53 protein-coding genes, 1 other RNA gene and 3 pseudogenes (1 of these 57 only partly in view) are annotated in these 57330 nt (G+C 65.0%); 30 read left to right on the top strand and 27 right to left on the bottom strand.

The window, feature by feature from the left end:
* Window positions 1-264 (top strand): annotated as a pseudogene (locus GGR61_RS18525) (DUF2235 domain-containing protein); the annotation flags it as partial.
* Window positions 265-294: 30 nt separating this feature from the next.
* Window positions 295-864: a relaxation protein gene (locus tag GGR61_RS18530; protein WP_184623220.1), complete on the top strand. Its 570-nt coding sequence runs from the start codon at window positions 295-297 to the stop codon at window positions 862-864.
* A gap of 228 nt (window positions 865-1092) precedes the next feature.
* On the opposite strand, the gene GGR61_RS18535 is transcribed toward GGR61_RS18530, so the two are convergent.
* Window positions 1093-2064 (bottom strand): LysR family transcriptional regulator, encoded by a 972-nt coding sequence (locus tag GGR61_RS18535; protein WP_184409070.1) that lies wholly within the window; start codon window positions 2062-2064, stop codon window positions 1093-1095.
* 385 nt (window positions 2065-2449) lie between these two features.
* Between GGR61_RS18535 and GGR61_RS18540 the strand changes: the two genes are divergently transcribed.
* The 5 genes from GGR61_RS18540 to GGR61_RS18560 all read left to right on the top strand — a co-directional run bounded on the left by GGR61_RS18540 (window position 2450) and on the right by GGR61_RS18560 (window position 7869).
* The gene (locus GGR61_RS18540; protein ID WP_184623222.1) at window positions 2450-3082 is read left to right on the top strand and encodes a 2-dehydro-3-deoxy-6-phosphogalactonate aldolase; all 633 of its coding nucleotides are present in this window, start codon (window positions 2450-2452) and stop codon (window positions 3080-3082) included.
* A complete protein-coding gene (dgoD, locus tag GGR61_RS18545; protein WP_024939784.1) occupies window positions 3079-4227 on the top strand; it encodes a galactonate dehydratase in 1149 nt (382 codons plus the stop codon). The genes GGR61_RS18540 and dgoD overlap by 4 nt, the downstream gene beginning before the upstream one ends.
* Entirely contained in the window at window positions 4221-5132 is a 912-nt protein-coding gene (locus tag GGR61_RS18550; RefSeq protein WP_184409068.1) for an SMP-30/gluconolactonase/LRE family protein, read from the top strand. Before dgoD ends, GGR61_RS18550 begins: the two co-directional genes overlap by 7 nt.
* Window positions 5129-6007 (top strand): 2-dehydro-3-deoxygalactonokinase, encoded by an 879-nt coding sequence (locus tag GGR61_RS18555; RefSeq protein ID WP_184623223.1) that lies wholly within the window; start codon window positions 5129-5131, stop codon window positions 6005-6007. The genes GGR61_RS18550 and GGR61_RS18555 overlap by 4 nt, the downstream gene beginning before the upstream one ends.
* A gap of 356 nt (window positions 6008-6363) precedes the next feature.
* Window positions 6364-7869: a S10 family peptidase gene (locus GGR61_RS18560; protein ID WP_184409066.1), complete on the top strand. Its 1506-nt coding sequence runs from the start codon at window positions 6364-6366 to the stop codon at window positions 7867-7869.
* Window positions 7870-8046: 177 nt separating this feature from the next.
* On the opposite strand, the gene GGR61_RS18565 is transcribed toward GGR61_RS18560, so the two are convergent.
* From GGR61_RS18565 to GGR61_RS18575, 3 genes are all read right to left on the bottom strand, one after another.
* Window positions 8047-8808, bottom strand: coding sequence for a YdcF family protein (locus GGR61_RS18565; RefSeq protein ID WP_184409065.1), 762 nt, complete (start codon window positions 8806-8808; stop codon window positions 8047-8049).
* A gap of 110 nt (window positions 8809-8918) precedes the next feature.
* Window positions 8919-10046 carry an inorganic phosphate transporter gene (locus tag GGR61_RS18570; protein ID WP_184409064.1) on the bottom strand — a complete coding sequence of 376 codons (1128 nt, stop codon included), beginning with the start codon at window positions 10044-10046 and terminating at the stop codon, window positions 8919-8921.
* Window positions 10047-10055: 9 nt separating this feature from the next.
* The gene (locus GGR61_RS18575; RefSeq protein WP_184409063.1) at window positions 10056-10682 is read right to left on the bottom strand and encodes a DUF47 family protein; all 627 of its coding nucleotides are present in this window, start codon (window positions 10680-10682) and stop codon (window positions 10056-10058) included.
* Between the two features lie 274 nt (window positions 10683-10956).
* Between GGR61_RS18575 and GGR61_RS18580 the strand changes: the two genes are divergently transcribed.
* Window positions 10957-12297, top strand: a complete 1341-nt coding sequence (locus GGR61_RS18580) for a hemolysin family protein (protein WP_184409062.1) — start codon at window positions 10957-10959, stop codon at window positions 12295-12297.
* Window positions 12281-12952, top strand: a complete 672-nt coding sequence (locus tag GGR61_RS18585; protein WP_184409061.1) for an exopolysaccharide biosynthesis protein — start codon at window positions 12281-12283, stop codon at window positions 12950-12952. The genes GGR61_RS18580 and GGR61_RS18585 overlap by 17 nt, the downstream gene beginning before the upstream one ends.
* A 34-nt stretch (window positions 12953-12986) precedes the next feature.
* On the opposite strand, the gene GGR61_RS18590 is transcribed toward GGR61_RS18585, so the two are convergent.
* Complete coding sequence (locus GGR61_RS18590) at window positions 12987-13487, bottom strand: pyridoxamine 5'-phosphate oxidase family protein (RefSeq protein ID WP_184409060.1); 501 nt, start codon at window positions 13485-13487, stop codon at window positions 12987-12989.
* A 60-nt stretch (window positions 13488-13547) separates the two neighbouring features.
* Complete coding sequence (locus tag GGR61_RS18595; RefSeq protein ID WP_184623225.1) at window positions 13548-14549, bottom strand: LLM class flavin-dependent oxidoreductase; 1002 nt, start codon at window positions 14547-14549, stop codon at window positions 13548-13550.
* A 572-nt stretch (window positions 14550-15121) separates the two neighbouring features.
* On the opposite strand from GGR61_RS18595, the gene GGR61_RS18600 reads away from it, so the two are divergent.
* Window positions 15122-16522: an MFS transporter gene (locus GGR61_RS18600; RefSeq protein ID WP_184623227.1), complete on the top strand. Its 1401-nt coding sequence runs from the start codon at window positions 15122-15124 to the stop codon at window positions 16520-16522.
* Between the two features lie 32 nt (window positions 16523-16554).
* Here GGR61_RS18600 and GGR61_RS18605 read toward each other — a convergent pair whose 3' ends face one another.
* The 3 genes from GGR61_RS18605 to GGR61_RS18615 form a co-directional block, all read right to left on the bottom strand.
* A complete protein-coding gene (locus tag GGR61_RS18605) occupies window positions 16555-18258 on the bottom strand; it encodes an ABC transporter ATP-binding protein (RefSeq protein ID WP_184623284.1) in 1704 nt (567 codons plus the stop codon).
* A gap of 100 nt (window positions 18259-18358) precedes the next feature.
* Window positions 18359-18427: non-coding RNA, sX9 sRNA (locus GGR61_RS18610), on the bottom strand.
* Between the two features lie 89 nt (window positions 18428-18516).
* Window positions 18517-19578: a serine kinase gene (locus GGR61_RS18615; RefSeq protein ID WP_184623229.1), complete on the bottom strand. Its 1062-nt coding sequence runs from the start codon at window positions 19576-19578 to the stop codon at window positions 18517-18519.
* A gap of 154 nt (window positions 19579-19732) precedes the next feature.
* On the opposite strand from GGR61_RS18615, the gene GGR61_RS18620 reads away from it, so the two are divergent.
* The gene (locus GGR61_RS18620; protein WP_184623231.1) at window positions 19733-21286 is read left to right on the top strand and encodes a radical SAM protein; all 1554 of its coding nucleotides are present in this window, start codon (window positions 19733-19735) and stop codon (window positions 21284-21286) included.
* A gap of 58 nt (window positions 21287-21344) precedes the next feature.
* Window positions 21345-22559, top strand: coding sequence for a nucleotidyltransferase family protein (locus GGR61_RS18625; protein ID WP_184623233.1), 1215 nt, complete (start codon window positions 21345-21347; stop codon window positions 22557-22559).
* A 151-nt stretch (window positions 22560-22710) separates the two neighbouring features.
* On the opposite strand, the gene GGR61_RS18630 is transcribed toward GGR61_RS18625, so the two are convergent.
* From GGR61_RS18630 to GGR61_RS18695, 14 genes are all read right to left on the bottom strand, one after another.
* Complete coding sequence (locus GGR61_RS18630; RefSeq protein WP_184623235.1) at window positions 22711-23823, bottom strand: glycosyltransferase family 4 protein; 1113 nt, start codon at window positions 23821-23823, stop codon at window positions 22711-22713.
* Window positions 23820-24950 carry a glycosyltransferase family 4 protein gene (locus GGR61_RS18635; protein WP_184623237.1) on the bottom strand — a complete coding sequence of 377 codons (1131 nt, stop codon included), beginning with the start codon at window positions 24948-24950 and terminating at the stop codon, window positions 23820-23822. Before GGR61_RS18635 ends, GGR61_RS18630 begins: the two co-directional genes overlap by 4 nt.
* 136 nt (window positions 24951-25086) lie before the next feature.
* Entirely contained in the window at window positions 25087-25785 is a 699-nt protein-coding gene (locus tag GGR61_RS18640; RefSeq protein WP_184623239.1) for a class I SAM-dependent methyltransferase, read from the bottom strand.
* The gene (locus tag GGR61_RS18645) at window positions 25782-27002 is read right to left on the bottom strand and encodes an amidohydrolase family protein (protein ID WP_184623241.1); all 1221 of its coding nucleotides are present in this window, start codon (window positions 27000-27002) and stop codon (window positions 25782-25784) included. Before GGR61_RS18645 ends, GGR61_RS18640 begins: the two co-directional genes overlap by 4 nt.
* Window positions 27003-27014: 12 nt before the next feature.
* A complete protein-coding gene (locus tag GGR61_RS18650) occupies window positions 27015-27857 on the bottom strand; it encodes a class I SAM-dependent methyltransferase (protein ID WP_184409050.1) in 843 nt (280 codons plus the stop codon).
* Window positions 27858-28014: 157 nt separating this feature from the next.
* Window positions 28015-28866: a Wzz/FepE/Etk N-terminal domain-containing protein gene (locus GGR61_RS18655; RefSeq protein ID WP_184623242.1), complete on the bottom strand. Its 852-nt coding sequence runs from the start codon at window positions 28864-28866 to the stop codon at window positions 28015-28017.
* A gap of 45 nt (window positions 28867-28911) precedes the next feature.
* Window positions 28912-30045, bottom strand: coding sequence for a hypothetical protein (locus tag GGR61_RS18660; RefSeq protein WP_184623244.1), 1134 nt, complete (start codon window positions 30043-30045; stop codon window positions 28912-28914).
* A complete protein-coding gene (locus GGR61_RS18665; RefSeq protein ID WP_184623246.1) occupies window positions 30042-30992 on the bottom strand; it encodes a glycosyltransferase in 951 nt (316 codons plus the stop codon). Before GGR61_RS18665 ends, GGR61_RS18660 begins: the two co-directional genes overlap by 4 nt.
* Entirely contained in the window at window positions 30989-32242 is a 1254-nt protein-coding gene (locus GGR61_RS18670; protein ID WP_184623248.1) for an O-antigen translocase, read from the bottom strand. The genes GGR61_RS18665 and GGR61_RS18670 overlap by 4 nt, the downstream gene beginning before the upstream one ends.
* A complete protein-coding gene (locus tag GGR61_RS18675) occupies window positions 32239-33351 on the bottom strand; it encodes a DegT/DnrJ/EryC1/StrS family aminotransferase (RefSeq protein WP_184623250.1) in 1113 nt (370 codons plus the stop codon). Before GGR61_RS18675 ends, GGR61_RS18670 begins: the two co-directional genes overlap by 4 nt.
* Complete coding sequence (locus GGR61_RS18680) at window positions 33351-34283, bottom strand: GNAT family N-acetyltransferase (protein ID WP_184409044.1); 933 nt, start codon at window positions 34281-34283, stop codon at window positions 33351-33353. Before GGR61_RS18680 ends, GGR61_RS18675 begins: the two co-directional genes overlap by 1 nt.
* A complete protein-coding gene (locus GGR61_RS18685) occupies window positions 34270-35223 on the bottom strand; it encodes a hypothetical protein (RefSeq protein WP_184409043.1) in 954 nt (317 codons plus the stop codon). Before GGR61_RS18685 ends, GGR61_RS18680 begins: the two co-directional genes overlap by 14 nt.
* A gap of 3 nt (window positions 35224-35226) precedes the next feature.
* The gene (locus tag GGR61_RS18690) at window positions 35227-35898 is read right to left on the bottom strand and encodes an acetyltransferase (RefSeq protein WP_184623252.1); all 672 of its coding nucleotides are present in this window, start codon (window positions 35896-35898) and stop codon (window positions 35227-35229) included.
* On the bottom strand, window positions 35895-36332 hold the full coding sequence (locus GGR61_RS18695; RefSeq protein WP_184409041.1) for an FdtA/QdtA family cupin domain-containing protein: 438 nt from the start codon (window positions 36330-36332) through the stop codon (window positions 35895-35897). The genes GGR61_RS18690 and GGR61_RS18695 overlap by 4 nt, the downstream gene beginning before the upstream one ends.
* A gap of 386 nt (window positions 36333-36718) precedes the next feature.
* On the opposite strand from GGR61_RS18695, the gene GGR61_RS18700 reads away from it, so the two are divergent.
* From GGR61_RS18700 to GGR61_RS18765, 14 genes are all read left to right on the top strand, one after another.
* Window positions 36719-37228, top strand: a complete 510-nt coding sequence (locus GGR61_RS18700) for a cytochrome b/b6 domain-containing protein (RefSeq protein ID WP_260288721.1) — start codon at window positions 36719-36721, stop codon at window positions 37226-37228.
* A 71-nt stretch (window positions 37229-37299) separates the two neighbouring features.
* Window positions 37300-38652 carry a cytochrome C gene (locus GGR61_RS18705; RefSeq protein WP_184409039.1) on the top strand — a complete coding sequence of 451 codons (1353 nt, stop codon included), beginning with the start codon at window positions 37300-37302 and terminating at the stop codon, window positions 38650-38652.
* 25 nt (window positions 38653-38677) lie between these two features.
* Window positions 38678-39067, top strand: coding sequence for a c-type cytochrome (locus GGR61_RS18710; RefSeq protein WP_184409038.1), 390 nt, complete (start codon window positions 38678-38680; stop codon window positions 39065-39067).
* A gap of 309 nt (window positions 39068-39376) precedes the next feature.
* Complete coding sequence (locus GGR61_RS18715; protein ID WP_184409037.1) at window positions 39377-40099, top strand: hypothetical protein; 723 nt, start codon at window positions 39377-39379, stop codon at window positions 40097-40099.
* Window positions 40100-40162: 63 nt separating this feature from the next.
* A complete protein-coding gene (locus GGR61_RS18720) occupies window positions 40163-40744 on the top strand; it encodes a sigma-70 family RNA polymerase sigma factor (protein WP_184409036.1) in 582 nt (193 codons plus the stop codon).
* Window positions 40741-41397, top strand: coding sequence for a zf-HC2 domain-containing protein (locus GGR61_RS18725; protein ID WP_184409035.1), 657 nt, complete (start codon window positions 40741-40743; stop codon window positions 41395-41397). Before GGR61_RS18720 ends, GGR61_RS18725 begins: the two co-directional genes overlap by 4 nt.
* Complete coding sequence (locus tag GGR61_RS18730; RefSeq protein ID WP_184623254.1) at window positions 41394-42722, top strand: S8 family serine peptidase; 1329 nt, start codon at window positions 41394-41396, stop codon at window positions 42720-42722. Before GGR61_RS18725 ends, GGR61_RS18730 begins: the two co-directional genes overlap by 4 nt.
* Before the next feature lie 10 nt (window positions 42723-42732).
* A complete protein-coding gene (gene ccmC / locus GGR61_RS18735; protein WP_184409033.1) occupies window positions 42733-43491 on the top strand; it encodes a heme ABC transporter permease CcmC in 759 nt (252 codons plus the stop codon).
* On the top strand, window positions 43488-43694 hold the full coding sequence (ccmD, locus tag GGR61_RS18740; RefSeq protein WP_184623256.1) for a heme exporter protein CcmD: 207 nt from the start codon (window positions 43488-43490) through the stop codon (window positions 43692-43694). The genes ccmC and ccmD overlap by 4 nt, the downstream gene beginning before the upstream one ends.
* Window positions 43691-44161: a cytochrome c maturation protein CcmE gene (gene ccmE, locus GGR61_RS18745; protein ID WP_184623258.1), complete on the top strand. Its 471-nt coding sequence runs from the start codon at window positions 43691-43693 to the stop codon at window positions 44159-44161. The genes ccmD and ccmE overlap by 4 nt, the downstream gene beginning before the upstream one ends.
* 62 nt (window positions 44162-44223) lie before the next feature.
* Window positions 44224-46212: a heme lyase CcmF/NrfE family subunit gene (locus GGR61_RS18750; protein WP_184623261.1), complete on the top strand. Its 1989-nt coding sequence runs from the start codon at window positions 44224-44226 to the stop codon at window positions 46210-46212.
* Window positions 46209-46751 carry a DsbE family thiol:disulfide interchange protein gene (locus tag GGR61_RS18755; RefSeq protein ID WP_184409029.1) on the top strand — a complete coding sequence of 181 codons (543 nt, stop codon included), beginning with the start codon at window positions 46209-46211 and terminating at the stop codon, window positions 46749-46751. The genes GGR61_RS18750 and GGR61_RS18755 overlap by 4 nt, the downstream gene beginning before the upstream one ends.
* Window positions 46751-47233 (top strand): cytochrome c-type biogenesis protein, encoded by a 483-nt coding sequence (locus GGR61_RS18760; protein ID WP_184623263.1) that lies wholly within the window; start codon window positions 46751-46753, stop codon window positions 47231-47233. Before GGR61_RS18755 ends, GGR61_RS18760 begins: the two co-directional genes overlap by 1 nt.
* Entirely contained in the window at window positions 47227-47943 is a 717-nt protein-coding gene (locus GGR61_RS18765; protein ID WP_184623265.1) for a C-type cytochrome biogenesis protein, read from the top strand. The genes GGR61_RS18760 and GGR61_RS18765 overlap by 7 nt, the downstream gene beginning before the upstream one ends.
* A gap of 95 nt (window positions 47944-48038) precedes the next feature.
* Here GGR61_RS18765 and GGR61_RS18770 read toward each other — a convergent pair whose 3' ends face one another.
* Complete coding sequence (locus GGR61_RS18770) at window positions 48039-50111, bottom strand: PAS domain-containing protein (RefSeq protein ID WP_184623267.1); 2073 nt, start codon at window positions 50109-50111, stop codon at window positions 48039-48041.
* Window positions 50098-51612: an ATPase domain-containing protein gene (locus GGR61_RS18775; RefSeq protein ID WP_184409025.1), complete on the bottom strand. Its 1515-nt coding sequence runs from the start codon at window positions 51610-51612 to the stop codon at window positions 50098-50100. Before GGR61_RS18775 ends, GGR61_RS18770 begins: the two co-directional genes overlap by 14 nt.
* A gap of 329 nt (window positions 51613-51941) precedes the next feature.
* Here GGR61_RS18775 and GGR61_RS18780 point away from each other — a divergent pair, with 329 nt between their 5' ends.
* Window positions 51942-52253 (top strand): response regulator, encoded by a 312-nt coding sequence (locus tag GGR61_RS18780; protein ID WP_260288733.1) that lies wholly within the window; start codon window positions 51942-51944, stop codon window positions 52251-52253.
* A 72-nt stretch (window positions 52254-52325) separates the two neighbouring features.
* Here the strand turns inward: GGR61_RS18780 and GGR61_RS18785 are convergent, their stop codons facing one another.
* A complete protein-coding gene (locus GGR61_RS18785; protein ID WP_184623269.1) occupies window positions 52326-55184 on the bottom strand; it encodes a PAS domain-containing protein in 2859 nt (952 codons plus the stop codon).
* A gap of 267 nt (window positions 55185-55451) precedes the next feature.
* Window positions 55452-55643, bottom strand: coding sequence for a hypothetical protein (locus GGR61_RS18790; protein ID WP_184623286.1), 192 nt, complete (start codon window positions 55641-55643; stop codon window positions 55452-55454).
* Between GGR61_RS18790 and GGR61_RS21280 the strand changes: the two are divergent.
* From GGR61_RS21280 to GGR61_RS18800, 3 genes and pseudogenes are all read left to right on the top strand, one after another.
* A pseudogene (locus tag GGR61_RS21280) lies at window positions 55629-55805 on the top strand (MarR family transcriptional regulator); the annotation flags it as partial. The gene GGR61_RS18790 and the pseudogene GGR61_RS21280 sit on opposite strands and share 15 nt — an antisense overlap.
* Before the next feature lie 6 nt (window positions 55806-55811).
* A pseudogene (locus GGR61_RS18795) lies at window positions 55812-56490 on the top strand (FAD-dependent monooxygenase); the annotation flags it as partial.
* Between the two features lie 510 nt (window positions 56491-57000).
* Window positions 57001-57330: the 5' portion of a methyl-accepting chemotaxis protein gene (locus GGR61_RS18800; RefSeq protein WP_184623270.1), read on the top strand. 1782 nt of this gene lie beyond the right edge of the window; the window shows 330 of its 2112 coding nt (coding positions 1-330); it begins with the start codon at window positions 57001-57003; its stop codon lies beyond the right edge, outside the window.

Here is a 57330-nt window from a genome sequence, read left to right on the forward strand (position 1 = left end):
GCGGCCGACAAGCCGCCATCCTTGCGTGACGACCCGGACGCATTCCTGGACCGCATGTTGGCCGCCGCGCAGAATGGCGACCGCGATCAATTCCGTCAGATGACGCAGATCCTGGCCAATGAACCACCCGGCCGCGCGTTGCGCGCCGAGGCCATCGACACGGTAAACCAGCAGGAACAGCAGGCAGCGCAGCAGGCGATGCAGGCGCAGCAACAGCAACAACAGCAGCACGAGACGATGCGCATCGGTGGGCGCAGCATGTAACACCTGGCAGCAGCAAAGGCAGGATGCACAATGGATGCAAAAGATCCACTGACGTTGGTCAGCAAGACCGCCGCGCTTATGGAGCAGTTCGAGCGCCGCTGCAATGATATGGAACAACAGCAACGCCGCCTTGCGCAGCAGCTGGAGCAGGTGGCGCAGTCGCTGCCCGGGGTGATGACCCGTTCGGCCGAACAGACCATGCAGCGTGTCCCCGACACGGTGGTCAGACATATCCAGCAGGGGATGGACCCGTCGGTTGCCGGTTTCGAGAAGCGGCTGCAGCAGGCTGGTAGCTTGATCGGGGGAGGTGCGCAGTCCCTGTCCGATCAACTCAAGCGCATCGAACGGGCGCAGCGCCTGCTGCTATGGAAAGGCGCGGCGGTGGTGGTCGGAAGTCTGCTGGTGTTGCTGGGCGGCGGCGCATGGTTGCTGGCCCACTATCGCCAGGAAATTGAAGACAACCAGGTGCGTGCGGACTTGTTGCGCGCCTACAACGCCGCCGACGTGACGCTGTGCAACGGCCGGCTATGCGCCAACGTCGAGACCAAGGGCCAGGTCTACGGCGATCGCCGGCAGTATCGGCAGGTCAAACAGCGCTGATTCCTGCGGCCAGACAGCTCGGCGATGCACGATGGCGCCCCTGCCGTTTCAACGACCAGGCCGATGCCTTGCGCGCCATTGCGCCACTGTCGGCGACACCCCGCGCTGGCTGCCGCTCTGGATCGCATCGCTCATCGCTGCGGGCCTGGCGCGGGCCGATCATGCTGCGGCCCACGGTGCAAACAGCAGCGCCGCTTGCCGTCCGACGCAGCGGATTTTCAGAACCGGCTAGACCGACGACTCCGGCGCCCGCAAACCGGGATACAACCGCCGCGCCGTGCTGCGTAGCGCCTGCAAGATGCGCTCGGCGCCCGGCGGCAGGATGTAATCGCGCCGACGAATGATGCCGAACGATTCCATGCGCACCCCCAGCTCGATCGGCAGCACGGTGAGCAGCTTGGCCTGGATCAGCGGCGCCACCGATTCCACCGGCAACGCGGTCAACATGTCGGTACCGCGCAGCAGCGTCGCGGTGACCGGCAACGACGAGGTTTCGATCGCATTGGTCGGCGTCTGCACGCCGTGCTCCATGAACATCGAATCCAGCCGCGCGCGCAGCACGCTGTCGGCCGGCGGCAGGACCCAGCCGTAGCGCACCAGATCGGCATGCTGCAGGCCGGCCCGGCTGGCCAACGGATGGCCGGCACGCGCAATCACCGAATGCGGCTCGTCGGCCAACGGCTCGAATTCCAGCTCGCCCACGCCCTCCGGGCCAAGGATGCGCCCGATCACGATGTCCAGCTGGCCATCGAGCAACTTGGCCACCAACGGGCGGCTGTAATCCATTTCCACCCGCACCAGGATGTCCGGGAACTCGCGCTTGACCTCGGCGATCGCCTGCGGCACCAGGTTGGTGCCGGGGTTGACCACGGTGCCGATCGAGGCCTGGCCCATGCGTCCGGCGCGCAGCGCGGCGATTTCCTCCTGGGCCCGGCCGATCTCCGACATCGCCGCGCGGGCGCGGCGGATCAGCACGTGGCCGTACCAGGTGGGTTCGACACCGCGGGCGTGCCGCTCGAACAGCTTCACGCCGAGCATGTCTTCCATTTCCGCCAATAGCTTGGAGGCGGCCGGCTGGGTCATGCTGGCGGCCTCGGCCGCGCGCAGCACCGAGCGTTGCTCGTGCAGATGCAGCAGCAGCAGCAGCTGGCGCGTCTTGAGCCGCGCCGCGTTGAACCAGGGAGTGCTGGAATTTGCCATCGGGATCGCCACGCAGGTGTATTCGCAGGAGGAATAGAATATGCCTAAAATTTCATTTGCAGCACATATCTCCTCGCGCGAGGCTATCGAGCGCCGCAGTACCCGCCCTCGGCTTCCGAGCGCGGCCAGGCCCGACACGCCCCATCTTCCACAAGGTGGCAACACGCACGCCATGCACGCGAAGGTGGACGACGATGACCGCAACTTGCCTGCCAACTGCACCCGGTTGGGCTGCATCTCCAAGCGCTGCAGCCAGGCCTTCGGCATGCCGTGCCGCGCGCCGCGCGCATCGGGCCGTCGCCTTGCCCGGCTGCGCACGTTTCCCGACCTCGCCGACCACCTGGTCGCCGACGGCCGCTCTTTACGCTCTCTCGCGAGTAACACGATGACCCCAGACACCACCGCCAGCCCGTTCGCCCTGCCGCTGATCGCCATCCTGCGTGGCATCACGCCGGAAGAAACGCTCGACCATGTCGGTGCGCTGGTCGATGCCGGTTTCGATGCGATCGAGATCCCGCTGAACTCGCCGCGCTGGGTCGAGAGCATTGCCCTGGCCCAGCAGACCTACGGCGCACGCGCCTGGATCGGTGCCGGCACCGTGCTGCGCAACGAAGACGTCGACACCCTGGCGGAAATCGGCGCGCGCTTCATCGTCACCCCCAATACGCGCCCGTCGCTGATCCGACATGCGGTCGCACGCGGGCTCACCGTGGTGGCCGGCTTCGCCACCGCCAGCGAAGCGTTCGACGCCATCGATGCCGGCGCCACCATCCTGAAACTGTTCCCGGCCGCGACCTATGGCGCGGCGCATGTGCGCGCCCTGCGTTCGGTGCTGCCCAAGCACATTCCGGTCTACGTGGTCGGCGGCGTGAGCGTGCAGACGCTGGCTGGCTTCATGGCGCACGGCGCTGCAGGTGCCGGTATCGGTGGTGAGTTGTACAAACCCGCGCAATCGCTCGACACGACCAAGACGCATGCACGCGCCTTCGTGCAGGCCTATCAGGAACGCCAAGGATGAAGATCACCCGCCTCACCACCTACCACGCCGCACCGCGCTGGCTGTTCCTCAAGGTCGAGACCGACGAGGGCATCACCGGCTGGGGCGAGCCGGTCATCGAGGGCCGCGCGCGCAGCGTGGAAGCGGCCGTGCACGAACTTGCCGGCTACGTCGTCGGCAAGGATCCGGCGCGCATCAACGACCTGTGGCAGACCATGTACCGCGCCGGCTTCTATCGCGGCGGCGCCATCCTGATGAGCGCCATCGCCGGTATCGACCAGGCGTTGTGGGACATCAAGGGCAAGGCGCTGGGCGTGCCGGTGTACGAGTTGCTGGGCGGGCTGGTACGCGATCGCATGAAGACCTACCGCTGGGTCGGCGGAGACCGCCCGGGCGCGATCATCCAGCAGATCACCGACTACCGTGCACTGGGCTTCGACACCTTCAAGTTCAACGGCACCGAGGAAATGAAACTGATCGACAGCGCGCGCGCGGTCGATGCGGCGGTGGTCAAGGTCGCCGAAATCCGCGAGGCCTTCGGCAACAGCATCGACTTCGGCATCGACTTCCACGGCCGTGTCGGCGCGCCGATGGCCAAGGCCTTGCTGCGCGAACTGGAACCGTTCAAGCCGCTGTTCGTCGAAGAACCGGTGCTGGCCGAACAGGCCGAATACTACCCGCGCCTGGCCGCCAGCACCTCGATCCCGCTGGCGGCCGGCGAGCGCATGTTCTCGCGCTTCGAGTTCAAGAACGTGCTGTGCGCCGGCGGCATCGGCATGGTGCAGCCGGACCTGTCGCATGCAGGCGGCATCACCGAGTGCGTCAAGATCGCCGCAATGGCCGAAGCCTACGACGTCGGCTTCGCCCCGCACTGCCCGCTCGGCCCGATCGCGCTGGCCGCCTGCCTGCATGTGGACTTCGTCTCGCACAACGCGGTGCTGCAGGAACAGAGCATCGGCATCCATTACAACGAAGGCGCCGACCTGCTCGATTACGTCATCAATAAAGACGATTTTCAGTGTGTGGATGGCAGTATCGCCGCGCTGCCCAAGCCCGGGCTCGGTGTGGAGATCGACGAAGACATGCTCAAGCGCGCAAACGAAAATCCGCCCGATTGGCGCAACCCTGTGTGGCGTCACAGCGATGGCAGCATCGCCGAATGGTGAGCACGATCGAACACACCGCCGTGCTGGCGGTCGACAGCCGCTGCACGCATGGCGAAGGCGTGCTGTGGTGCGAGCAGCGCCAGGCGCTGTACTGGGTCGACATCAGCGAAAAACGCCTGTGGCGGCATCATCCGCAAAGTGCGCACACGCACTACTGGACGCTGCCCGATCGCCCCGGCTGCATCGGTCTGCTGGACGACGGCCGCGTGCTGATCGCGCTGGCCAAATCGATCTGCATCGCCGACCCGGACAATGCCGACGACGACACACTGCCGCTCCAACACCTGGCCGATGTGGAAGCCGACAACCCGCTCACGCGCAGCAACGATGGCCGCGCCGATCGCAACGGCAACTTCGTGTTCGGCACCATGGACGAGCACGACGACAAGGCCGCGCGCGGGGCGATGTACCAGTTCTCGCTGCGTCACGGCCTGCGCGCCCTGCCGCTGCCGGGCGTGTCGATCCCCAATTCGATCTGCTTCAGCCCCGATGGCCGCACCTTGTACTACTGCGATTCGGTGCGCCCGCAGATCCTGTGCTGCGACTACGACGCCGACAACGCGCAGACCGGCAACACGCGCGTATTCGCCACACTGGACCGTGACGACGCCGAGCCGGACGGCTCCATCATCGACAGCGCCGGTCATCTGTGGAATGCGCAGTGGCGGGCCTGGCGCGTGGTCCGCTATCGCCCTGATGGCAGCATGGAGCGCATCGTGCAATTGCCGGTCAAGCACCCCACCTGCAGTGCCTTCGGCGGCGCCGCGCTGGATCGCCTGCACATCATCAGCTCGCGCCTGGACCACAGCGCCGAAGAGCTGGCGCGCACCCCCGCAGCCGGCGGCCTGTATACCTGCGATGTACCGATCAACGGCCTGCCCGAGAGCCGCGTGGCCAGCACGTGATCGCCATCGACTGGGGCACCAGCAGCCTGCGTGGCTACCTGCTCGATGCGGACGGCGGCGTACGCGAGCAACGTCGCAGCAGCGAGGGCATCCTGGCCTGCCAGGGCCGCTTTGCCGAGGTGCTGCACAACCTGATCGACGGCTGGGACGGCCCGTTGCTGCTGTCGGGCATGATCGGCAGCCGCAATGGATGGATCGAACAGCCCTATCTACCGTGCCCGGTCGATCCTGCCGCACTCGCCCGGGCAATGCGCTGCCACGACGACCTGCTGCCCGACCGCACGCTGTGGTTCGTGCCCGGCCTCAGCACCGGCGCGCAGCACGGCGTGCCCGATGTCATGCGTGGCGAAGAAACCCAGCTGGTCGGCCTGATCGCCGCGCTCGGCGACGGCGCGCACGTCGCCTGTCTGCCCGGCACGCACAGCAAATGGGCGCATATCGCCAATGGTCAACTGACCGACTTCGCCACCGCCATGACCGGCGAGCTGTATGCCGTGCTTCGCCAGCACAGCATCCTTGGCAAACTGATGCAGGATGACCGTGGCGAGCTCGATACCGCTGCATTTCTGCACGGTGTCGATCGCAGCGCCGAACCCGGCGGTCTCAGCCATCACCTGTTCGGCGCACGCACGCTGGGCCTGTTCGACCGCCTCGCCGAAACCGCATTGCCGTCCTACCTGTCGGGGCTGCTGATCGGCCACGAACTGCGCGAGCAACGCGGCAATCACGCCATCGTTCACCTGGTCGGCAGTCCGGCGCTGGCGCAGCGGTATGCGCTGGCGCTGCAACACGCCGGCGTAAAGACTCAGCTGCACGCGGAGGATCTGGCCGCTGCCGGATTGTTCGCCCTGGCCAGGCACCGTGGAGTGGCGTGACCGGACAGGTGCGTGCCGAGGATGCACCTGTGCAGATGCGCGGCGACGCGTTCGGCATGGTCGTCTTCAACGTGCACTGACAAAGTGCACTGAGGCGCCTGCCCTCCGCGCGGCGCGTTGCTTATTCCGGCATGGCGTTCAAGCGCGCCAACCAGTCCATGCCCAGCGTCTGCGCACCATCCTCGGATGCCACGGCAACGCACGCCCTTCATCGCGTCAGGTCCAGCGACGCCCGCAGCTACCGCTTCACCCGTGCGCATCGTGCATCGGTCTGCGCGACAGACATGCCTTTCTGCACATCCATCAATCGCTGCAGCGGCCTAGCATCGTCGCTCCCTGCACTGACATCGATGCTCATGCCTTCTCTTCTCCGCGCCAGCCTGCTGGCCTGTGTCCTGCTCAGCGGCACCGCACTGGCCGATGCGCCCGATACCACCGACAGTAAAAGCGCCTCAAAAGCCGATACGGCAGCCGTTCCCAAACCCGCCCCGCTGCCGGCCGATGCCAGCGTGCGGCAGAGCACGCGCGTGGCTGGTCGCACGCTGAGCTACACCGCAACCGTCGGGACGCTGCCGGTGCGCGATGCGCAGGGCAAGACGATTGGCGAAGTGGTGTTCACCGCCTACACCGTCGATGGCAAGGCCCGCCCGGTGACGTTCGCACTGAACGGCGGGCCCGGCGCGTCATCGGTGTATCTGAACATGGGCGCGATCGGACCCAAGGTGGTGGGCTTCGGCGCCGAAGGCGACAGCGCCTCGGCACCGGCCGCACTGCGCGACAATCCGGGCACCTGGCTGGACTTCACCGACCTGGTGTTCATCGACCCGGTGGGCACCGGCTTCAGCCGCAGCCTGATCGGCGACGACGAGGCCAAAAAGCAGTTCTACAACCCGCAGGCCGACGTGGAATATCTCTCGCGCGTGGTCTACGACTGGCTGCTCAAGAACCGCCGCCTGCAGGCACGCAAATATCTGGTCGGCGAAAGCTATGGCGGCTTCCGTGGCCCGCGCATTACCCAGTACCTGCAGACCCGGCTGGGCGTGGCGATGAACGGCGTGGTGCTGGTGTCGCCGTATCTCAATCCCACCCTGGACGACAACAGCGACGTGTCGCCGCTGGCATGGATGATGACGCTGCCCTCGATCGCCGCCGCGCACCTGGAACGCCAGGGCAAGCTCAGCGACAGCGCGATGCGTCAGGTGATCGATTACACCCGTGGCGACTACGCCGTGGCGTTGATGAAAGGACGCACCGACGCGCAGGCCACCGAGACGATGCTGCAGCAGGTCACCCGCATGACCGGACTGGATCCGGCCTATGTGCGGCGCTCCGGCGGACGCCTGGAAACCCAGGCCTATCTGCGCGAGGTGTTCCGCGACAAGGGCGAGCTGGGTAGCCGCTACGACTCCAACGTGACCGCATTCGACCCGTTCCCCAACGACCCCGAGCAGCGCGCCAACGACCCGCTGCTGGACAGCATCATCGCCCCGACCACCACCGCGATGGTGGACTTTGTCACCCGCGTGGTCGGCTGGAAGGTCGATGCGCGCTACCAGGCACTCAATTACGACGTCAACAAGCTGTGGGACTGGGACGACGAACTGCGCAAGGGTGCGGTGACGCAGCTGCGCCAGTCGGTAGCGATCGATCCTAAACTGCGCGTCCTGATCGCGCACGGCTGGAACGACCTCTCCTGCCCGTTCATGGGCTCGGTGCTGACGGTGGACCAGATGCCGGCAATGGGCAGCGACCCCAAGCGCGTGCAGGTGCGCGAATATCCCGGCGGCCACATGTTCTACAACCGCGCCGACAGCCAGGCCGCCTTCCGCAACGACGTCAAGGCGATGTACGAAACACGCTGAGCCCCGCCATCGCCGGCCGCCTACGCGGCTGGCGATGCATCACGCCAGCTGCGGCAAGCGCGTGCGCAGGTAATCGCAGATCACCGTGCCGAGCCGTTATTTTTCCGGCCGGTCGCGCCTCTGCGCAGCCCTCGGCCGCGCATCAATCGTTACGAATCCCGATTCCCCATTCCCGATTCACAACGCGCCAGGCTGAGTGGCCTTCACATTCCAGCCCAACCACTCGTAGACGCGATAGCGCGCGATGCCCAGGTACTCGTGCAAGGCGACATCGGCCACGGTGAAGTTGTAGCTCTGCGGCAACCATGCCCAGGACGCGGTCAACCAATCCGAGCGCACCGGCGTGGCGTCGATACCGAAATGGCGGAAATACAGCTCCGCGCGCCGCAGATGCGTGGCCGAGGACACCAGCACGACCCGGTCGGGGCGGTACTTGCGTAGCAATGGCTGACTGAATTGCGCGTTCTGCCAGGTGTTCATGCTGGACGGTTCCATGATCAGATCGGCCTGCTCGATGCCCAACCCGATCAGCACCTTTCGATACACCACCGCTTCGGACAGGCCCAGCCCGCGCGCGTCGCCGCCACTGATCTCGATCTTGCAGTCGCCGCCATGCGCACGGCACTGTCGGTACAACCGCGCCGACTCGACGATGCGGCCATAGGCGAACATGTTGGCCTCGGCGGTGGCATCAGGGCCATCGGGGCGCACCGTGCCCGCACCCAGCAACACGATCATGTTGCGTGCGCGCCAGTCGTTGAAATCGTTGACCCCGGCCTGCTGCAACCCGTGCAGCATCCAGCTCGCCAATGGCCCGCAGCCGACCAGCAGCAACAACGCCAGCGTGGCTGCGGCCAGCACGCGCGCACTGCGCTCCCAGCGACGGCGGCCGATCAGCCAGGACAGTAGGAACAGCACGCACACCAGCGCAAGCATCATCGGCGCGTTTCCTCAGGCAGGACGCGTTGGAAAACCGGAGGTGGATCGAACGATCCACCGCATCACCTGGCGCATCCTCGCCGACCCAGGTGACCACGGCGCGACATGGCTCAGGTCCAGCCGAACCATTCGAAGCAGCGCAGCATCAGATACGCCACGCCACCGGCGGCCGGGATGGTCAGGATCCAGGCCCAGACGATGCGCTCGATCACGCCCAACCGCAGCGAGCGCGGATTCTTGGCAAAGCCCACGCCCATGATGGCGGTGGAGATGCTGTGCGTGGTCGACACCGGCATACCGAAATGCGCGGCCACGGTCAGCACGGTGGCCGAGCTGGTTTCCGCCGCAAAGCCGTGGATGGGATGCAGCTTGACCATCTTGTGGCCGAGCGTCTTGATGATCTTCCAGCCGCCCGAGGCGGTACCGGCCGCCATCACCACTGCGCAGGTCAGCACGATCCACATCGGGATGCCGGCGCCTGCGGCCAGCCCGGTGCCCGGATGCAGGAACGACAACCAGCCCGGCAGATCGTCCAGCGCACCGGTCGACTGCGCGCCAATCAGGGTCATCGCAATGATGCCCATGGTCTTCTGCGCGTCGTTGTGGCCATGGGCATAGCCCATGTAAGCGGCCGAGGCGATCTGCGCCTTGCCGAAGAACGCGTTGACCCAGCGTGGCCGCGCCAGCCGCCCGATCGGACCGCCCAGCTTGGCCATGCCGGCGATGATCGCCCACAGCAGCACCATCACCACGATACCGAGCAGGAACCCGGCGATCGGCGAGGTGATCATCGGCACGAACACCTTCCACAACAGGCCCTTGTTCTTGGCCCAGTTGCCGATGTTTTCCGACCAGATCAGCGCATCCCAATTGTTATGCGCCGCGGCCAGGCCGGCGCCGCACAGGCCGCCGATCAAGGCGTGCGAGGACGAGGACGGCAGCCCCTTCCACCAGGTGATCAGGTTCCAGATGATGCCGCCCAGCAACGCGCACAGGATCACCTGCGGGGTCACGTCGACCACCTCGGTGTTGAGCAGGCCGGAGGCGATCGTCAGCGCAACGGCCGTGCCGGTGAGCGCGCCGATCAGGTTCATGCCGGCCGCCAGCATCACCGCCCAGCCCGGCGACAACACCTTGGTGGCGACCACGGTGGCGATGGAGTTGGCGGTGTCGTGGAAGCCGTTGATGAACTCGAACACCAACGCCGCCAGGACCACCACCAGAACTAGGGTAAGCACGCGGCGACCTCAGCTGTTCTTCAATACGATCTGGTACACCACCACCCCTGCCTCGCGGCAACGGTCGATGGCCTTTTCCAGGATCTCGAAGAACTCCTTGAGCAGGAACATCTGCAGCGTGTCCAGACGGCCGGAATAGATGTCGCGGTACAGCTCCAGCATCAAGCGGTCGGCTTCGTTTTCCAGCATGCGCAGCTTGTCGTTGAGCGCGGTCATGCGATCGATGTTCATGTGCGGCAGGTCGGTCACCATCTCCACCACCACCGCAGCGGCCTGTTCCAGCATCGCCGCACGCGGGGCGAAGTCGATATGTTCCAGGTGCTGGGTGGCCAGCGAATAGCGGTCGGCGAACTTCTCGACCTGCTTGGGAATCTTGTACAGCGCCGAACCCAGCGCTTCGATGTCCTCGCGCTCGATCGGGGTCATGAAACTGTCCACCAGCGCCTGGCCGATCTTGTCCGAGGCCGCGCGTTCGCGCAGGCGGGCCAGCTTGAACGCGTCCAGCGCGGGCTGGCGGTCCGACTCGCGCATCATGGCGTGCAACGCCTTGGTGCTGTCGTAGGCGGCCTGCGCCGCTTCGTTCAGGAGCGCATAGAACTGCTTGCCGGAACCGAAGATGGTCTGCAACGAGAACATGGGGGGAGAACTTCCTGCCGTCGAGGGAGAGACGGACGCCAAGCGCGAATTATGACCGTTCCGTGACCTGTCTGGTATCTCGGTGCCCGTCGTCGCCTTCACATCGGCATTTCCCGGCTCGAACCACCCTCCAGTTTTGCTAAGATGCCTGCGCGCCTTCGGGCGCACCCTATGGAAGACGACCCTATATTCCCCCGTTGCCGCCCCGCCTCCGCGCGCGCCGGCCAACCCAGTGCTCGCCCGCCCTCCCCTTCACTGACCGGGGAAGACGCCCGTGGTTGAGTTTCTGATCGTCATCGCGCTGATCCTGTTGAACGGCTTCTTTGCGATGTCGGAAATGTCGTTGATGACCTCGCGCAAGAGCCGCCTGAAGCAGATGGCCGGCTCCAGCAAGCGTGCCGCGCGTGCGCTGGCGCTGGCCGAAAGCCCGGAAAACTTCCTGTCCACCGTGCAGATCGGCATCACCCTGATCGGCATCCTGACCGGCGTGTTCGGCGGCGAGGCGATCGGCGAGGCCATCAGCGCATGGCTGCAGGAGCTGTTCCCGGCGCTGTCGGCCTCGTTCGAACTGGTCGGCAAGCCGCGTCCGTATTCGGTGGTGATCGGCAGCACGCTGGCGGTGGCCTTGATCACCTTCCTGACGTTGATCTTCGGCGAGCTGGTGCCCAAGCGGCTGGCGCTGCGCAACTCCGAGAACATCGCCGGCGTGGTCGCGGTGCCGATGGCCTGGCTGGCCAGGATCGCCGCGCCCGGCGTATGGGTGCTGGCGCGCTCGACCCGGCTGGTGCTGCGCATGCTGGGCATGGGCAAGGACGAGTCGGCGTCGGTGACCGAAGAAGAGATCCGCATGCTGGTGGCCGAAAGCCACGAGGCCGGGGTGATCGATTCGCACGAGCGCGACATGATGAACCGCGTGATGCGGCTGGGCGATCGCACCGCCGACAGCTTGATGACCCCACGCAACCGCATCGCCTGGCTGGATGCCAACGCCGAGCCGGAACGCAATCTGCAGGTGATGCGCGAGCACGAGTTCTCGCGCTACCCGGTGTATCGCGGCAGCGACCAGGACATCGCCGGCGTGCTGGAGGTCAAATCGCTGGTGACGCGCATGGACGGTCACGGCGCAAATATGTTCCAGGCGCTGCGCGACACCTTGTTCGTGTCCGAATCCACGCATGCGATGAAGCTGCTGGAGATCTTCCGCGAAGAGCAGCAGTCGGTGGCCCTGGTGGTCGACGAATACGGCGAAATCCGCGGGCTGGTGACCATCAGCGACCTGATGGGCGCGGTGGTCGGCCGTCTGCAGGCGGTGGAAAACACCGACGAAGACGCGCTGGTGATTACGCGCGCCGACGGCTCGCTGCTGATCGACGGCTCGCTGCCGGTGGAAGAACTGCGCGAGGTGCTGGGCGCCGAACTGCCGGAAGCCGACGAAGGCGATTACCACACCCTGGCCGGCCTGTGCATCTACTACTTCGGGCGCATTCCGCAGGCAGGCGAATTCTTCGACTGGGCTGGTTGGCGCATCGAGATCGTCGATCTGGATGGCGCGCGCGTGGACAAGTTGCTGCTGAGCCGCGTTGGCGACGAGGGCAGCGATGACATCGTCGGATAACGGCGCACCGCCGTCGGGCGATGCGGGCGACGCGCAGATGCGCTACCGCAACGAAGGCATCCGCAGCCTGCTGGCGGCCTTCAGCGAAGGGGATCCCAACCACGTACTGCGTGTGCGCGAGATCCTCACCGATCTGCAGCAGAGCGCGTTCGGCGTGTTCCTGTTTCTGGCGATCCTGCCGTCGTTCATTCCCATTCCCGGCGTGGCCGGCGGCATCAGCGGCCCGCTCACGATGCTGATCGGCGTCCAGATGATGTGCTGCCTGCGCAAGCCCTGGGTGCCGCGCTTCATCGGCGAACGTGGGCCGCGTCGCAGCACCAGCCAGCGGTTTGTCGCGAGGTTGGCGCCCACCCTGCAACGCCTGGATCGACTGCTCAAGCCGCGTCTGCACGGCATGCTGGACAGGATACCGGCACAGATATTCACCGGCCTGCTGCTGGTGCTGGTCGGTTTCTTGCTGACGTTGCCGATCCCGTTCACCAACTACCTCTTCGGCCTGATCCTGCTGCTGTTCGCGCTGGCCCTGCTCGAGCGCGACGGCGCGTTGATGCTGGCTGGCTGGGCGGCCGCGCTGGTGTCGGTGGCGGTGTTTGGGGTCACCTCCGACCAGCTGGTGGACCTGATCGGCGGCTGGTGGCCGGCCGCCTGGCGCTGAGCGCACGACGACCGGCGCAGCTGTTTTGACGTTGTTACTTGAGATCGACCACGCGGTTGTCCGACAGGCTGCCGGTATCGTCGGTCACTGCGGTCATCACGAAATACAGCGCCTTGCCGAGCAGCCCGCTCGGACCATCCCAATACTCGGCCGATTCGGCGCGCACGTGGATCAGACGCAGGTTCGGATCGTCCTTGCCGCCCGGGAAAAACACCTTCATCGCCGGCGACCAGAGCTGCTCGATCTTGGCGCGGTCGTTGACCACGCTGGCGGTGCCGGCCACCGAGACATAGCTGTTCTTGGAGGCGGAGGCATAGGCCACGTTGACCCGCGGATCGGCACCGATTTCCGCCACCTTCGGACTATCGGCGGCCGTGGCGAACCACAGGTCGCCGTCGAACTCGACTTGCTGTGTGCCCAACGGGCGGCTCACCAACTTGCCGTCGGCAGAGACGGTCGTGAACATTGCGATGTCCACGCCGCGGATCAATTCCGCCAACTGCTTGATGCTCTCGTTGCGTTGCTCAGGGTGCATGTGTGTGTTCCCGATGGAGATGCGCCCATCTGAGCGGATTGCAACGCAAAGCGACGTGAATCACGCAGTAGTCACGTCCAACTCGCGGCAAGCGATGGCGGCGATTTCGAACGAGCGCAAACGCGCGGCATGGTCGTAGATGTTGGCGGTGAACAACAACTCGTCCGGCGTATGACGGTCGATGAACTCGGCCACGCCCTGCGCGATCTGATCGGCATCGCCCAGCACCGTGCACGCCAACGCACGCTCCACGCCGGCACGTTCGTGCGGTTGCCAGAATGTATCGATATCGTCGATTGGCGCGGGAATCTTGCCCGGCTTGCCGCGACGCAGGTTGACGAAACTCTGCTGCTGGGTAGTGAACAGGCGGCGCGCCTGCGCGTGCGTGTCGGCTGCCACCACGTTCAAGGCCAGCATCACGTACGGCTTGGCCAACTGCGCCGACGGGCGGAATTCGCGCCGGTAGATCGCCACCGCTTCGTCCATCGCATCGGGCGCAAAGTGCGAGGCGAACGCGAACGACAAACCCATCGCCGCCGCCAGGCGCGCACTGAACAGGCTGGATCCCAGCAACCACATCGGCACATCCAGCCCGGCGCCAGGCACCGCCTGCACCAACTGTCCCGGCACGGCCGGCGCGAAGTAACGCAGCAACTCGGCCACGTCCTGCGGGAAGTGGTCGGCGCTGTCGAAATAGCGACGCAAGGCGCGCGCGGTGGGCTGATCGGTACCGGGCGCGCGGCCCAGGCCCAGGTCGATGCGTTGCGGATACAGCGACGCCAGCGTGCCGAACTGTTCGGCCACCTGCAGCGGCGCGTGGTTGGGCAGCATGATGCCGCCGGACCCGACGCGGATGGTCTTGGTGCCGCCGGCCACATGGCCGATCAGCACGGCGGTGGCGGCGCTGGCGATCCCCGGCATGTTGTGGTGCTCGGCCAGCCAGTAGCGCCGGTAGCCCCAGCGTTCGGCGTGCTGCGCCAGATCGAGCATGTTGGCGAAGGCGTGGGTGGTGTCGCTGCCTTCGCAGACCGGCGCCAGGTCGAGCACGGAAATAGGCGTCATCGGATGACTCCGGGGAATGAGTGATGTGCAAGACATGGGGCTGACCGGATGGCATTGCCACCCACCTGGACGGTGCTCAGGGGATTACAGCATTCCAGCAATCGAACACCGCGCCCGGCCCAGCGGACTCTGCAATGACAGGTGCAGGTCGGGGTCTGGCTGGGTCGCCTGCGATCCGCATCGGACTGCGATCTACGGGCCGGGGTGAGGCGTCTGTGGATCGGAAGCGAACGACGCTACGCAATCGGCACCGACCGCCTCCCCATCCCCCGCCCCGCAGCACCGCCGATGCTTGCGGTACTGGCGCGCCAGACATCCTCGACCGTGCTGCGCGCGCAATCGCCAGCGGGAAGCGCGCTTCTTGGGCTACGCCGGTTGGCCGCAGGGGCGGAAACCCGAGGCGTGGCCGAAGCCCGGATCTGGTGTCCGCTGCGCGCAGCCATAGCACACGCGAACATGCTGAGCCCAGCGCGAAGTGCATGCGCGCATGTACGGCGGCGAGCGAAGCGCAAGCGCCGATCGCTCGGACCGCTGGCTATGATGGTCGCCGCCCTGACTGCGCCCACACGACAATGGCTTCCACCACTCCGCTTGACCCTGCTTCCGGCGTCGCAGACATCGCGGCACGCATCGATCGCCTGCCGGCCACCGCGACGTTGTGGCGGTTGGTCGGCCTGCTCGCGTTGGGCGGATTCTTCGAGTTGTACGACTTGTTCCAGACCGCTTACATCAGTCCGGGCCTGATCCGCGACGGCATCTTTGCCAGCGGCGCCGATGGCGCGTTCGGCATGCCCGACCAGGCCGCATTTGCGGCGGCGACGTTTCTGGGCCTGTTTGTCGGCGCCGCGCTATTGAGCCCGTTCGCAGACCGCTTTGGGCGCCGGCTGGTGTTTACCTTCGCCTTGATCTGGTACACCGCCGCGACTGTTGCAATGGGCCTGCAAAGCACTGCAACCGGCGTCATCGTGATGCGCTTTGTGGTCGGAATCGGCTTGGGCATCGAGCTGGTGACCATCGACACCTATCTGTCCGAACTGGTGCCACGGCATATGCGCAGCGCCGCGTTCGCGTTCGCCTTCTTCGTGCAGTTTTTGGCAGTGCCTACGGTGGCGTTGACCGCGTGGCTGCTGGTGCCGCATGCGCCGCTGGGCGTGAGCGGATGGCGCTGGGTGGTATTGCTGAGTGGCGTGTTCGCGCTGGCGATCTGGTGGTTGCGCAACCGTTTGCCGGAATCGGCCCGTTGGCTTGCTGCGCAGGGACGTCATGCCGAAGCGGATGCGGTGGTGAGCCAGTTGGAAACGCAGTGCGAACGCGATCTGGGTGCGCCGTTGGCCACGCCGCAAGCAACCGCCCAACTGCAGCAGCAGACGCAGGCCTCGGTATTGTGGCGCGCGCCGTATCGCGGGCGCATCGGGATGCTGGTGGTCTTCCATATCTTTCAGGCGATCGGGTTTTTTGGCTTCGGCAATTGGCTGCCGGCATTGATCTCCGCGCAAGGCACCGGCGTGAACAAGAGCCTGGGGTATTCGTTCGCGATTTCGCTGGCCTACCCGCTGGCGCCGCTGCTGTTGCTGCGCTTTGCGCAGCGCTGGGAAAACAAATGGCAGATCACTGCATCGGCCGTGGGCGCGGTACTGTTTGGCGTGCTGTTTTCGCAGCAGCATCAGGCGATCGGCATGGTGCTGTGCGGGGCGATGATCGCCTTCTGCAATGCCTGGATGAGCTTTGCCTATCACGGTTATCAGGCCGAGCTGTTCCCGACCGGACTGCGCGCGCGTGCAGTGGGCTTTTGCTATTCCTTCAGCCGCCTGTCCACGGCGGTGAGCAGCGTGTTGATCGGGTGGTTGCTCGTCCAGGTCGGCAGCCATGGCGTGCTGGCATTTATCGCGATCAGCATGTCGATCGTGGCGAGCGTGATTGCAATGTTCGGGCCGCGTACACGCAATCGTGCGCTGGAGGAGATTGCCGGCTAATCGTGGTGCACCCGCGCGTGAACCTTGTGGCTTTACGCGCCAGCGTGTGTGACTGGAGGGGGTTGGACGGCTGCCTGCGCGGCTAACGTTACGCCCGCTGCAAGCGCAACCGTGCGGTCCGCCACCGCGGCCAGGCTGGTGCGATGCGACACCACCACCAGCACGGTCTGCGGCAGTCGCTGCCGCAGCATGCATAACACCTGACGTTCGGCATCCGCGTCCAGCGCACTGGTGGCTTCGTCCAGCACCGCCAAGGTCGGTTTGCGCAACAACACTTGCGCCAACAGCAGACGCTGCGATTCGCCACCGGACAGGCGCCCATCCGGACCGTTGATCGGCGTGTCCAGACCTTGCCCTTCGCGCTGCAGACGCGCGCTCAGACCGACATCGGCCAACACTTCCCACATGCATGCATCCGGGGTGCAGGGCAGCGCCCAGTCCAGACAATCGCGCACGCTGCGCTGCCACGGCCGCACGCCCTGGCCGATGTACGCGCTATGCCGCACCCAGTTGCGATACGCGGCAAAATCCAGCCGGCGCCCGGACATATGCGCGGTGAACTGCGACGGCGGCGTCTGCCCGGAGAGCACATCCATCAGACTGCTTTTGCCGATGCCGGATGGCCCGACCACCAGCAGCATTTCGCCCGGCACCAGCATCATCGGCTTGAGGTCCAGCCTGGGTAGCGGCGGTGCCAGGCCGATATATTCCAGATGCAGCGTGGCGGGCAACGGCGTTGCGGTTTCGGCAGCGGCCTGCGTCCGCGTGCTCCCCAGGTCCAGATAGCGCTGCCATAACTGCAACGCCGGCCACGCCGAGCGCAGTTGCTGCACGCTTTGTCGCGTGGTGACCAGATATGGCAGCAGCCGCCCAAGCAGCAGGCTGACGGTGATCAATGCGGCGCGGTCGGCGCCCTGCCAGAGATTGGCCAGCACCAGAATGCCGGCGATCGCGGCCACGGCAGTGAGTTCGAGCACCAGCCGGCTGCCTGCCACCAGTTCCTGCTGCTGTGCGTAGCCCTGCCCCAGCCGCATGGAAATGCGCTCGTAATGGCTGGTTTCGACATCTTCGCGCTGGAACGAGCGCACATGCCGCAGGCGCCGTGGGAAGTCTTCGCTCAACCAGAACAGGCGGGTCATGTCGGCCACGTAGTCGCGGCTGATGCGCGCCTGCGCATCGCTGCTGGAGATGCGCACGCCCAACCAGGCCAACACCACCAGCGATGGCATGGCGATCAGGAGCGCGGGAGCGATCAGCATCGCAATGCTGAGGCTCACCAGCGCAGTGATGCCGGCCACCAGCAGCTGCAGCATCGCGCTGAAACCTTGGGTGGCGATTTCGATGTTGTAGGTGAGCACGTTGGCGATCTCTGCCGAGCTGGCGCCGGACAAGGCTGGCAGCGGTGCATCGATCAATGCGGCATGCACGCGGCGGCGCAGTCCGATCGCGTAGCGGCTGGTCAGCCGCGCGGCCAGCCGTGCGCTGTGCCAACGCAGTGCCGCAAACACCATGCTGATACCGACAAACAACGCCACTTGTATCGGCAGACCATCGGGCAAGGCCAGCCGATAACCAGCCAGCTGCACACTGTGGCCGGGTTGCACCAAGGGCACCAGGCAGACCGCCACGATGCTGCCAGCCAAGGCAGCGGCCAATGACAACGCGACATAGAGCGCGATGGTTGGCATGTCCGCAGGCACCAGCGTGCCGACAAAATTGCGCACGCTGGCACGCATGTGGTCGCGAGGAATGGAGGTCTGCATCTCAGTGATGCATGTCGTGCAAGGGGCGCATCGGTACGCTGGCAGGCGTGTGGATCGCACAACGCCGTAGAACGGCTGACACGACGTAGCGAGCGGTTGTCAGGTCCGTGTGCACGGGGCGAAGGAACCCGGGTGTCCACATGCTGTATGCCGACTGCCGGCATCGGCCGTGCGCGCCTGGCAGTGGCGGCGCAGTAGCGGTGCTAGCTACTCTTGGCGCCATGCGCGCTCTCATCGCAACAGCTGCAGCAGTGCATCCACCGATGCCTGCGGATGCGCGCCGCGCCACAGCGTGAACATGCCGACGCGCCGCACCTGCTCGACAAAGCGCTGCCACCCTGGCTGGCCGGCGGCATATGGTTGGTCGTCCGCCAGAGCGTCGGCAATGTGTTCGACCGGCGTTGGCAGCAGGCATTGTGCCGACGTGCTGGCAGGCGTGCCGCGCAGCATCACCACGGCGCACAGTTGCAAGGGCGTGCGCGCCAGATGTGCACGGCCATGGCGGATGTCGATCTCGAACTTTTCCACGCCACTGCGGCGGCGAATGGTGGGCGATGCGCTGATCCACGCGCGGGTATCCACATCGAGCAGGCCAAGCGCGTCGGTACGCAGATGCAGAAAGTTGGCAACGCCGGTGGTCAGCAGGCTTTCCGGCGCTACGAACACGCCGTCTTCGGCGATGAAGTCCAGGCCATGCAGCAGGCTGTGCAGCGCCAGCGTCGACTTGCCCGCACCGCTGGCGCCGAGCAACAGCACGCTGCGTCCATTCCGGCCGACGCAGGCGCCGTGCAAGGGCACCAATCCCATTCCGCGCGCAGCCAGTAGAAACACTGCAAATTCGATCAGCTCATAGCGCACGTGATAGGCGTGGGCGAGCATGTCCTCGGACACCACCAGCATGGCGCGCCGCTCGGGCACCGACAGCATCAGGTAATTGCACGCATCCATGACACCGCACAACAAACCACCGCTTGCATGCGTGCGCACTGGTGGCGGTTCTGCGCTCGATGGCGCCTGGCCGCGCGACACCAGATCCAGCGTGATGTGGAACTCCGGCGCAGCAGGTAAACAATGCGCAGGCAGGCTTGCAAAAGCGGTATCCACCAACGTCAGCAACGCTTCGCTATCGCTTTCAAAATGGAACAGCGCGCCGAGAATCTGCCGGCGCACAACGAAACGGCGCATACGTCGCTCGCCGAACGGATCTGCGGCCGATACCGCATCGCTGTGCGCCGCCAAACGTGCGGTCCCGCTTACTGGCAATAGTTCCGCCAACGCGGCCGAGTGCTGCATGCCCTTCATCCATTGCATCGATCAGCCAGTGTGTGCCAGCCAGCGAGCGAAAGGTTGCACTGCGGCCATCGGCGCACCTGTACAACGCTTGGCATAGCGCACGTCGTCTGGGCGCAACCAAACGCATCTGCCTGCGCACCTACTGCCAAGCCGATTGCCGGTGACTGCGCACGCCATTGCTGCGCGCACCTGGCGACAGAACGAGAGCCTTGTGCAGATGCTAAAGATCCAGGTCAGTCATTCGTATTTTCTGCGTTACGACCCGAAGCAGTGGGAGCGCGGCAAACCATATCCACCGTTGGCAACGTTGCAGGTCGCGGCGTTGCTGCGTGAATGTGGCCACACCTTGAGCCTGTTCGACGCGATGCTTGCCGACGATGTGCAGGACTACGCCGGTGCCTTGCATGCTGCGCAGCCGGACCTGGTGGTGTTCTACGAGGACAATTTCAACTTTCTCACCAAGATGTGCCTGAACCGGATGCGCGAGGCCGCCTGCCGGATGATTGGCCAGGCGCGCGAGGCTGGTTGCCGCGTGCTGGTGGCAGGATCGGATGCCTCCGACAACCCGGAGGTGTTTCTGGCCGCTGGCGCGCACGCGGTGTTGATTGGCGAAGGCATCGCACCGCTGCTTGAACTGGTGACGCGCGTCGAAGCCGATCCCACCATCGACACGCAGGCCTGGCTGGCGGGGGTGGCGCGCATCGCCACCGACCAACCTGCCGAGGCACGCCCGCATCGTGGCGCACAACCGCCGGATGCACGCCTGAGCGGCCTGCCTGCGTGGGACTTGGTCGACATGCCTCGCTATCAACGCTTCTGGCAGCAACGGCACGGCCATTTCAGCCTGAACATGGCGGCCTCGCGCGGTTGCCCGTTTCGCTGCAACTGGTGCGCCAAACCCATCTGGGGCAACCACTACAAGCGCCGCGGCGCCGAAGACGTGGCCGCCGAGATGATCCATCTCAAGCGCAGCTTCCAGCCCGATCACATCTGGATGGCCGACGATATCTTCGGCTTCCACATCGACTGGGTGGAAACCTTCGCACAACGTCTGACCGATTCCGATGGCGCGATTCCCTTCACCATCCAGACCCGCGCCGATCTGGCCAGCGAGCGCATGGTGGCGGCTCTGGCGCGCGCCGGCTGCGCAGAGGCCTGGCTGGGTGCAGAAAGTGGCAGCCAGCGCATCCTGGACAAGATGACCAAGGGAACCACGGTTGGCGAAGTGATCGCCGCACGCGAACGCCTGGGTGCGCGCGGCATTCGCGTCGGCTTCTTCATTCAACTCGGTTATCTGGGCGAAGAACTCGACGATATCCTGGCCACGCGCGCCCTGGTGACGCAGGCCAACCCGGACATCATCGGCGTCAGCGTGTCCTATCCCCTGCCCGGCACCAAATTTTACGAAGAAGTGAAGAACCAGTTGGGCGGCAAGACGCATTGGCAGGACAGCGATGACCTGGCGATGATGTTCCATGGCGCCTACGACTCGGAGTTCTATCGCAGCGTGCGCGATCTTTTTCATACGCAAGTGGATCTGCAACAGGCCCGCGCAACGATGACCGCCGATGCGTTTGCGCAGGCATCGGATCGCCTGGAAGCACGCTGGTCCGCACTGATCGCATCGGAACAACAGCATCGCAATGAACCGCTGGCCAGCGTTGCTGCACGTCAACCGCTGCAGCTGGCGACCGTGCTGGTCGGCTGAACTGCAACGCTTCGCCTTGCCGTCGAAACCCCACCTCGTCTTTTCGGATCACGCCCGCATGCAGCACTCCCTTCGCACCATCAAGCACGGCCTGCGCACGGCCACCGAACGGCTGGCCCAGGAATTGGCGCAGCCGGGCCAAGCGGTGCCGCAGTGGGATCGGCTGCAATGGCAGCTGGCGGCCGCCGCGGCCGCTGCGCATGGCGTGTCGCCGCTGCTGCAGCGTCGCTCGCTGTGGCAGAACCCGGATTGGACAAGGTTTCTGAGCGAGCAACGCCGGCATGTCGAAGACCGCCATCGGCGTATCGCCATCCTGCTCACGCGCATCGATGCCGCAGCGCGTGCGGCTGGGATCGCCTTGGTCGGGCTCAAAGGCACCGCGCTGCATCGGCTTGGCGTCTATCTACCGGGCGACCGCCCGATGGCCGATATCGATCTGCTGGTGACGCCGGAGGATGCGCCCGCCGCTGCTGCACTGCTGTGCGACCTCGGCTATGTGGCCTCGTTCGAACAATGGAAGCACCAGGTCTTCAAGCCGATACACGGCGAAGCAGTTGCGGGGCTGGGCGAGCACCGTGATGCGCCGATCAATATCGAGCTGCATACGCGGATCCAGGAACGCCTGCCGGTCCACAGCGTGGACATCACATCACATATCCTGCCGGAGCGCCCGCAGCCTGGCTTGAACTCCTACCCGTCCATCGGTGCGTTGATGTTGCATCTGCTGCTGCACGCCGCCGGTGGCATTTGCCATCGCAGCATCCGGCTGATGCATCTGCACGATCTTGCGCTGCTTGCCACACGCATGGGGCAGCGCGACTGGGACCACTTGTGGGAAGACTCGCGCGTGTCGCCGTGGTGGGCATTGCCGCCGCTGCTGCTGCTGCAACGCTACTACCGCAGCGTGGTGCCGGCGGCGGTGATGGCGCGCCTGCACGCCGATTGCCCGCGCTTGCTGCGCATGCGTGCGGCCAGCCAGACCTTGACCACGGCCTCATGCTCCAACCTGTGGTTGCCGGCACTACCCGGCATCGAATGGTCGCGGTCGCTGAGCGAGGCGCGGCAGTATCTGCACAATCGCGTTGCGCCATCGGCGGAGAGCCGCAAGGAACGTGCGGACATGCTGCAAACACAACTGTGGCTTCAAGGGCAACCGTGGGTGCGGCAGACCCAGGCACGCCGACTGATGACGCGCCTGACCCGGCCGGTGCCGCGCACCGACATGTTGTATGTGGTGCGTGCGGCGCTGGATGGATATCTGCAGCCGGTGTGAGACAGCAGATGGCTTGCACCACGTCCTGGGTGGGTTTGCGGTGACGTTGCGATCTGCATCGCACGATTTTTGCCGAGCGCTGTCGGTTGATGCAAGGCGTGCTTGCGCGCTGTCGAGGCGCGTAATCGCTGTCTTGCTCCGGGCTGCGCACTCAGTGCAGCGGACGCTGCTCGCATAGTTGGCGATAGAGCTTTTCGAACAGACGCGTGGTCAACGCCGCGTCCTCACGTACCGCACGGCACTGCGCGGCCCAGGCCAGGCGCAAGCGCAGTTCGTCGTCGGCCACCACCTGACGGACGGCTTCGGCCAATCCGGCCCAGTCGCCAGGCGGCACCGCCAGTGCACAGATCGGCGCCCACTCGACCAGATGCCCCACGGCAGTGCCCACGGTCGGAACACCCGTGACCGCTGCTTCCAGCAGCACCAGCGGCCCGGCTTCGTGCAGAGAGGAAAGCACCAGCAGATCGGCCGATTGCATGATCGGGCGCAACTCACGCTGGGTCTTGAACCCGAGAAAGCGCACCTGCTCGCTCAGCCCAAGCTGTTGCACCAGGCGCTGCATGGCGCCATCCAGGGTATCGACGCCGACCACGTCCAGGCTAAAGGCAACATCGGCGCGTTTGAGCGCCGCCATGGCCTGCAGCAAGGTGGTCTGGTCCTTGACCGGATTGAGACTGGCCACGTGCAGCAACCGTGCGACCTCGCCGGTGCGCGCGCGCGGCGCGGACGCAGGCCAGGCCCGCAGATCCACCCCCAGGGGCACCCGCTGCGCACGGATGCCGAGTGCTGTTAGCGAATCGACGATCGGCGCACTGGCGGCCGTGACGCAATCGGCCAGGCGCAGGATCACCGCTTCGCGCAGACGGCCACGCAAACGGCGCCGGCCACCGTAGCCGATGGCATGCAATGCGACCAGCTCGCCACCGGCGATATGCACCACGCTTGGGCGTCGTAACAGCTTGGCAGCGGCCACCGCGATCAAGCTGCAGTGGCCGGAAAAGATCGCCTGGATGAGGTCGAACGGTGCGCGCCGATGCTCCTTACGAATGGCATTGATTGCACGCAACCTAGTGCGTTGCGCGCCGATGTTATGGATGGTGGCGCCGCGCAATGTCCAGGTGCCGGGCATCGGCTCCTGATGCAGCACAAAGACATGCACCTGGTGACTGCGCGCCAGCCATTCGATCAGGGTCAGGAACACCGGGATCACACGAACTTCGCCGCTGCGGTCCACGCCACCCGGTACCACCAAGGCCAGTTTCATGCGGTTCGTCCAGGCACGGCGGCCAGCAATTGGTTGTAAGCGCTTGCCCAGCGTTGTCCCACTGCGGCAAAGGACAGCCGCGCATCGAAATGCGCGCGCACCTGCGCGCGATTGGGGCGCTGGCGCGAGACACGTAGCAGTACTTCCGCCAGGGCCGAGGCATCGCCCACCGGCCACAACTCGCCGACCGCACCGGCATCGCTGAGCGCACGGAAAGCCGGAATATCGGTCAACAGCGGCAAGGTGCCGCAGGCGTAGGCCTCCAGTGCGGCATAACCACAACTTTCCGCATGGCTGGCAGAGACGAACAGGTCTGCGGCGCGCAGCAAGGTTTCCACACGCGCATGCGCAAACTTGCCCAGCAGCTGGACACGGTCCGCCAGATGCGCATCTACGCGCAGGCGCTGTTGTACCTGCTCCATCAACGGTGCCTGGTCAAACACGCACCATAGCCGCAGCCCGGGTAACAGGGGCGCCGCCATGGCGATGGCATCGAGCACGCATAGCGGATCCTTGGCAGCGCTCAGATGGCCGACCCACAACACACACGGGTCGCCAGACAGACGTGTCTGCTCGCGTGCCTGCAGGCGATCGCCGGTGAAGAAGCGGCTGCTCGATTCGGGAATCGCAAACAGCTGCGTGCTGGATCGAAACAGCCGCGCGCGTCGAAATGGCTCGGCCAGTTCCAGTGACGTGAACGCGATGCCGGCAGCCGCCGCGTAGCGCGCACGCCAGACGATCCGGCGCCACCAGCGTGGCGGGCGATTGGCATGGTCCTGCAACAGGATGGGAATCTGCGGCAACAGGCGCGCAAGCCGGCGTGCATCACCGGCAAATTCCAGGCCGTGCACATGGATCACGTCGGCGTCGATCTCGCGCAGCATGGCCGCAAGACGGCGTGCACGCAGGGTGCTACCACGTTCGCCCAATGCGACGAAGCGGTAGTCCACACCCTGGCGTGTGAGTCGAGTGTTCAGTGCGCAGGACTGGATCACCGTCACCCGTACCCCTGCGCTGGTCACCGCCTCGGCGATATCGGCCAGCGATGGCCACTGTGCGAAGACCTGTTCCACGCTCCAACCATCGGGCGTCGGCACCAGATTGAGCTGCGCCACATGCAGGCTCATGGCGCAGACAGCCGCTGGCATGCACGCTCTGCAATGCCGGTGGCGCAGTCTTTCGGGCAGCGCATGCCACCCCGAGCGCAGCGCCTGCAGGCCGCAGACCCGCTGTAATCCGGCATCGCCATGAAAACCACGTCACTCACGCGATGCGCCGCAGCCGCAGCACCAAGGCGACCGGTACCTGCAACGCAGCCTGATCGAAGCGAGCGCCGGGGGGAATATCGGCCGGGTCCAGCATCGGTTCGGCGACCGCTTCGATCACCAGGCCCAGCGACGCGCAGGCGGCATGCCAGTCACTGTAGAGATGCTGGGTATGCCGCACTGCGTAATGCTGGCCGTCGGCCTTGAAATCACGCCGCCAGCCCAGTGCATGGCCGATCGGGTGCACATCGCTGCACAGTACGAGACCGCCCACGCGGGTAACCCGATGCAGTTCTTCCAGCGCCGGCCAGAGCTGTTGCAGATGCCCAACCACCAAAGCGCAGACGCTGAGATCGGCGAGTGCATCAGGCAGCGGCAATTGATCGAGACTGCCTTGTTGCAGACTCACGCGTGCCGCTGGCCAATCGTGCATGAGTTCGGCGCCGGCGCGTTGCAGCATCTGCGGCGACAGATCCACGCCGGTGACATGCAACGCGCCACGCCGCAACGCATGCAGCATGTAGCGACCACTGCCGCAGCCGGCATCCAGCACATGTTGGCCCTGCAAGGTGCCGGGCATCAGCGCGAGCATGGCGCGTTCTTCGGCCAGCATCACCGGGTTATGCGCGTGCGGCGGATACGCCTGTGCCCATAACGCATACGCTGCTACCGGTTCGAGTGTCGGTACCGCGTTCACGACACCGCACCATTGGCGGCCATCGTGATGGATGGCGCTTGCGTTGCCTGCGACACGCGCTGCAGGCCCGGTTCCAGTGCCAGCACCGCAGGATCGGCCAAGCTGGCGTCGAGCAGTTTGGGGCGGCCGTCCAGCAGCACTGGCACGGTCTGGATACCTGCGGCGTCGAACCATTCGGCAAAATCCGGGTCGGCGATGCGCGGGGCGCCATCGCGGATCACTGCGCGCAGCGCACTCCGTTGGCAACCGACAACGCTGGCGGCAGGGTCGCCACCGCGATCGCGCACGATCACCAGGTCCGCGGCAGCGCCTGGGGCGATGCATCCGCGCGCTTGCATGCGCAGGATGCGCGCGGATTGCTGCGTGACCATGCCCAGCAGCAGATCCGGTGCGAGCCCGCTGTCGGCGGCAATGCGCAGTTCTTCCAGCAGGTCGCGTGCGCCGCTGATGCGCGAATCGTTTCCCAATGCCAGGCGCCCGGCCATGCACAACCGCCACGGATCCAGCGTGCGGCCCAGCAGCGCCAGATTGCTCGAAGGACACCAGACCACCGCCGCGCCGCGCGCGATCACCCGTTCGATATCGCGCTCGCCCATGCCCACGCCATGGATCAGCACGCTGTTGGACGCCAGGCAACCGAGCCGATCCAGCTCGTCCAGTTCGGCCCCCGCCACCGCATCGGTGCCTTCGGCCAGATGGATCATCCAGGGGTGTTCAGGCGAGGTCGCGGCAAAGCTGCCCTGCACCGGTGGGCCGTAACCGGTCCAGCCCAGCGCGTAGCTCCAGCCGAACTCACGCAGCAAGCCGACCGGAAAATTCGCCGCGTCCAGGGTCGCGTGCCAAGGATCGTGCTGCGCCACGCAGGTGACGCCGGCCAGCAGATTCTTCAACCCGCCGTGACGCAAGCGCACCGTCTTGGGCACGCGCAATGCGGCCGCCACCTCGGGATGCTGAAAATGCGCCTGAAACGCCTCGATCCATTCGTAGCTGTTGGCGAACGGTGCGCCTTGCGGCAGTGGCGGCACGCAATTGACCTGCAGATGGTCATGCGCGTTGATCAGCCCGGGCGCCAACACATGGCCCTGCAAATCCAGCCGCAGGCTACCGGTGCCGAGCGTGCCGCCGAAACGGCCTGCGCGTATTGTCACTGCGGCGCGCGAGGGGCCTGCGAGGGTGATTGCGCGGGTGCCCTGCAAACAGACATCGGCCATTGACATCGGCGTCTCCACTCAGCGCTTGCGCATCACGATCAGGAAGTGGTCGCCCATGTCGCGCAGCAGTGGCAGCCCGCCCAGACGGTCGTCGCACCAGCCCAATTTTGCCGACAGACGCGGATAGCGCTCGCAGAACTCGACCAGATAAGGCGGCGGCAGGAACAGGCTCAAGGCGCGGTAGCTGTCCAGCACGAAGTGCTTGTTGAAGGCGCGATAGAACTCGCGCGGCAGGTGGTACCAGGTCCAGATGGTATGGCCGTTCATGCCCACTGCGGTGACTCCGCGCGCGGCACGCACCGCTGCGCGCTTGAAGCGACCGCGCAATGTGTAATGGCCGATTTCCCACGGGCAGATGCGACCGATCACCGAAAATACCAGGCAGCCATCGGCGCGCAGCAGACGCGCGCACTCCGCAGCCACTGCCGGCAGATCCGGCGCGCAATTGAGCGGGCCGAAGTTGGAGTACATGCCGTCGAAGGTGCCCTCCAGCTGGTCGAGCTGCTGGATGCCCACGTGCGCGGCGGTCAGGCGTGCTTCCAGACCTTGCGTAGCCGCGCGATGGCGGGTGCGTTCGACCATGGCCGGCGACCAGTCGGTGGCCAGCACGCTATAGCCGCGGCGCGCGAACTCGCCGGCATCCAGACCGGTGCCGCACCCCAGATCCACCAATCGCGAGCCGGCCGGCAGCTCGGCCGCAACCGTGTCCCACAGCGTGGTGCGCATGCGCTGGATCAGCGCGTTGTTGCCGCGCGGGCCGTCGTAGTCGGGGGCGACGCTATCGAAGGCACGTTGTGTTTCCAGCAACCGCTCCGGGGCGACCGTGCCGCCACGCGCCGCATGCTCATTGACCATCGACATGCGCAGCCTCCCCCACCAGTGCAGCTATTCTCACGACACTCTCCAGACGCAACACCGCCAACGCGGCACCGCTTGATTGTCTGGTGAGTGCCACGCGCAGCGGCTTTGGTTGCAGCGTGGTGAGCGATCTGCAACCTGAAAGCAGCTACCGCCGCGTTCAGGCGGCAGCGCCCGTGACCGCAACCGTGCGACGTCGCCATGCGTTGCGTAACGCCGCCGCGAGCACGCCCAATCCGGCGCCAGCGAGCAAGCCGACAGCCCAGGCGGTGATCGCATTCGGAAAGGCCTGGCGATCGGGCACATACAGCGGCCACGCCAACGAGGTTTGATAGGTGTAGCGCGTGGTGAGGCGCGCGTTGAGATCGTCACGCTCGGCTTTCAACGCGCGGATGGTGGTGTTGCTGTCGGTCAGCAACACACCCGCCAATACCTGGGCAGGCGTCGCCGCAGTGGCACCCTGCCCGGCCTGCAATTGCCGCTGAAGTTGCGCCTGGGTACTGAGTGCCGCACGCAGGTCTTCATTCAAGCCTCGCAAGCGCGTGCGTGCGAGTTCCAATGCAACCGCATTGGTGTCGCCGTGCAGCATCTGCAGTGCGGTCACGGTGGCCATCGCCAGCTTGCGCGCCTGCCCGGGCGACTCGGCGCGAATGGTCACGCCGATCAGATTCGCGTATGGGTCAGGATCCGGTTTAAGGCTACCGCGATACAGCTGCGCAGCGCGGCTGTTGAGCGGTACACCGGCCTGACGCAGCACTGCATCCTGAAACAGCCGTGTCTTCATGCGATCGATCACGCGTTGGAACGGTTCGACCTTGGGATCGCGTCCGGCCGGCGTTGGACCGATTTCGCCGACCTGGATCCACGCGGTGCCCTCCCACTGCGGCTTGGCCAGCCGGGTGAAAGCGAACGTCAGGCCTAGCACGATCACCAGCCCGGCCAGCGCCCAGCGCCATTCGCGCCGCAGGATGCGCCAGAGGTCGATCAGATAGATGTCGTCGTGTTGATTCATGGTGCACCGGCTCTGGAACGTGGTGAAAAATCAAGCTGCCGCGCACTACGCAGCAACGGGAGGTGCCGCATTGCGGCTGGGCAACAGCACCGTGCAGGCATGCAACACCAGACACAGCGCGATGAAACCGAAGTTGGTCCAGGTGAAGGCCTGTGGCGCGAACGGCGCCATCAGGCAGGCGTAGGCGATGCGCAGGAAGATCAGCACATGGAAGATCGACAGCGAGGCGTTGAGCAAGCGCACGCTCCACAGCAGGCCCGAATACAACGCCAGCAGCGCGGTCAGCGCACCCGGCGCGCCCCAGGCCATCAGAAACGGAAAGAATTCGGTGCCCACGTTGATGTTGGGCGCATCCAGCGGAATGCTGGTGCCGGCGGTGGCGATCGACCCACTGAAGGGCACCAGCTGATTGACCAGAAAACTGGCGTTGACGTAGCCCTTGGCCAGGATCGCGCCGAAGTTGTACGGCCCGGCGCTGATATACAGCAGCAGCCACTGCACGCCCTGCGGCATGGCGCGATAAAACGCACCGAACGGCAAGGTGACTGTCGCCAGCGAGCCGGAACGCAGTGCACCGAGAATCGAAAACACCCCGCCACCGGCCAGCACCAGCAAGCCAATGGTCTTCCACGGCAAGCGGCGCGCAGGATCACGGCGCAGCAGCATCACCAGCACGAAAGAAAATAGCCCAGCGAAGATGCGGTTGCGGTCGATCACCACGATCGGGAACACAAATCCCAGCACCACCATCGCCGCGCGCAGCCCGCGGTGCCGCACGCAAAGCAGCGCGACCGGCGGCAGGATCCAGCACATGTTGGAGATGTGCCGAACGTGCGAACGCAACGGACTCAAGGTCGCATACGAGGATGGATCGCTGAACAACGGAATCGGAAACAGCGCGACATCCACGATGCAGAACAGCGTCACCACGGCCGCCAGCGCCATCACCACAAATGCATCGCGGGTACCGGCATAGCGATAGCTGCGAAAGCGCTGCACCGCAGGCAGTTGGGTGCGCAGCATGGTATCCAGCAGCAAGGTCGCAGCAGCGGCAACGGCCAGCAGCGCAATGCCTTCCAGATAATGGCCGGGCAGCGTATAGGTCAGCAGTGTCAGCGCACAGCTGAGCAGCATCGGCAGTGCGAGATAGGTCGCCGGCCGGCGCAAGAGCGTACTCATGCAGGCTCCACCGCAGAGCGCGCGTGCCTGTGGCACCACCTGGCGGGCAGCGACAACCAGCCATAGGCGAGCAAGTGGCCGATCAGCGCATGCGGCCGGCGTTGCAGAAATGCCACTTTGGCCGCGATGTAGCGCGACTGCGCGCGCAGCAAGCTGCGCTCGGGCTCTTCGAACAGGTCTGCACAACGTAGCGCCACCTGACGCGACTCGCTGAGATTGGCGATACGCGCGGGCACGTTCACGGTCTTGCTGAGGTTGTTGCCATGCAACCGGTAGGCACATACCGGCACGTCGACGAAACCAAGCGCGTTGCGTGCGGCCAGGCGCAGGAAAAAATCCCAGTCTTCGATCCGCAGCGACTCGTCCCAGCCGGTGCGCGCATCGAAGGCACTGCGGCGTAGCAAGGCCACCGCACCACTGACCGCCCACTGCTGGATCACCGCGCGGCGGATGCCGGACTCGGAGCGGTACGCATCGGTATTGACCCGATGCAGATCGCGCATGGCGCTGCCGTGCAGCATCTTCCCCTGCTGGTCGACCACCCGGGCATCGCCAATCACCGCCAGCTTTTGCGGATGTACGCGCAAGTAACGCACCTGCGCATCCAACCCGCCGGCCAACAGATAATCATCGCTCGCGCCAAGCCGCAGGTAGTCACCGCGCGCGCGCAGCACCAGTTCGTTGAGCGTAGCCGCCACACCACGATTGTCGCGTTGCACGAACTGCACCGGCAGCCGGTGTCCATGGATTGCAATCCACTGTGCGATCTTTTCGCCCGTGGCGTCGCTGGAGCCGTCGTCGATGATGACGATCTCCTTGCACGGGTACGGGTCTTCCAACACGCTGTCCAGACACCGTTGCACGAACTGCGCATGGTTGAAGGCCGGAATCAGCACCGAGACCAGCGGCCAGCTCGCGCGTCCACTGGCTTGCATGGGATCGCTCATGGCGTGAGCACCAGATAGCGACGCACCACCACGATGTTGAACAGCAGATACAACACGTAGTTGGCGACAAAAGCGTACATCGCCCCGATCAGCCCGAACTGCGCAGTGAACAGATACACCAGCGCCAGATAACTGGCAGCGAACACGCACTCGGAAATGACGAACAACCGCGTCATCGCCTTGGCCAGCATCACGTACGACAGCACGAACGCTGCGATCTTGACCACGTCGCCCAGCAACTGCGGGCCGTACAGCGGTGCTGCAGCAACAAATCGCGCATCGAACAGCAGCCAGGTGACCCAATCGCGGAGCATGTACACGCCCAGCGCCATCACGATCACGGCCGGCATCACATAACGATACGCCGCCCGCAACTCACGCCCGAGGGCCGCCCGATCCTGCAACGACGCCAACTTGGGCAGGTAATACACGTTGATGGCGGTGACGAAGAACAGCAGATACGCATCCGACACCCGGCTGACCGCCTGCCAGTACCCCACCTGCTGCCATCCGAACTGCAACGCCAGATGGTCGCGCACGAGAATGACCACCAACTGCGGCACCAGCGTGGAGGTCAGCGTCATCGCCGAGAACGCGGCCAGCTTGCGCGTCATCGGTGCGTCGAAGCGCAAGCGCACCATGTCGCGCCGAAAGTACGGACTGTGCCGCAGTGCCGGCACGCCGGCCAACAACCACAGCACCTGGCCCAGCACCAGCGCCAGCAACGCGCCTTGCAACTGCCCCTGACTGGAGAGCCACGCAACCAATGCAACGCTCAATACCGCGCCACTGACCTGCACGAACGCCAGACGGCGAACATCCATAAAGCCGTTGATCACCGCCAGGATGTAATTGACCAGGGCAATGCCCAACTGCGCGATCGCCAGCACGCAGATCAGCGGCCGATACGCCACATCGCCCAGCAGGCGCTCGGCGATGACACCACTGAACAGCAGGGCCAGCACCGCCATCACGCAGGCCGCGCAGAAGGCGTACCACAGCGCTGCGCTGAGCAAACGTGCGAGCGCCGGGGCGTCGTCGCGATACTCGGCCACGTATTTGACGATACCGGCGCTGATCCCGCCGCCCGCCAGTACCGCCATTACCGACATCAGATTGAGGAACTGGCCAAGCCGGCCGACCCCTTGCGGGCCGGCGTACACCGCCACCAGCTTGACCACCACCAGCGCCGCCAGCAGCTTGGCCAGCGTGGCAACGCCGGTGTACGCGCTGCTGCGCACAAGATTCATGCAGCGGTGCCGAACGCTTGGCATGCGGCAATCACATGCGCCACAGACGCGTCGTCCAGTGCGGGGCCCATCGGCAGACTCAGCACTTCCTGGTGCAGGCGCTCGCTCACCGGCAGGCAGGTATCGCCCAGCGTGGTATAGGCCGGCTGCCGATGCGGCGGCACCGGGTAATGGATCTGGGTGTGGATGCCCTGGCGCAGCAAATGCGCCTGCAGGGCATCGCGCTGCGGGCTGCGCACCACGAACAGATGCCAGACATGCCGCTCCGCGGAGACCACCGTGGGCAGCGTGATCAAGGGATGGTCGATGCCTTGCAGATAGCGCTGCGCCACACTGCGTCGCCGCACTATCTCGTCTTCCAGATAGCACAGTTTGACCCGCAGGAAGGCGGCCTGCATTTCGTCCAGCCGGGAGTTCACCCCCTGGCAGATGTGGTGATACTTCATCTCGGACCCATAATTGCGCAGCGCGCGAACGCGCCCGGCCAGCTGCGGATCCGAGGTCACCACCGCACCGCCATCGCCCAGTGCGCCAAGGTTCTTGGTCGGAAAGAAACTAAACGCCGCCGCATCGCCGAAGGCACCGGCACGTCGCCCATGCATGCTTGCGCCATGCGCCTGCGCCGCATCTTCGATCAGCAGCAACCCGTAGCGATGCGCGAGCGTTTGCAATGCGGCCATGTCGGCCAACTGCCCATACAAATGCACTGCCATGATGGCGCGCGTGCGCGGGCCGATCGCCTTTTCAACGCTGGCCGGCTCCATGTTGAAGGTCAGCGGATCCGGCTCAACCGGCACCAGCACCAGATGGTTCTGGCTGATCGCCAGAAAGGTCGCAATGAAGGTGTTGGCCGGCACGATGATTTCATCGCCCTCGCGCAACACGCCCAACTCGCGGTAACCGCGCAGGATCAGCGACAACGCATCCAGGCCGTTGCCTACCCCCACCGCATGCGCAGCACCGCAGTAGCTGGCGAATTCTTCTTCGAACGCGGCCAGTTCCTGTCCGAGCACATACCAGCCGGCGTCGATCACCCGCGCGGCAGCCACTTTCAGTTCATCCGCGTAGCGCGCATTGACTGCACGCAGGTCCAGAAACGGTACATCCATTACAAGGTCCACCGATAGAAATCCTGCACCACGGCACGTGCGCCGAAGCGTTCTTTTTGTTCGACCAGGCCGTCGTTGAGCACCTGCCCGCCCTGCTCGGTGGAGATGCCGAAACTGAAGTAATGGCGCTGCGCATATACCGTGGTGATCAGCTCGGACAGCAGCAGGCTCAGTGCATCCAGCTGGCGGCCGCGCTCGGAAACCGCCAGGTACTGGGTGTGCACGCTGCGACCGAAATCCAGGACCAGCGCTGCAGCCACCAGCTGCCCCTCAGCGCGCGCTTCATGCAGCACGATGTGCTGCGGAAACCGGCGTTGCAGTAGTTCCAGTTCATCCAGCCGATGGGTCGGCGCCACGCCATGCCGCTGCAGCACCTGGGTTAGCAAGGCATGAAACGCATCGAGCCGTGTGCCGCGCAGGATCTGCATCCCTACCTTGCGCGCTTTGACCAGCGAACGTCGACGCTCGGCGCTGAACGCGAAGGGCTCGCGCAGCGCAATCACCGACGACAGGTCGCGCCGGTACAGCTGCGCACCCAGGCGATGCAATGCATACAGGTCTTCTTCGGCCGGGTACGCATGAAACACATGCGGCACCGGCTTGTAAACGATCTCGCGCACATCGCGCGCGCGGTAGTGCGCGGCAATCTGTTCAAACACCTGCAAGGTGGCACCGGCACGCAAGGCAGACGACGACAGCAAGCCCGCATAGGTCAGCCCGGCATGGCTGCTGACGCAATCGCCCTGCACGCTGGCCGGAAACACCGCCACTACCTCGCCACCACGTTCGACCAGCAACGATGCATCCACGAAGCGGTCGGCGTGATAGTCCATGTAGCCACGCCGATGCAAAAGGTTGCCGTTGCGCGAGGTCGTCACCAACGCATCCCACGCCGGCGCATCGCTGGGGGCATACGACCTAACCGAAAACATGACGCCCCTGCAGGTCCGACGGCAGCGCGGCGTCGGCCAGGCCAAAGCCGGCCTGGCCCATGGCATTGCCGTTGTAGAACATGAGCACGCGATCGTGCTGCTGGATCAACGCCGGGTAGCACAAGGTCTGCGCATCCCAGCCATGCTCGGAGAGCTGCAAGCCCAGCCGGGTGTCGTCGCGCTCCCACTGCAAACCATCGTCACTGAAGGCGATCCCGGGGAAGTAGCCACCGTGCGTGTCGCCACGGGTGAAATACATCAGGTAGCGATCGCCCAGGCGATACACGCGCGGGCGGCCGATGCGATATTCATCATCGCGTGGACGCAGGCACACCACGTCATCGATGGGGATGCAGCGTAGGTCGTCGGTCTCCGTGTAACGGATGTGGTAGCGCGGGTACGGTTGGCCGCCAATGGTTTCCCAATCGTCGCCCACCGCGTACCACAGCCGCCAACGGCCATCTTCATAGCGCGCCGAATGCACCGCCGCGATCGTGCTGCGACCGGGGGCACGATCCAGCAATGGCGTGTCCTGCCGGCGCTGAAAGCTCTCTCCACCATCGCGGGAGACCGCAAGCCCGGTGAAAGCCAGGAACTTGGCCTTGGCCACGCGCTGAAAGCCGACATAGAACATGTACAGGCCATCCGGCCCGGCCACGACATCGCCCAGAATCATGCCATTGTCGTCGAAGCAGCCATCGCGACCGATGTCCAGCACCGGCTGCTTGCTGACACCGGCGACCTGGGTCGGTGCATCGGCGCGCACGTCCACATACCCGATCCGGCTCACACCCTGCGCATCGCGAAAACCCGCATACACACGCAACACCTGCGCAGACACGCGGTGCGGCGTCGGCGTCAGCGCGGCATGCTGCATCCAGCCGCCCACGCCATCGCGCGCGACATCGAACACCAGTCCCCGCTTGGTCCAGGCGAACATGCGTCAGAGCTCCACGTCGAAACTGGATCTGCCGGCCACCGCACGCGCCGGCGAGCCCACATACACGCGCTCGGCCTCGGTATCCCGGGTGACCAGCGCGCCGGCGCCGATGACGTTGTCTGCGGCGATGCGCACCTTGTCGCTGAGCGTGGCATTGACGCCGATGAAGCTACCGCGCCCGATCTCGCAATAGCCGGAAATCACCGCGTGCGAGGCGATGAACACGTTGTCCTGCACCACGGTGCGATGACCGATGTGGTTGCCGCTCCACAAAATGCAGTTGTCGCCGACACGGGTGAACGGCTGGATGACATTGCCTTCGAAGATGAAACAGTTGGCACCGATCTGCGCATTGCGCCAGACGAACGCGCGCGTGCTGACATAGCTGGCACAGCGATAACCGCGGCGCAGCATGTCTTGGAAGAAGCGTGTACGCAGGCGGTTGAGCTGCGTGGCCGGAATCGCCACGAAGACCTCGTACTGCCCGGGTGGATAGTGCTGTTCGAGGTCTTCGAAGGCCACCACCGGCAACTCGGCCAGCGTGTGCTGCCGCAGAAAGTCGCGCTCCACACTGAAGGCGACCACGGTGTAATCGCTATCGTGCTGAAAATACTCGCAGGCGATCTGCGCAAACTCGCCGCCCCCGATGATCACCAGTGGCTTATGCACGCTCATGCTTCCAGCCTGCGTGCGTCCAGGCGGCTTTCACCGCGCACTTCGCTGACAAACTCGTCGTAATCCAGAATGTAATCGGCCGGGTCGTAGAACTGGTCGGCCAGCACCATCAACACGCAGTCTGCGCTGAAGCGGTACAGGTCGCGCCACACCATGCGGCCGAGCAGCAGGCCTTGCGAAGGATCGTCCAGCACCACTTCTTCCTGGCCATTGCCGTCGCCTCTGTCCAGCAGGATCGTCACCGAGCCACACAAGGCGACGGCGAGTTGATTGAGCTGTCGGTGCGCGTGCTGGCCACGATGCACGCCATCGCGGGTACCAAACAGGTAATACACCCGCCGTATCTCGAACGGGACGTTGCGTTGCTGCTCCAACGAAATGAGCAGACCGCGATCGTCACCGTGGGTATGCAACTGGATGCGTTCGATGGCCATGATCCGGGGGCGTAACCGCTGACTGCACGTAGTGCGACATGCCTGAGTGCAGCGGGATGCGTGAAAGGTTGCACCAGGTCACGGCACTGCGAACCCATGTACGCGCATGCGCAACAGACGCGGATGCGCACTGATTGCGGCGCAATCCCCGCAAGGCGATGCAACCTTTTACCGGCTTGCCCGCACATATCGGTGCACGTTCACCTGGCCGCAGATCGGCCGGCGTGGGGAGCCAGGCCTGGCAGCGCACGAGGCACTGCCGGAACCAACGATCAGCACCAGAGCACACCGACCAAATGCGTTCATCCCACCAGACACCCGACACCGTCGCCACCGACAGGTCCACAGCGCCGCCGGTTGCGCAGGTCATTCCACTTCCCAAATCGATGCGCGTGCTGCACTGGCTGACGGTGCTGTGCCTGGTCATGGCCGCCACACTGATTTTGCTGCGCGCCGAACTGGAAGGACGCGCATTGCGACAGTGGCTGATGGAAGGCCATCGCCACTTCGGTTTGATGGTGCTCTTTCTCTTCGTCCTGCGCGTGGGCCTGCGCCTCCGGCTGCGCAAGCTGCCGCCCGGCCCGCCGTCGCCGCTGATCATGCGGCTGGCTGCAGGCGCCACCCATTTTGCGCTGTACGGCCTGATGGTCGCGTTGCCGCTGATCGGCTGGTCGTTGAGCAACGCCTATGACAAACCGGTCCACCTGTTTGGATTGACGCTACCGAATCTGGTCGCGCCGGACGAGGACCTGGCCGACACCTTGAGCACCTGGCACTTGAATGCCGCCTGGGTCTTGCTGGCCCTGGTGATCCTGCATATCGGCGCCGCGCTCTGGCATCACCTGGTGCTTGGCGATGGCTTGCTGCATCGCGTGCTACCGAAAAAATCCCGATGAACTCCGCTGAATTTCCAGCCATCCCCCGCTCCCGCAGCCCCGAACCCCGTACCGTCGAACAAGGACTTTCCATGCCTACTTCCCAGCCCGCTCCGCGTCGCGTTGCCGCCACGCGTGCCGCCTCCCTGACGTCCTTGTTGTGCGTGTCCGGCCCGTTGTTGCTGTTGGCCAGCACGCAGGCGCAGGCGATTCCCGCGTTCGCGCGCCAGACCGGCTCGTCGTGCGCGGATTGCCATGTCGGTTCCTATGGCCCCTCGCTCACGCCGTACGGCATGCGCTTCAAACTCGGCGGCTTTACCGATACCGACGGCAACGGCACCAAGATCCCGGTCTCCGGCCAGGTCACCTGGACGCGGCGCAATCCCAGCCGCGGCGACAGCAGCGCACGCGTCAACGAAGGCGATCTGTATCTGGCCGGCCGGGTCAACGACCATATCGGCGGTTACTCCAAGATCCGCTCCAACAACGGCGGCAACGACAACTTCAACACCCAGTTGGACGATGTGGATCTGCGTTTCGTCAGCACGCCGTTCCAGCTGGCCGGCAAGGACGCCATGGTGGGCGTCAGCATCAATAACAACCCCGGCATTTCCGATCCGATCCATGTGCTGCCGAATGCATCGACCCTGAGCCCGGTCTCCAATGCCGGTTCGGCCAGCATGTTGAGTTCGTCGGCGCTGTCCAACCGCGTGATCGGCGCCAGCGTGTACGGTCTGTTCGACCGCAACTGGTACGGCGAAGTCGGCAGCTACAGCGCATTGTCCGCCGATGCTCAGGACCACCTGGGCTGGAACCCCAACAACGACCCGGGCAAGCTCAGCGACACCGGCTACGCCCGCTTTGCCTATATGAAGGACATGAAGCGGCAGTTCTTCTCGGCCGGCCTGACCGCGATGACCAGCCGTCGCCAACGCCTGCGCAGCGGCGGACCCAGCGACGACTTCACCGACCTGGGCTACGACCTGACCTATCAGTTTCTCGGCACCCGCGAGCACGTGCTGTCGCTGGCCTACGTCAACATTTACGAGCGCCGCAAATACGGCAGCCCGCTGCTGCCGATCGATCCGAGCATGTCCCCGCGCGACCGCGGCAGTGTGCGCGACCAGAACATCAGCATGAACTACGCGTTCAAGCAGACCTACGGGGTGCTCGCAGCGCACTTGATCAACAGCGGCTCGTTCGATGGGGCGCGTTATCTGCCCTACGGCATCCCCGACACCACCGCCAATCTGATCCTGCTGTACTGGACCCCGTTCGGTAAGGAAGGCACCTACACCACCAACGCCAACGTGCGTTTCGCGGCCACCTGGTTCCGCTTTGACAAGTTCAACGGCAGCACGACCAATGTGTTCGGTGGCGGTAATCCGATCACCAATCCGCGCGATCTCGACAGCTTCGCGCTATCGGTCAATGTCGCGTTCTGATTCCCCCGCACACGTAAGGACCCCCATGAAGTCACTTCGCAACACCCTGTTGTGCGCCCCGCTGGCCGGCCTGCTGCTGGCCGGCGCACTGGTTTCCCCGAGCGCACGTGCAGGCGACGGAAAAAGCGTTTTCATGACCGAATGCGCCGAATGCCACAGCGCCGCCCAGGGCAAGAACAAGAAAGGCCCGTCCCTGTTCGGGGTGACCGGCCGCCCGGCCGCCAGCCTGGCGGACTACAGCAACTATTCCGATGCGCTCAAGGGCAGCAAGTGGCAATGGACGCCCGACAAGCTCAAGGCCTATCTGTCGCAGTCCTCGTCCAAGGCCTTGCCGGGGACCAAGATGAAGTACGAAGGCCTGGAGGATCAGAAAGAACTCGACGCACTGATCGCCTACCTCAACACACTGCACTGAGGGTTGCCTGGCCGGCGGCATCCGAGGCAACCAGCGCGCAGGAAGGGATCGCGCAAGCCGCATTGCCGGCAGCGACTCCTTCGCGAATATGAACAAAACCGCCGTGCTCGCGGCGGTCTGCCCGATGCAATCAGGCAATATTGCGCCCCGCTCACCGTAGATGCCGATCCGTTGCCCACCGTTTCGCTTGCCAGGACATCCCCCTTCCGAACGCGGCGTCGTTGCACCTGCGGCGGGCAGCTATGGAACATCCCGGGCCTGTCGCTGCGGCGACGCCAGTACGCAGCGGCCAGCGCCTGGCGGCGTTGCATGTGTCAGCACGCCGCCAGGCGCCACGCCGCACTGCGGCACTGCCTGTTGCTGGGCCTGATCGTCAGCCCTGCCGCTGCCATGGCCGAGAATGTCGGCGGCGCGGTGGCGGTGACCTCGCAACTGATCGACCGCGGCATTTCCATCGCGCCCAACAAGGTCACGCTGCAGGCGGCCGGCTACTGGCTGCCTGCGCCCGGCTGGTCGGTCTCGACCTCGCTCGCGCTGCAATCGCCCTCGCTGAGCAAGCCGGTGGCAGTCACCGTCCAGGCCGCACGCGCCTGGATGCTGGGCGACCGCTGGCAGATGCAGGCCAGCCTGCTGTATTACGGCTACCCGACCGACCAGGCCACACGCACCTTCGACCGCCAGGAAGCCAGCCTCTCCTGGTCCTACCGCGACGTACTGACCGTTTCGCTATCGACCTTCAACTTCCCCCGCGCGGACCAGTCGCCGTGGAATGCGGCCTTCGACGCCACCGCCAGTCTCCCGCTTCGCGACGATATCAGCCTGCTGATCGGCGCCGGTTCGTCGCGTTTTCCGGCGATGGCCTACGGCTCCGCCGCGTCCGGCCGCTATCAGTACGGGCAATTGGGTCTGAAGTGGAGCCGCGCACGATGGACGCTGAAGCTGGAACGCATCCTCACCAGCAGCGGCACCCCGCGCATGCAGGGTGGCCCCGGCGAAACAACCTGGTTGGGCACGGCCTCCACCACGTTCTGATCCACCTGCAACCTTTTGCCCGCACCCGGGCACTGACATGCGTCTTCTGCCGTGCCTGCCTCGATGAATGATTCCGATAACCTGGGTGATGCCACCGACCGCATGCTGTTACGGCGCATGGCCGCGGGCGATCGTGCCGCCCTGGCAAGCATGTACACCAGCTACCACGGCCGGCTGTGCCGGTTCCTGTCGCGGCTGACCCGCCGCCCGGACATCATCGAAGAAACCATCAACGACTGCTTCTGGATCGCCTGGCAGAAGGCCGGCGACTTCCGCGGCGATTCGCAGGTGTCGACCTGGATCATGGGCATCGCCTATCGCTGCGGGCTCAAATGCCTGCGCCAGCATGACGGCGAAGCCATCGACGACACCGCCGAGGTCGAAGACCACGCCCCCAGCGCCGACGACAACGACGACCGCGAACTGCGCGACTGGCTCGACAAAGGCATGCAGCGGCTGTCGCCGGACCAGCGCATGGTGATCGAACTGGTCTACGGCGTTGGTCACAAGCTCGAAGAAGTCGCAGAAATCATGCAGTGCCCGATCGGCACCATCAAAGCCCGGCTGTTCCATGCGCGGGTCAAATTACGCAATGTGCTACCCGGCCTGGCCGGCGACGCACCTTATACGGAGACCATGCAATGAAGACGTTTTTCATCGCGCCTGGCAAGGAATGCTCGCACGCCTGGGAACTGATGCCGGCGGTATTGCTGGATAGCGCCAGCGAAGAAGAGAGCGCTTGGCTGATCGCGCACGTGGCCAAATGCGCCTCGTGCAGCGCCGAATTCGCGCAGCAGAACCGCCTGCGGCAGGCGCTGGCACTGCCGTCGGCAGTCAAACTGGACGCCAACGCCGGCCTGCTGCGCCTGCTCGGCCGCCTGGATACGCCCGAACAGCAGACCGCCCCCGCGCCGGTCCCGGCGGCACCCCGCTCCGGCAGCTGGACGGTGCGCGCACTGGCCGCTGCCGCCCTGGTGCAGGCGATCGGCCTGGGCGTCATGGGGGTCAAACTGGCCTCGCCTGCGCCCTCGCACGACTACCATACGCTCAGCAGCGCCACCGCCTGGCCGGTCCCGAACGGCGCCATCCGCGTGGTGCCGGATGCCAAGATGACCGTGGCCGACTGGGACAGCCTGCTGCATGTGCAGCAATTGCAGGTGGTCGGCGGCCCCAACGAAATGGGCGCCTACACCGTGGTGCCTGTCGCACCGCAGCCGCCGGCCCAGCCGCAACAGACCGTGCAGCAACTGCGTGCGAACCCGCGTATCCGCCTGGCCGAGATCGTGTCGGCACCATGAGTCGCTTCTTCGCACTCGGGTTGATCGCCGCCGTCATCGGCATGGGCACCTGTGCCAATGGGCGCGCCCAAAGCGTGCCGCAGGGCGCGACGCAGACTGTCGCCCCCAGCACCGCGCCGGCGCAGGCCGATGCGCATACGCCCGATAGCAGCCGCGATATCCTGCTGGCGGTGGCCAACCCGCTCACCGCACCACCGGCACGCGCCGGCTCCAGCCTGATCGGCTACGCCTCCAGCTACTACGGCGCCGGCCAGAAGGCCGCCGCACGCATGGAAGCCATCAAACAGCGCTACAAGCTGCGCGAAGTCTCCGGCTGGCCGATCACCTCGCTGGGCTTGTATTGCGCCGTGCTGCAGCCGCCACCGGGGGTGTCGCGCGACGCGCTGGTCAGCGCGCTGGCCGACGACGAAGGCGTGGAGCTGGTGCAACCGGTACAGGATTTCTCGGTGTTTTCTGCCGACGCCTCCGAAAAAACCACCTCGCTGTCCGGCTACAACGACCCGTACGTGGACATGCAACGCGGCTTCATCGCCACCGATGCGGCCAGCGCGCAGACCGTCACCCAGGGCCGCGGCGTGGTGGTGGCGGTGGTCGATACCGGCGTGGACACTACTCACCCGGATCTGAAATCGCGCATCCGTGACGTGCACGATCTGGTCGACGACAGCTCGATCACCACCAGCAGCGATTCGCACGGCACCGAAGTGGCCGGCATCATTGCTGCCGGCAGCAACAACCATCAAGGCATCGTCGGCATGGCGCCCAAGGCCATGCTGAGCATCTACAAGGCGTGCTGGTATGCGCCAACTGTCGGTGCCACTGCGCGCTGCAATACCTTCACCCTGGCCAAGGCGCTGGCGGCGATCAACAACAGCTCGGCGCGCGTGATCAATCTGAGCCTGGGTGGCCCGGCCGATCCGCTGCTGAGCAAAATGCTGCTCCATCTGGTGCAGCAGGGCCGCATCGTGGTGGCCGCGATGCCGCCGAATGGGCGCCTGGATGGCTTTCCCAATGACGTCCCCGGCGTGCTGGTGGTCCGCAGCAGCAGCGCGACCGCCGCGATGCCCGGCGTGCTGAGCGCGCCCGGCAAGGACATTCTCACCACTCAGCCGAACGGCCGCTACGACTTCACCTCCGGCTCGTCGATGGCCACCGCCCATGTCAGCGGCATGGCCGCGTTGCTGTTGTCGTTGTCGCCGTCGATGGACGCGACCGCCCTGCGCGAACTGATGCAACGCACCAGCAAGATGTCTGAAGGACAGCTGCAGGTGAACGCCGGCGCAGCAGTCGACGCGCTGACCTCGCACGCCAAACATTCCAACTGACGACACCGGCATGGCCAAGTGGATTCCCTTGTGGCTGCATCAACTCAGCTCGCCGCCGACCTTCTACCGCTTCGCCGGGATCGTGCGCCCGTGGGCGCTAGGCCTGGCCTTGCTGCTCGGCGCGGTGGCCGCTTACGGCGGGCTGGTGTTGGCGCCGCCGGATTATCAGCAGCACGATGCCTACCGCATCATCTTCATCCACGTGCCCAGCGCCTGGATGAGTCTTTTCATCTACGCGGCGATGGGCGTTTCAGCGTTCATTGCGCTGGTGTGGCGGATCAAGCTGGCCGAAGTGGTGACCATGGCCTCGGCGCCGATCGGCGCGGCCTTCACCTTCATCACCTTGTGCACCGGCTCGCTGTGGGGCAAGCCGATGTGGGGCACCTGGTGGACCTGGGACGCGCGGCTCACCTCGGAGTTGCTGCTGCTGTTTCTGTATCTGGGCGTGCTTGGCCTGTATTACGCGGTGGAAGACCGCCGCCAGGCGATGCGTGCGGCCGGCTTGCTCGCGCTGGTGGGGCTGGTCAATCTGCCCATCGTGCATTACTCGGTGGTGTGGTGGAACACGCTGCATCAAGGCTCTACCGTGCGCCTGCTCGGCCCTTCCAAGATGGGCGCGGACATGCTGTGGCCGCTGCTGACGATGATGCTGGCCACCAAGTTCTACTACCTCGCCAGCCTGTTCGGGCGTGTGCGGGTGGAATTGCTGGCACTGGAAAGCGGCAAGGACTGGGTCCGCCGCATCGTGTTGATGGAGCGCACCGCATGAACAGCTTCCTGAGCATGGGCGGCTACGGCCAATACGTGTGGACCGCCTATGCGCTGTTCGTGCTGGTGCTGCTGGCCGACCTCATCTCGCCGTGGGTGCGTCGTCGCCGTCTGCCGCGCGAATTGCGCGGCCAGTTGCAACGCCAGGCGCCGCGTCGCACGCGCGATCAACCGGCACCTGCACTGGAGCGGGACGCGCCATGAATGCCACTCGCAAGCAACGTCTATGGCTGGTGCTCGCAGTGCTGGCTGCCGCGGCACTGGCGGTGACGCTGATCGTGCTCGCCCTACAGCGGAACATGAGCTACCTGTTCACGCCCAGCCAGGTACATGCCGGCGAAGCGGCCAGCTATCAGCAGTTCCGCCTCGGCGGCATGGTCAAGGCCGGCTCGATCCGGCGCGCCAGCGACAGCCTCAAAGTCGACTTCACCGTCATCGACAAGCACGCTGCCACCCAGGTCGAATACACCGGCATTCTTCCGGACCTGTTCCGCGACAACCAATCGGTGATCGCCAACGGGCGCATGCAGGGCGGGCGCTTTGTCGCCAGCGAAGTGCTGGCCAAGCACGACGAAACCTATATGCCGAAGGAACTGAAAGAGGCGATGGCCGAAGGCCATGTCGGCAAGCCGATTCCCGCCGCCGCCGTGCCGCTGCCGGCGCCGCGTTGATGCTGCGCGCACGGCTTTCAATCACTCGATGATATTTCTTCGTTGCACGATGCGATTCGCCTATGACGCCTGAACTCGGCCAGATCGCACTGATCCTGGCATTACTGCTGTCGCTGGCGCAGGGCGTGTTGCCACTGGTCGGCGCCTGGCGCGGCAATGCCGCGTTGATGGGCATCGCGCGGCCTGCGGCGGTCGGTCAAGCGGTATTCGTGTGGATGGCGTTCGGCCTGCTCGCCTGGTCGCTGCTGTCGCTGGATTTTTCGGTGGCCTATGTCGCTGCCAACGCCAATATCGCCCTGCCCTGGTATTACCGCTTCGCCGCGGTGTGGGGCGCGCACGAAGGCTCGTTGCTGCTGTGGATCGCCATTCTTGCGACCTGGACGGTGTTGCTGGCCGCTTTCAGCCGGCATCTGCCGCAGCAGTTCGCCGCGCGCGTGCTGGCGGTGCTGGGGCTGGTGTCGGTGGGCTTTCTGGCCTTCATCCTGCTGACCTCCAATCCGTTCGGGCGGCTGTCGCCGATTCCGCTGGACGGCAACGAACTCAATCCGGTGCTGCAGGATCCGGGCATGACCTTCCACCCGCCGGTGCTGTACACCGGCTACGTCGGCTTCTCGGTCGCATTCGCGTTTGCGGTGGCGGCGTTGCTGGGCGGCGAACTGGAACAGGCCTGGGTGCGCTGGGCACGGCCGTGGACCAACGTGGCCTGGGCCTGCCTCACCGCCGGCATCGTCGCCGGCAGCTGGTGGGCGTACGCGGAATTGGGCTGGGGTGGCTGGTGGTTCTGGGACCCTGTGGAAAACGCCAGCTTCATGCCATGGCTGGTCGGCACCGCCTTGATCCACACCCAGGCGGTCACCGAAAAACGCGGCAGCCTGCGTGCGTGGACGATCTTGCTGTCGATCCTGGCGTTCTCGCTGTCGTTGCTGGGCACCTTCCTGGTGCGCTCGGGCGTGCTCACCTCGGTGCATGCGTTCGCCGCCGACCCGCGACGCGGGCTGTACATCCTCATTTTCCTGGTGGCCGTGGTGGGCGGCTCGTTGCTGCTGTACGCCTTGCGCGCACCGAAGATCGCCAGCGGCAAACCGTTCGCCGCCGCCTCGCGCGAGACGGGCATTTTGATCGGCAATCTGCTGCTCACCGTGGCCGCCGCGATGGTGTTGCTGGGCACCTTGTTCCCGCTGATTGCGGACGCGTTTGGCCTGGGCAAGGTCTCGGTCGGGCCGCCCTACTTTGGCTTGCTGTTCCCGTTGCTGATGCTGCCAGTGGTGCTGTTGCTCCCCTTTGGCCCCTACCTGCGCTGGGGCAAGGCCGAGCCGGCGCCACTGAAGGAACTCGGCACGCGCGCCGGTATCGCGGCGATTGCGTGCGCCTTGGTCGGCAGCCTGTTTGCCGATGGTCAACTCAGGGCGCTTGCCGGGATCGGCGTCGCCGCCTGGGTGGCCGCCGGCACCGCGTTGTACATGCACAAGCGCTGGCGCGAAATGCCGCGCGGCCGGCGTTTTCCCGCTGAAATGGCCGGCATGTTGCTTGCGCATGCGGGTGTGGCGGTGTTCGTTGCCGGCGTGCTGGTCTCTGAAAGCCTGTCGGTCGAACGCGACGTGCGGCTGGCCCCAGGCGAGAGCGCAGAGATCGCCGGCTACGCTTTCCGCTTCGATGGCGTGCAACTGATCGATGGGCCGAACTGGAAGGCCGAACAAGGCAGCGTGCAGGTCAGTCGCGATGGCAAGGTGGTTGCGCTGCTGCATCCGCAAAAACGCCTGTACAGCAGCGAGCGCATCCAGACCGAATCGGCGATCGACCCCGGCATCAGCCGCGATCTCTATGTCGCACTGGGAGAGCCGTTGGACGACCAGCACATCGAATACGACTGGACCTTGCGGCTGTACTACAAGCCCTTTATCCGCTGGATCTGGGCCGGCGGCCTGCTGATGATGCTGGGCGGCTTTGTCAGCGCCTGCGCACGCCGTTTTCGTGCGCCTGCCGTCGCGGGCAAGGCGGCCACATCGCCGGCACACGACACCCTCGTCAGCGCGCAGGAATCCCACGCATGAACCGTCTGCTGCCCTTGCTGGGCTTTTTGTTGCTGGCGGCGCTGTTCGGTTTCGGCATCTACTGGACGATGCAGCACAACCCGCGCGATGTGCCATCGCCGTTGATCGGCAAGCCGGCGCCGGCGTTTTCGCTGCCGCGGCTGGACCAGCCCGAACAACGTGTCAGCCGCGATCAGCTGTTGGGCAAGCCCTACGTACTCAACGTGTTCGGCAGCTGGTGCGCCGAATGCGTGCACGAACATCCGGTGTTGATGGCGCAGGCCAGCCGGCTCGGTGTGCCGCTGATCGGCTACAACTACAAGGACGCGCCCGCCGATGCCACGGCGTGGCTTGCGCAATACGGCAACCCGTATGCCGTGGTGATAGCGGACGAGGCTGGCCAGACCGCGATCGATTTCGGCGTCTACGGCGCACCGGAAACGTTTCTCATCGATGCGCAAGGCGTGATCCGTTACAAACACATCGGCGTGCTCACACCCGATGTCATCAACGACGCACTGCTGCCTGCCATCGCCGCGCTGCCCAAGGGCGCGCAGTGATGCCGGCTTGTCTCTCGCGGTGCTGGCACTGGCGTTTGCAAGGCCGGCAACTGCGTCTGCTACTGGTGCTGCTGCTTGGCGTGCTGCTTGCACCACCGCTGGCGGCGCAGGCAGTGGACCCGCTGCCGTTCAAGAACCGCAGCGAGGAAACGCGTTATCAGCGGCTGACCGCACAACTGCGCTGCCTGGTATGCCAGAACGAGAACCTGGCCGACTCCAATGCCGAACTGGCGCGCGATCTGCGTCATCAGGTCTTCGCACAGATTCAGGCCGGCCACAGCGATGCGCAGATCAAGCAGTACATGGTCGAGCGCTATTCGGACTTCGTGCTATACGACCCGCCGGTCAAGCGCGGCACCTGGCTGCTGTGGTTCGGCCCGCTGTTGATGCTGGGCGCGGGGGCAGGCGTGGTGCTGCACACCGTGCGCAAACGTGCGCGTGCCGGCACTCCGGTCGCGCCGCAAGCCGAGGAAGAGTGGTGATGAAGGGTTTTTACTGCATAAGTGCGGCGCTGCTGGTGATCGCACTGCTGTTGTTGCTGGTGCCGCTGTTGCGCCGGCCAACGCGCAATCGCGGCACACGCTATGCGCTGCCGATTGTGCTGGTGCTCGGTTTGCCGATCGCCACCGCCGGCCTGTACCACCTGGTCGGCACGCCCGACGCGATCACAACGCGCGTCTACGCTGCGCCAGCGCAACAGACAGTGCAGGCGACACCGGATGCGCCTGCTGCAGCCAGCGCGCAACCACAGGTCATTGATCCGGCCGAGCAGGCACAACGGCAGGCGCTGGATTCCTGGATGCAGCAGGCCAAGGCGCACGAGCAGGAAAACCGCGCTGCCGACGCACGCAACGCCTATGCGCAAGCGCTCAATCTCGCCCCCGACAACAGCGCTGCCATCGTCGGCTGGATCGCGGCAGACATGGGCACGCGCAGCGATTTTGCCATCGACGCCGCATCGCGCGCGCGCCTGCAACAGGTGATCGCACGCGAGCCGGACCATCAACGCGCCCTGTGGCTGCTCGGCATCAGCGACTTCCAGCAGCAGGACTACCGCGCTGCCACCGAACACTGGCGCCACCTGCATGGCTTGCTGGACAACGGTTCCGCGATGCAACGGGCGGTGGCCGAAAAAATCGCCGTGGCCGAATCGCTGGCAAGCGCGCGCCAGTCCAGCCGCGCAGCGCCCTGATCGCAGCCGCAGGCTGGGTCGGCGTTCAACGACACGTGACGCCAGCCCACCACAATGGCGCCTGCGTCAAGGCCGCGATGGAACGCGCACCAAACTCAGGCCGACGGGCCCAGCACTTCCTGCAACTTGCCGCTGAATTCTCCCAGCGTGAAGGGCTTGGCGATCATGCTCATGCCCTCGGCGAGAAATTCGCCGCGATCACGCGCGGTTTCCGCATAGCCGGTCATAAAGATCACCGGCAGATCGCGACGTGACTGCCGCGCAATTTCCGCCAGCTGGCGCCCGTTGAGTCCCGGCAAGCCCACGTCGGTCACCAGCAGGTCGATCTGTCGCGATGAGGCCAGGATCGGCAGCGCCGCATCGGCGTCGGCCACCACATCGGCCTGATAGCCCAGCTCGTTGAGCAGTTCGGTCACCAGCAGCCGCACCTGTTCGTCGTCTTCCACCACCAACACCTGCTGGCCTTGCCCGGCCAGCACCGCACCGGCCTGCGGCTGCGGCAACGTGGTGTGCGAGTCCACCCCCGCCGGCAGGTACAGGCTGACCGTGGTACCCACGCCGATCTGCGACTCCACCCAGACCTGTCCGTTGGACTGCTGCATGAAGCCATAGATCATCGACATGCCCAGACCGGTGCCCTGCCCGATCGGCTTGGTGGTGTAGAACGGCTCGAACACCCGCTCCAGCACGTCCACCGGCATGCCGGTACCGGTATCGGCAACCGACACCACCGCGTAATTGCCCGGCGCCAGCGTCACTCCACGGCCGAGTTCGAGCGGTTGTGCGTCCACCAGCAGATGACGGGTGGTGATGCGCAGCTGCCCGCCGTCGGGCATCGCATCGCGGGCATTGATGGCCAGGTTGAGCAGCGCGCTTTCCAGCTGGTTTTCATCGACATAGGCCTGCGGCAGCTCTGCGCACAAATCCGTCTCCAGGCGTACCGATTCGCCCAGGGTGCGCATCAGCAACTCCTGCAGCGACACCACCAGGTCGTTCAAATGCAGATGCCGCGCTTCCAGCGATTGCCTGCGCGAAAATGCCAGCAGGCGCTGGGTGAGTGCTGCTGCTCGCAACGCCGAGGCCGAGGCCACGTCCAGAAAGCGTCCCAACCCTTCGGTGCGGCCTTGATCGATGCGCAACCGCGCCAGATCCAGCGCCGACAAAATGCCAGTCAACATGTTGTTGAAATCGTGCGCAATGCCACCGGTGAGCTGGCCCACCGCTTCCATCTTCTGCGCCTGACGCAACGCCGCTTCGCTGGATTCGCGCGCCTGCATCTGCTGCTGCAACTCGACCGTGCGCTCGGCCACCTTGACCTCAAGCAGGCTGGCCTGCTGCTGGATCGACTCCATCGCAAGCGCACGTGCGGTGATATCGGTGGCGAACACGTGGAAGCCATCCACCTGACCTTGGGCATCCAAGCGCGGCATGTAGCGGATCTCTGCATCGCGGCGACGTCCATCGGCATGCGGCCAGCTCGCTTCCATCGTCAACGACTGCCCGGCCAATGCCGCTTCGATCCAGGCACGGCGTTCGGTCACCACGTCGGGGCCGACCACCTCCGCCAACGGCCGCCCGATCACGTCCTCCGGCGGGATGCCGATCCAATCCTCGTACGAGCGGTTGGCGAAGCGATACACCAGGTTCTTGTCGATGAAGGCGATCAGCACCGGCAACGCATCGGTGACCCGGCGCAGTTCGGCTTCGCTCAACGCCAATGCGGCCTTGCTCTCGGCAAGTTGCATCATCTGGTCGCGAATCACCAACTGCTTCTGCCGCGAGCGCAATGCAGTGGAAATGGCGCTCAGCAACGAGGCCGAACTCAGCGGCCGCTCCAGTTCGATGACGTTGGTCATCTCCGGCGGAACATCGGCGCGGCGCCCGGTATGGGTTCCGCGCGGCGCACGCAGCAGCACGAACGGAATATCCGACCATGCGTCCTGCCGCTGCAGAACCTGCGACAACGCATGCAGGTCGCCGCTGATCGCCTCCTCGGTCAACACCACCATGCCGGACGTATCGACCAGATCTTCTGCCAACGCGGACAGAGAGCCATAGACCCGGCGCGTCAGCCCTCGCTGACCGACGATACCGGCAATGCTGTCGGCATCACGACCGAACGGCGCGATGATGTGGACGATGGAACCGTCCGGCTCACAGGTGGTCAAGTGGGCCATCCAGCAGTGGCACGATGTCTCCGACGAAATGCGGGGTACCGGTCAGCACGCCGTGGAACTTGTCCAGCGGCTCGCTCAGCTGGATACCACCGCTGCCGATGCGCAATTCGCGGATCGAATCTTCGTGTGCGCCACTCCGGTTCTTGATCACCGACAAGGCCTTGCGAATCCGCCCTTGCGCCTCGAAGAAGCGGAACAGGATGACGGTGTCGGCCATGTAGGAGATATTGAGATTGCCGGTCGACATCGTGCCCACCAGACCATGCTGGGGATTGATCAAGAACGTGGTGACGCCGCTCTGGTTGAGATACGACAGCAGCTCATGCATCTGCAGCATCAGCTGCTTTTCCTGTGGCATCGACGACAGATAGCCGTTGAGGCTATCGATCACCAGGATGCGGCAGTTGCGCTCCTCGACGCTGGCCCGCACTGCCCAGGCAAACTCGCCGGGAGTCAGCTCGGCCGGGTCCATCTGATGCAGTTCCAGCATGCCCGAGTCCAGATGCTTGCGCAGATCCATGCCCAGGCTCTGCGCGCGCGTCAGCAACGTACCGGTGCGCTCGTCGAACTCCAGGATGCAGCAATGCTCGCCGCGCTCGCAGGCAGCGTTGACGTATTGCAGCGACACATTGGTCTTTCCGGAGCCGGCCGGCCCGGTCAGCAGCGTGCTGGTGCCACGCAACGGCCCTCCGTGCAGCAACGCATCGATGCGCTCCACGCCGCTGGACACCGGGTCGCCGACAAACGGCACATGGTGGTCGGACGCGATCAGGCGCGGATAGATCCGCATGCTGCCGGTGGTGATGGTCAGATCGTGATAACCGGCGATGAAATTCACACCGCGCAGCTTCTGCACCTGCATGCGCCGACGCGCTGCACCGAAGTCCAGCGTCATGCGCTCAAGCGAAATCACCCCATGGCACAGACTGTGCAGATGCGCGTCGCGCTGCCCGTTCTCGCCGGTGAGATCATCGACCAGAAACACGGTGATATTGCGTGGCGCAAAGAATTGCTTGAGCGCCAGCACCTGCCGCCGATAGCGCAGCGCATCCTGCGCCAGCAGCCGTAACTCGGACAGCGAATCGAACACCACGCGCGTCGGCTTGATCCGATCGATCTCGGCCTGGATCAGCTTGACGGTGCCATCGAGCTCCATTTCCCACGGGTGCAGAATGGATTGCTGACGCCCGTCGCCCAGAAATGCCTCGGCCGAAGCGAGCTCGAAAATGCTCAGCGCCTCCAGCGACCAATTGTGCGAGGCAGCGACCTCGTTGAGCTCGTCGATGGTTTCCGACAAGGTCACGTACAGGCAGCTCTCGTTGTTGGCTACGCCATCGAGCAGGAACTGCAGCGCCAACGTGGTCTTGCCCGACCCTGGCTGGCCCTCAAGCAGGTACAGACGATTCGGCGGCAGGCCACCGCGCAGAATGGTGTCGAGCCCCTCGGTCCCAGTGGTGATGCGATTTGCGATCTTAGGCGTCGAATTTTCCATGACGTTAAGTTATCACGCGCACGTAATACTCCGGCGCCCTGGGCTGAACTGATCAGCTTGTTTTGCTTGACGCAATGCGCAAGACCACCCTTTGGTGCGCCTGGCGTTGGGGCTCTTTCAAAGCGGACAGGCCATAGCGAGCGCCAGTATGGCTGGTCACGCAACTGCGCTCCGGCGGCTTTGTGACTCCCACACATCCATCACATGGGCACCGATAGCGTTGCGACTGAAGCAGGTCGCGTTGTCGCGCGTGCTCAAGGACAGCAGTGAACGATGTAACAAGCAACGCACGCATTCTATTGGTCGAAGACGATGATGCAATCCGCGAAATGGCGGCCGATATCCTCGGTGACGAGGGGTATCAGGTGGTCACCTCGGGAGATGCCGAGCAGGCGATGGAACAACTGGCATCGGCGCGCCCCTTCGACCTGCTGTTATCGGATATCTGCCTGCCCGGCATGAATGGCCGCGACCTGGCCGATAACGCGCGCCGCCTGTACCCCGCGTTGCCCATCGTGTTCATCACCGGCTACGCAGGCGCCATTGCCAAACGCGCGGATTTTCTCGATACCGGTATGCGCCTGCTGACCAAGCCATTCTCATTGCGCGACCTGCTGGGCGTCGTAGAAACGGCGCTGTAGGCGAACCCGACTGAGCAATTTCTGCAGGCTGCCGGTTGCGATATCAGGCTTGCCGGCTGCCACAAAGCGCCATCATTGCGGTTGACGCTCCAGTAGTTGCGCCACGCGCTGCTCCAGATCCGCCGCCAGAAACGGCTTGGTCAACACTTCCATGCCGGTGTCCAGTTGCCCTGCGCCCACCGCAGCGGTCGCCGCATAGCCGGTGACGAACAGCACCGGCAATGTGGGGCGATACTGGCGGCCCGCATCGGCGACCTGGCGCCCGTTCAATCCGCCAGTCAGACCGACATCTGTCACCAGCACATCGATGTCTTCATGCGAGCGCAGGCGCTCCACCGCCGCGCTGCCTTCGGCAGTCTCGACAACGCGGTAGCCGGCTTCGGTAAGCACCTCGGACATCAGCACGCGAATCGGGGTTTCATCTTCCACCAGCAACACGGTACGGCTGCGCGCCACCGAGCGCTGCGGTTGCGCATCCGTCGCCAGCACATCCTCGTGCGCGAGCAAACCGCTGAAACGTGGCAGATACAGCGCCATGACGGTCCCGACGCCCACTTCCGAATCGATCCGTACATGGCCACCGGATTGCCGGGTAAACCCGTAGATCATCGACAACCCCAGCCCGGTGCCCTGCCCGATCGGCTTGGTGGTGAAGAACGGCTCGAACACCTTGGCCATCACCTCGGCGGTCATGCCGGTTCCGGTGTCCTGCACGCTCAAGCACACGTAGTCGCCAGCCGGCATGTCCAGTTGCTGGGCAGCGCTGTCATCCAGCGCACGGTTGTGGATGCCGATGGTGAGCTCGCCACCATCCGGCATGGCATCGCGCGCGTTGATGCACAGGTTGAGCAGTGCGTTTTCCAGCTGCGGCGCATCCACCAGCACCTTCCACAGGTCGTCCGCCGAACGCTGCTGCAAGACGATCGACGGACCCAGCGTGCGCGCGATGATGTCGTGCATGCCGCGCACCAGCGATTCCACGTCCAGCGCGGTCGGCGCCAATGTCTGCCGACGCGAGAACGCCAGCAGGCGCTGGGTCAGTGCCGTGGCACGCGCCGCGCTGGATTGCGCCATCTCCACGTAGCGCTCCAGGCGGTCGTACTTGCCTTGTTCGATGCGCGTCTGCAGCAGTTCCAATCCGACACTGATCGCGGTCAGCAGATTATTGAAATCGTGCGCCAGTCCACCGGTCAGTTGCCCGACCGCTTCCATCTTCTGGCTCTGGCGCAGCTTTTCTTCGGCCAGCAACAGCGCGGCGCTGCGTTCGCGCACGCGCTCTTCCAGGGTTTCGGTGAGCTGGCGCAGCTGTTCTTCGGCCATGCGCTTATCGGTGATGTCGGCCGCAGTCCCGAACCACTCCACGATCTGCTCGCGCTCATCGAGCAACGGAATCGCGCGCATCAAGGTCCAGCCGACGCTCTGCGCGGGCCCGCGCACGCGGTATTCGATATCCACGCCGGTCTTGTCGGCAATCGCGGTGGCAATCGCCTGCGCCAGACGCGCGCGATCGTCCGGGTGCACCCTGTCCTGCTGCCAGTAAGGCGTGGCCGGCAGCGCATCGCGCAGTGCGCCATCGCCCACCAACTGGCGCAACTCACGCCAATCGGCGCTGGCCGAAAAGATCGATTGCGACGCCGCACGGACCAGCGCATCGAGCCGCCGCTCGCTCTTGCGCAGCGCCTCGCTGGCCAGCCGCTCGGCGGTTCGGTCGCGCAGCACCTTGACGAAGCCGATCGCCGCGCCGGTTTCGTCGCGCAGCACCATCAACGAACCGTTGGCCCAGAAACGCTCGCCGGACTTGCGCAGATGCCAGCGTTCGTCCATGCCGCTGCCGCTTTCCAGCGCGGCAGCCGCCTCGATCAAGATCTGCCGGCGTGCAACGTCTTCCGGGGTAAAGGTGCGCTCCAGCGATTGGCCGAGCATTTCGGCCTCGCTCCAGCCCAGAGTGCGCTGCGCTCCCTCGTTCCATGTGGTGACCAGACCCTGCAGATCCGTGGCGATGATCGCGTAGTCCATCACGCTGTCGAGGATCTGCCGGTTGCGCACCTCGGCCTCGCGCACGGCGCGTTCCAGGCTGATGCGATCGGTGATGTCCAGGCCCTGCACGAAGATGCCGGAGACAGCGCCATCGGCGCCGGCAATCGGCTGATAGACCAGATCCAGCAGACGCCGCTCTATCGGCCCGCCCGGCACCGACTGCACGTTGTAGGGCAGCGCATTGGCCGAATACGCGCGCCCGGAGCGATACACCTCGTCCAGGCGCTGCAAATGCCCTTGTTCGACCGCGTCGGGCTGCGCTTCGGCCAGCGGACGTCCGATCACGTCACGGTGGCCGATCAGGCGCGAATAGCACGGGTTGGCGAACTCGATCCGGTGCTGTGGCCCGCTCAGGAAGGCCATGAACATCGGCGCCTGCTCGAACAACCGGATCAGCCGCTCATGTTCATCGGCCAGGCGGTTCTGCGCCAGCTTGCGATCGGTCACTTCGTTGGTGACGCAGAACGCGCCGCCTACGCGGCCATCGTCCAGGTAGATCGGCGAGAACGAGAAGGTCCACCAGGTATCTTCCGGCGCACCGTAGCGGTTCATGCCGATCGGCACTTCCTCGAAGCGCGACGCGCGCCCGGCAAACGCGTCCTCGACCGGCGCACGCACCGCCTCCCAGGCATCGGCCCACAGCTCGCGCAACGGCGCGCCCAAGGCCTGCGCTTGCCGCGGCCCCAGGATCGGGGCGTAAGCATCGTTGTAGAAGAAGATCAGTTGCTCGCCCCACACCACATACATGCTTTCCGGCGAACTGAGCAGCAGATTGACCGCATTGCGCAGCGCCGATGGCCATTGCGCACAAGGCCCCAACGGCGTGGATGTCCAGTCGTACGCACGCACCTCCTGCGCCATGGCGCTGTCGCCATGCGGGAACGCCGTGCTCATGCGGCGTGCTGCCGCGCAACGAACCTGCCGCACTCCCGGCGCGTATCGCCATGCGCGCATGCAGCGCAGATCGCGGCCAGATTACCCATCAACCAGTCGTGCATCTTTTCGAACCATTGAAAGAGATCAGTTACCACCCGTGCCCAGCGCCTGCGAAAGCGGCTAGCCGTCAGCCGCGTCCCATCCGGGGAGACGGTATCCAGCAGGCGCGCGCAGTCTCGCGCCGGCCCACCATCTTACGGTACAGGACCGCTGTGACGATGGGCATCAAGCCCGGCCGACACGCGTCCAGGCCAGCAGCGGCGCCGCGCCAGCAGCCTGCAGGAAGGCAACGACCACGCCTTGCCGCCCTGACCGCAGCACCAGGACGATCAAGGACGCCCGGTGCGCGTGCGGCGCCGATAAAATCGCGCAATGGCCGCAAGGTATTGCACGGTTGCGCACATCCAGGATCGACATGAACTCATCCCCCTGGCCGCGGTGGCACCGGGTTACCTGGCCAATCACGCGACACGGGTCTTCAATCGGCTGGTCGATGCACAGCTGCCGCCGCATGGCGTCTCGTTGACATTGATCGGCCCGATCATACTGCTGTCCTGGAAAGGCCCGATGTTGCAACGCCACCTGCCCGGCGAAAACGACCCGCGGTGGATGGATCTGACCATCGCCTACTTCACCATTGCACGCACCCCCGACGACGACCGTCTGTGGCGCTGGCATCACGCCACTGGCGGCCGCAGCATTTCGTTACGGCCGGATCGGCACGGCACCGCACGCGCCATCCGCTGTCTGTAAAAACAGCCCGAAGGCGAGCAGGAGTGGAGCGTCGAACAACAAAAACCCTATCTGCACGCGCGCTGCGCCGATGCCGGCTGGCAGGCGGCACGTGTGCTGGATGGCATGAACAGTACCGATGATTTTTACTTCGCTGCCTTGCGGCAAGTGCGCGTGCAACGCTGGCACAAGGGGCGTGTGGCACTGACCGGCGATGCAGCCTGGTGCGCGACACCGCTGGCCGGTATCGGCACCACGTTGGCGGTTACCGGCGGGTATGTCCTGGCAAACGAGATCGCCTGCAACGACACCCTGGGGAGCGCATTTGCCACCTACGCCGCCGCCATGCAGTCGATGGTCGATGGTCGAACAAGGCCAGGGCGCTCCGAGAATCGGGCAGCGACTGATGAACCCACATGGCCGGCTTGGCATTCGGCTGCTGCAGGGCGCGTTGACATCCACCAGTCGGCCGAGCGTACGGAATTCCGCCGCAACGCTGATGACGCCGTTGATCGAGGCACCAAATCTGTCGGGCGACGACCGAAACCGACCACTGCACAATCGCCAGTGCCCTCGCTGCGGATGGCAAAACGCGATGACGGCAATGCCCTGCGGCAGAGGGCATTGCCACGCTGGGGCGCCCCTGCCCTGCTGATTCCACGGCTGCCCGCAGACACGTTGACTCACCTGCAAACGCCGCCTCGCCTGGCGGGCTGACGGCATTGCACCGCGCGCGTCAGCGCACGTCCGATTGCACGGCGGTCGAAGATCCGCACCGACAGCGGGTTGCAGACCCACACATACAGCGGCGCGCCTGATCGTGGCGCGATGCGTGCAACCACCGGACCCAGAGCAACCGCACCTGAATCAAACGAACCCAACCGTTTCATTTCCCGCGGTTGCGGTCGCTAACCAACGCGTCGAGACACGTCCGTAGCAGCGCTAGCGCCGCTGACGCATTGGTGTCCCGAGTGCCTTCGCCTCCCTGCTGTCGCCGGGAATTTCCCGCTCTCCCGCTAGTCGGATCACCGATAGAACCCCTATGTCCTTCTTTTCGAATCTGCGCATCGGTCAGCGCCTGGCGCTTGGCTTCCTCGCGATCATCGTGCTGATGGTGATGCTGACCGTCGTCGGTATTCAGCGCGTACAGAGCATCGACCAGCAACTCACTGCCATCAACCAGGTCAACAGCGTCAAGCAACGCTATGCCATCAACTTCCGCGGCAGCGTCCACGACCGCGCGATCGCCTTGCGCGACGTGGTACTGATGGACGACCCGGCAGACCGCCGCGCCGCCGAGCAATCGATCGACAAACTGGCGGCGGACTACGCACGTTCTGCACAGCCGCTGGACGACATGATCGCGGCGTCT

This window comes from Xanthomonas sp. 3058 (assembly GCF_014199765.1).
Classification (GTDB): Bacteria; Pseudomonadota; Gammaproteobacteria; order Xanthomonadales; family Xanthomonadaceae; genus Xanthomonas; species Xanthomonas campestris_B.

Coding starts and splice junctions, on each gene's coding strand:
- GGR61_RS18530 (WP_184623220.1), top strand. CDS start 295: ATGGATGCAAAAGATCCACTGACGTTGGTCAGCAAGACCGCCGCGCTT.
- GGR61_RS18535 (WP_184409070.1), bottom strand. CDS start 2,064: ATGGCAAATTCCAGCACTCCCTGGTTCAACGCGGCGCGGCTCAAGACG.
- GGR61_RS18540 (WP_184623222.1), top strand. CDS start 2,450: ATGACCCCAGACACCACCGCCAGCCCGTTCGCCCTGCCGCTGATCGCC.
- dgoD (WP_024939784.1), top strand. CDS start 3,079: ATGAAGATCACCCGCCTCACCACCTACCACGCCGCACCGCGCTGGCTG.
- GGR61_RS18550 (WP_184409068.1), top strand. CDS start 4,221: ATGGTGAGCACGATCGAACACACCGCCGTGCTGGCGGTCGACAGCCGC.
- GGR61_RS18560 (WP_184409066.1), top strand. CDS start 6,364: ATGCCTTCTCTTCTCCGCGCCAGCCTGCTGGCCTGTGTCCTGCTCAGC.
- GGR61_RS18565 (WP_184409065.1), bottom strand. CDS start 8,808: ATGATGCTTGCGCTGGTGTGCGTGCTGTTCCTACTGTCCTGGCTGATC.
- GGR61_RS18575 (WP_184409063.1), bottom strand. CDS start 10,682: ATGTTCTCGTTGCAGACCATCTTCGGTTCCGGCAAGCAGTTCTATGCG.
- GGR61_RS18585 (WP_184409061.1), top strand. CDS start 12,281: ATGACATCGTCGGATAACGGCGCACCGCCGTCGGGCGATGCGGGCGAC.
- GGR61_RS18590 (WP_184409060.1), bottom strand. CDS start 13,487: ATGCACCCTGAGCAACGCAACGAGAGCATCAAGCAGTTGGCGGAATTG.
- GGR61_RS18595 (WP_184623225.1), bottom strand. CDS start 14,549: ATGACGCCTATTTCCGTGCTCGACCTGGCGCCGGTCTGCGAAGGCAGC.
- GGR61_RS18600 (WP_184623227.1), top strand. CDS start 15,122: ATGGCTTCCACCACTCCGCTTGACCCTGCTTCCGGCGTCGCAGACATC.
- GGR61_RS18605 (WP_184623284.1), bottom strand. CDS start 18,258: ATGCGTGCCAGCGTGCGCAATTTTGTCGGCACGCTGGTGCCTGCGGAC.
- GGR61_RS18615 (WP_184623229.1), bottom strand. CDS start 19,578: ATGCAGCACTCGGCCGCGTTGGCGGAACTATTGCCAGTAAGCGGGACC.
- GGR61_RS18625 (WP_184623233.1), top strand. CDS start 21,345: ATGCAGCACTCCCTTCGCACCATCAAGCACGGCCTGCGCACGGCCACC.
- GGR61_RS18630 (WP_184623235.1), bottom strand. CDS start 23,823: ATGAAACTGGCCTTGGTGGTACCGGGTGGCGTGGACCGCAGCGGCGAA.
- GGR61_RS18635 (WP_184623237.1), bottom strand. CDS start 24,950: ATGAGCCTGCATGTGGCGCAGCTCAATCTGGTGCCGACGCCCGATGGT.
- GGR61_RS18645 (WP_184623241.1), bottom strand. CDS start 27,002: ATGTCAATGGCCGATGTCTGTTTGCAGGGCACCCGCGCAATCACCCTC.
- GGR61_RS18650 (WP_184409050.1), bottom strand. CDS start 27,857: ATGTCGATGGTCAATGAGCATGCGGCGCGTGGCGGCACGGTCGCCCCG.
- GGR61_RS18655 (WP_184623242.1), bottom strand. CDS start 28,866: ATGAATCAACACGACGACATCTATCTGATCGACCTCTGGCGCATCCTG.
- GGR61_RS18660 (WP_184623244.1), bottom strand. CDS start 30,045: ATGAGTACGCTCTTGCGCCGGCCGGCGACCTATCTCGCACTGCCGATG.
- GGR61_RS18665 (WP_184623246.1), bottom strand. CDS start 30,992: ATGAGCGATCCCATGCAAGCCAGTGGACGCGCGAGCTGGCCGCTGGTC.
- GGR61_RS18670 (WP_184623248.1), bottom strand. CDS start 32,242: ATGAATCTTGTGCGCAGCAGCGCGTACACCGGCGTTGCCACGCTGGCC.
- GGR61_RS18675 (WP_184623250.1), bottom strand. CDS start 33,351: ATGGATGTACCGTTTCTGGACCTGCGTGCAGTCAATGCGCGCTACGCG.
- GGR61_RS18680 (WP_184409044.1), bottom strand. CDS start 34,283: ATGTTTTCGGTTAGGTCGTATGCCCCCAGCGATGCGCCGGCGTGGGAT.
- GGR61_RS18685 (WP_184409043.1), bottom strand. CDS start 35,223: ATGTTCGCCTGGACCAAGCGGGGACTGGTGTTCGATGTCGCGCGCGAT.
- GGR61_RS18690 (WP_184623252.1), bottom strand. CDS start 35,898: ATGAGCGTGCATAAGCCACTGGTGATCATCGGGGGCGGCGAGTTTGCG.
- GGR61_RS18695 (WP_184409041.1), bottom strand. CDS start 36,332: ATGGCCATCGAACGCATCCAGTTGCATACCCACGGTGACGATCGCGGT.
- GGR61_RS18700 (WP_260288721.1), top strand. CDS start 36,719: ATGCGCGTGCTGCACTGGCTGACGGTGCTGTGCCTGGTCATGGCCGCC.
- GGR61_RS18705 (WP_184409039.1), top strand. CDS start 37,300: ATGCCTACTTCCCAGCCCGCTCCGCGTCGCGTTGCCGCCACGCGTGCC.
- GGR61_RS18710 (WP_184409038.1), top strand. CDS start 38,678: ATGAAGTCACTTCGCAACACCCTGTTGTGCGCCCCGCTGGCCGGCCTG.
- GGR61_RS18715 (WP_184409037.1), top strand. CDS start 39,377: ATGTGTCAGCACGCCGCCAGGCGCCACGCCGCACTGCGGCACTGCCTG.
- GGR61_RS18720 (WP_184409036.1), top strand. CDS start 40,163: ATGAATGATTCCGATAACCTGGGTGATGCCACCGACCGCATGCTGTTA.
- GGR61_RS18725 (WP_184409035.1), top strand. CDS start 40,741: ATGAAGACGTTTTTCATCGCGCCTGGCAAGGAATGCTCGCACGCCTGG.
- GGR61_RS18730 (WP_184623254.1), top strand. CDS start 41,394: ATGAGTCGCTTCTTCGCACTCGGGTTGATCGCCGCCGTCATCGGCATG.
- ccmC (WP_184409033.1), top strand. CDS start 42,733: ATGGCCAAGTGGATTCCCTTGTGGCTGCATCAACTCAGCTCGCCGCCG.
- ccmD (WP_184623256.1), top strand. CDS start 43,488: ATGAACAGCTTCCTGAGCATGGGCGGCTACGGCCAATACGTGTGGACC.
- ccmE (WP_184623258.1), top strand. CDS start 43,691: ATGAATGCCACTCGCAAGCAACGTCTATGGCTGGTGCTCGCAGTGCTG.
- GGR61_RS18750 (WP_184623261.1), top strand. CDS start 44,224: ATGACGCCTGAACTCGGCCAGATCGCACTGATCCTGGCATTACTGCTG.
- GGR61_RS18755 (WP_184409029.1), top strand. CDS start 46,209: ATGAACCGTCTGCTGCCCTTGCTGGGCTTTTTGTTGCTGGCGGCGCTG.
- GGR61_RS18760 (WP_184623263.1), top strand. CDS start 46,751: ATGCCGGCTTGTCTCTCGCGGTGCTGGCACTGGCGTTTGCAAGGCCGG.
- GGR61_RS18775 (WP_184409025.1), bottom strand. CDS start 51,612: ATGGAAAATTCGACGCCTAAGATCGCAAATCGCATCACCACTGGGACC.
- GGR61_RS18780 (WP_260288733.1), top strand. CDS start 51,942: ATGGCGGCCGATATCCTCGGTGACGAGGGGTATCAGGTGGTCACCTCG.
- GGR61_RS18785 (WP_184623269.1), bottom strand. CDS start 55,184: ATGAGCACGGCGTTCCCGCATGGCGACAGCGCCATGGCGCAGGAGGTG.
- GGR61_RS18790 (WP_184623286.1), bottom strand. CDS start 55,643: ATGTCGATCCTGGATGTGCGCAACCGTGCAATACCTTGCGGCCATTGC.